The sequence below is a fragment of the Acinetobacter sp. SFB genome, assembly GCF_001647545.1.
GTDB lineage: Bacteria > Pseudomonadota > Gammaproteobacteria > Pseudomonadales > Moraxellaceae > Acinetobacter.
The window spans coordinates 368916-425971 of the sequence record NZ_LSZH01000012.1 but is presented as its reverse complement, the minus strand read 5'-3'; the positions used below and the strand labels follow the sequence as shown (position 1 = coordinate 425971).

Annotated in this window: 60 protein-coding genes, 3 pseudogenes and 1 riboswitch (2 of these 64 cut by a window edge); of the genes and pseudogenes, 35 read left to right on the top strand and 28 right to left on the bottom strand. The window is 38.8% G+C overall.

Annotation, left to right across the window (positions count from 1 at the left end):
* Together AY606_RS09325 and AY606_RS09320 are read right to left on the bottom strand one after the other, a co-directional pair.
* Window positions 1–490: the start of an ABC1 kinase family protein gene (locus AY606_RS09325; protein WP_067867395.1), read on the bottom strand. The gene continues 884 nt to the left of window position 1, outside the view; the window shows 490 of its 1374 coding nt (coding positions 1–490); it begins with the start codon at window positions 488–490; the stop codon falls past the left edge of the window.
* Between the two features lie 256 nt (window positions 491–746).
* Window positions 747–1052: a hypothetical protein gene (locus tag AY606_RS09320; RefSeq protein ID WP_067867392.1), complete on the bottom strand. Its 306-nt coding sequence runs from the start codon at window positions 1050–1052 to the stop codon at window positions 747–749.
* 199 nt (window positions 1053–1251) lie between these two features.
* Here AY606_RS09320 and AY606_RS09315 point away from each other — a divergent pair, with 199 nt between their 5' ends.
* The 6 genes from AY606_RS09315 to AY606_RS09290 all read left to right on the top strand — a co-directional run bounded on the left by AY606_RS09315 (window position 1252) and on the right by AY606_RS09290 (window position 6682).
* Window positions 1252–1632, top strand: coding sequence for a lysozyme inhibitor LprI family protein (locus AY606_RS09315; protein WP_067867389.1), 381 nt, complete (start codon window positions 1252–1254; stop codon window positions 1630–1632).
* A 91-nt stretch (window positions 1633–1723) separates the two neighbouring features.
* Window positions 1724–2734, top strand: coding sequence for a 50S ribosomal protein L3 N(5)-glutamine methyltransferase (prmB, locus tag AY606_RS09310; RefSeq protein ID WP_067867386.1), 1011 nt, complete (start codon window positions 1724–1726; stop codon window positions 2732–2734).
* Between the two features lie 12 nt (window positions 2735–2746).
* Window positions 2747–3832: a chorismate synthase gene (gene aroC / locus AY606_RS09305; protein WP_067867383.1), complete on the top strand. Its 1086-nt coding sequence runs from the start codon at window positions 2747–2749 to the stop codon at window positions 3830–3832.
* 135 nt (window positions 3833–3967) lie between these two features.
* Window positions 3968–4510 carry a GNAT family N-acetyltransferase gene (locus AY606_RS09300; protein WP_067867380.1) on the top strand — a complete coding sequence of 181 codons (543 nt, stop codon included), beginning with the start codon at window positions 3968–3970 and terminating at the stop codon, window positions 4508–4510.
* Between the two features lie 179 nt (window positions 4511–4689).
* A riboswitch (glycine riboswitch) is annotated at window positions 4690–4779 on the top strand.
* A 145-nt stretch (window positions 4780–4924) separates the two neighbouring features.
* Window positions 4925–6169 (top strand): D-amino acid dehydrogenase, encoded by a 1245-nt coding sequence (locus tag AY606_RS09295; RefSeq protein WP_067867376.1) that lies wholly within the window; start codon window positions 4925–4927, stop codon window positions 6167–6169.
* Between the two features lie 18 nt (window positions 6170–6187).
* On the top strand, window positions 6188–6682 hold the full coding sequence (locus tag AY606_RS09290; protein ID WP_081408383.1) for an NUDIX domain-containing protein: 495 nt from the start codon (window positions 6188–6190) through the stop codon (window positions 6680–6682).
* A 48-nt stretch (window positions 6683–6730) separates the two neighbouring features.
* On the opposite strand, the gene AY606_RS09285 is transcribed toward AY606_RS09290, so the two are convergent.
* Window positions 6731–7381 carry an A1S_1983 family putative colistin resistance protein gene (locus tag AY606_RS09285; RefSeq protein WP_067867454.1) on the bottom strand — a complete coding sequence of 217 codons (651 nt, stop codon included), beginning with the start codon at window positions 7379–7381 and terminating at the stop codon, window positions 6731–6733.
* A 99-nt stretch (window positions 7382–7480) separates the two neighbouring features.
* Here AY606_RS09285 and ispF point away from each other — a divergent pair, with 99 nt between their 5' ends.
* Window positions 7481–7972: a 2-C-methyl-D-erythritol 2,4-cyclodiphosphate synthase gene (gene ispF / locus AY606_RS09280; protein ID WP_067867373.1), complete on the top strand. Its 492-nt coding sequence runs from the start codon at window positions 7481–7483 to the stop codon at window positions 7970–7972.
* On the opposite strand, the gene AY606_RS09275 is transcribed toward ispF, so the two are convergent.
* The 3 genes from AY606_RS09275 to AY606_RS09265 all read right to left on the bottom strand — a co-directional run bounded on the left by AY606_RS09275 (window position 7960) and on the right by AY606_RS09265 (window position 10657).
* A complete protein-coding gene (locus tag AY606_RS09275; protein WP_067867370.1) occupies window positions 7960–8484 on the bottom strand; it encodes a protein tyrosine phosphatase family protein in 525 nt (174 codons plus the stop codon). The two genes, ispF and AY606_RS09275, sit on opposite strands and share 13 nt — an antisense overlap.
* Before the next feature lie 64 nt (window positions 8485–8548).
* Window positions 8549–9640, bottom strand: a complete 1092-nt coding sequence (locus AY606_RS09270; protein WP_067867452.1) for a 3-deoxy-7-phosphoheptulonate synthase — start codon at window positions 9638–9640, stop codon at window positions 8549–8551.
* A 126-nt stretch (window positions 9641–9766) separates the two neighbouring features.
* On the bottom strand, window positions 9767–10657 hold the full coding sequence (locus AY606_RS09265; protein ID WP_067867367.1) for a sulfite exporter TauE/SafE family protein: 891 nt from the start codon (window positions 10655–10657) through the stop codon (window positions 9767–9769).
* Window positions 10658–10881: 224 nt separating this feature from the next.
* Between AY606_RS09265 and lpxB the strand changes: the two genes are divergently transcribed.
* Window positions 10882–12078 (top strand): lipid-A-disaccharide synthase, encoded by a 1197-nt coding sequence (gene lpxB, locus AY606_RS09260; RefSeq protein ID WP_067867449.1) that lies wholly within the window; start codon window positions 10882–10884, stop codon window positions 12076–12078.
* 1 nt (window position 12079) lies between these two features.
* On the opposite strand, the gene AY606_RS09255 is transcribed toward lpxB, so the two are convergent.
* Window positions 12080–13003: an AraC family transcriptional regulator gene (locus tag AY606_RS09255; protein WP_067867364.1), complete on the bottom strand. Its 924-nt coding sequence runs from the start codon at window positions 13001–13003 to the stop codon at window positions 12080–12082.
* A 192-nt stretch (window positions 13004–13195) separates the two neighbouring features.
* Between AY606_RS09255 and AY606_RS09250 the strand changes: the two genes are divergently transcribed.
* Window positions 13196–14416, top strand: a complete 1221-nt coding sequence (locus AY606_RS09250) for an alkane 1-monooxygenase (protein WP_067867362.1) — start codon at window positions 13196–13198, stop codon at window positions 14414–14416.
* 118 nt (window positions 14417–14534) lie between these two features.
* Here AY606_RS09250 and AY606_RS09245 read toward each other — a convergent pair whose 3' ends face one another.
* Window positions 14535–15128 carry a DUF4142 domain-containing protein gene (locus AY606_RS09245; protein ID WP_067867359.1) on the bottom strand — a complete coding sequence of 198 codons (594 nt, stop codon included), beginning with the start codon at window positions 15126–15128 and terminating at the stop codon, window positions 14535–14537.
* Window positions 15129–15959: 831 nt separating this feature from the next.
* On the opposite strand from AY606_RS09245, the gene ybaK reads away from it, so the two are divergent.
* From ybaK to AY606_RS09210, 7 genes are all read left to right on the top strand, one after another.
* Window positions 15960–16430 (top strand): Cys-tRNA(Pro) deacylase, encoded by a 471-nt coding sequence (gene ybaK / locus AY606_RS09240; RefSeq protein ID WP_067867446.1) that lies wholly within the window; start codon window positions 15960–15962, stop codon window positions 16428–16430.
* A gap of 300 nt (window positions 16431–16730) precedes the next feature.
* Window positions 16731–17960, top strand: a complete 1230-nt coding sequence (locus AY606_RS09235; protein WP_067867356.1) for an MFS transporter — start codon at window positions 16731–16733, stop codon at window positions 17958–17960.
* A 194-nt stretch (window positions 17961–18154) separates the two neighbouring features.
* Entirely contained in the window at window positions 18155–18784 is a 630-nt protein-coding gene (locus tag AY606_RS09230; RefSeq protein WP_067867354.1) for a 2'-5' RNA ligase family protein, read from the top strand.
* The gene (gene cobU, locus AY606_RS09225) at window positions 18781–19302 is read left to right on the top strand and encodes a bifunctional adenosylcobinamide kinase/adenosylcobinamide-phosphate guanylyltransferase (RefSeq protein WP_067867351.1); all 522 of its coding nucleotides are present in this window, start codon (window positions 18781–18783) and stop codon (window positions 19300–19302) included. The genes AY606_RS09230 and cobU overlap by 4 nt, the downstream gene beginning before the upstream one ends.
* The gene (gene cobT, locus AY606_RS09220; RefSeq protein ID WP_067867348.1) at window positions 19299–20351 is read left to right on the top strand and encodes a nicotinate-nucleotide--dimethylbenzimidazole phosphoribosyltransferase; all 1053 of its coding nucleotides are present in this window, start codon (window positions 19299–19301) and stop codon (window positions 20349–20351) included. Before cobU ends, cobT begins: the two co-directional genes overlap by 4 nt.
* Window positions 20352–20380: 29 nt before the next feature.
* On the top strand, window positions 20381–21001 hold the full coding sequence (locus AY606_RS09215) for a histidine phosphatase family protein (protein WP_067867345.1): 621 nt from the start codon (window positions 20381–20383) through the stop codon (window positions 20999–21001).
* A gap of 5 nt (window positions 21002–21006) precedes the next feature.
* On the top strand, window positions 21007–21762 hold the full coding sequence (locus AY606_RS09210; RefSeq protein ID WP_067867342.1) for an adenosylcobinamide-GDP ribazoletransferase: 756 nt from the start codon (window positions 21007–21009) through the stop codon (window positions 21760–21762).
* 70 nt (window positions 21763–21832) lie between these two features.
* Here the strand turns inward: AY606_RS09210 and AY606_RS09205 are convergent.
* Window positions 21833–22231, bottom strand: a pseudogene (locus tag AY606_RS09205) (LrgB family protein); the annotation flags it as partial.
* Window positions 22232–22371: 140 nt separating this feature from the next.
* Between AY606_RS09205 and AY606_RS09200 the strand changes: the two are divergent.
* Window positions 22372–22854, top strand: a complete 483-nt coding sequence (locus AY606_RS09200) for a winged helix-turn-helix transcriptional regulator (protein ID WP_067867339.1) — start codon at window positions 22372–22374, stop codon at window positions 22852–22854.
* Between the two features lie 247 nt (window positions 22855–23101).
* Here AY606_RS09200 and AY606_RS09195 read toward each other — a convergent pair whose 3' ends face one another.
* From AY606_RS09195 to tusD, 4 genes are read right to left on the bottom strand one after another with little or no spacing between them, the layout of a single operon-like run.
* The gene (locus AY606_RS09195; protein WP_067867336.1) at window positions 23102–23413 is read right to left on the bottom strand and encodes a TusE/DsrC/DsvC family sulfur relay protein; all 312 of its coding nucleotides are present in this window, start codon (window positions 23411–23413) and stop codon (window positions 23102–23104) included.
* Between the two features lie 13 nt (window positions 23414–23426).
* Window positions 23427–23711: a DsrH/TusB family sulfur metabolism protein gene (locus tag AY606_RS09190; protein ID WP_067867333.1), complete on the bottom strand. Its 285-nt coding sequence runs from the start codon at window positions 23709–23711 to the stop codon at window positions 23427–23429.
* 20 nt (window positions 23712–23731) lie between these two features.
* The gene (locus tag AY606_RS09185; protein ID WP_067867330.1) at window positions 23732–24082 is read right to left on the bottom strand and encodes a hypothetical protein; all 351 of its coding nucleotides are present in this window, start codon (window positions 24080–24082) and stop codon (window positions 23732–23734) included.
* Between the two features lie 43 nt (window positions 24083–24125).
* Window positions 24126–24494 carry a sulfurtransferase complex subunit TusD gene (tusD, locus tag AY606_RS09180; protein WP_067867327.1) on the bottom strand — a complete coding sequence of 123 codons (369 nt, stop codon included), beginning with the start codon at window positions 24492–24494 and terminating at the stop codon, window positions 24126–24128.
* Window positions 24495–24565: 71 nt separating this feature from the next.
* On the opposite strand from tusD, the gene AY606_RS09175 reads away from it, so the two are divergent.
* The 4 genes from AY606_RS09175 to AY606_RS09160 all read left to right on the top strand — a co-directional run bounded on the left by AY606_RS09175 (window position 24566) and on the right by AY606_RS09160 (window position 28564).
* On the top strand, window positions 24566–25573 hold the full coding sequence (locus AY606_RS09175) for an SDR family NAD(P)-dependent oxidoreductase (protein ID WP_067867324.1): 1008 nt from the start codon (window positions 24566–24568) through the stop codon (window positions 25571–25573).
* A gap of 118 nt (window positions 25574–25691) precedes the next feature.
* Entirely contained in the window at window positions 25692–27086 is a 1395-nt protein-coding gene (gene fumC, locus AY606_RS09170; RefSeq protein WP_067867322.1) for a class II fumarate hydratase, read from the top strand.
* Between the two features lie 101 nt (window positions 27087–27187).
* Window positions 27188–27679, top strand: coding sequence for a hypothetical protein (locus AY606_RS09165; protein WP_067867319.1), 492 nt, complete (start codon window positions 27188–27190; stop codon window positions 27677–27679).
* A 282-nt stretch (window positions 27680–27961) separates the two neighbouring features.
* Window positions 27962–28564: a nitroreductase family protein gene (locus AY606_RS09160; protein WP_067867316.1), complete on the top strand. Its 603-nt coding sequence runs from the start codon at window positions 27962–27964 to the stop codon at window positions 28562–28564.
* Window positions 28565–28680: 116 nt separating this feature from the next.
* Here the strand turns inward: AY606_RS09160 and AY606_RS09155 are convergent, their stop codons facing one another.
* Both AY606_RS09155 and AY606_RS09150 read right to left on the bottom strand, forming a co-directional pair.
* Window positions 28681–29886 carry an MFS transporter gene (locus AY606_RS09155; protein ID WP_067867314.1) on the bottom strand — a complete coding sequence of 402 codons (1206 nt, stop codon included), beginning with the start codon at window positions 29884–29886 and terminating at the stop codon, window positions 28681–28683.
* The gene (locus AY606_RS09150; protein WP_502692119.1) at window positions 29883–30326 is read right to left on the bottom strand and encodes a MarR family winged helix-turn-helix transcriptional regulator; all 444 of its coding nucleotides are present in this window, start codon (window positions 30324–30326) and stop codon (window positions 29883–29885) included. Before AY606_RS09150 ends, AY606_RS09155 begins: the two co-directional genes overlap by 4 nt.
* Before the next feature lie 482 nt (window positions 30327–30808).
* Here AY606_RS09150 and AY606_RS09145 point away from each other — a divergent pair, with 482 nt between their 5' ends.
* The 5 genes from AY606_RS09145 to AY606_RS09130 all read left to right on the top strand — a co-directional run bounded on the left by AY606_RS09145 (window position 30809) and on the right by AY606_RS09130 (window position 36038).
* Window positions 30809–32248, top strand: a complete 1440-nt coding sequence (locus AY606_RS09145) for a cytochrome ubiquinol oxidase subunit I (RefSeq protein WP_067867309.1) — start codon at window positions 30809–30811, stop codon at window positions 32246–32248.
* Window positions 32245–33249, top strand: coding sequence for a cytochrome d ubiquinol oxidase subunit II (gene cydB / locus AY606_RS09140; RefSeq protein ID WP_067867307.1), 1005 nt, complete (start codon window positions 32245–32247; stop codon window positions 33247–33249). Before AY606_RS09145 ends, cydB begins: the two co-directional genes overlap by 4 nt.
* Window positions 33250–33258: 9 nt before the next feature.
* Complete coding sequence (locus AY606_RS16110; RefSeq protein WP_131364556.1) at window positions 33259–33369, top strand: DUF2474 domain-containing protein; 111 nt, start codon at window positions 33259–33261, stop codon at window positions 33367–33369.
* 136 nt (window positions 33370–33505) lie between these two features.
* A complete protein-coding gene (locus tag AY606_RS09135) occupies window positions 33506–34324 on the top strand; it encodes a hypothetical protein (protein ID WP_067867306.1) in 819 nt (272 codons plus the stop codon).
* A gap of 253 nt (window positions 34325–34577) precedes the next feature.
* The gene (locus AY606_RS09130) at window positions 34578–36038 is read left to right on the top strand and encodes an aminotransferase-like domain-containing protein (protein ID WP_067867443.1); all 1461 of its coding nucleotides are present in this window, start codon (window positions 34578–34580) and stop codon (window positions 36036–36038) included.
* Window positions 36039–36116: 78 nt separating this feature from the next.
* Here AY606_RS09130 and AY606_RS09125 read toward each other — a convergent pair whose 3' ends face one another.
* Window positions 36117–36728: a thermonuclease family protein gene (locus AY606_RS09125; protein ID WP_067867304.1), complete on the bottom strand. Its 612-nt coding sequence runs from the start codon at window positions 36726–36728 to the stop codon at window positions 36117–36119.
* A gap of 121 nt (window positions 36729–36849) precedes the next feature.
* Complete coding sequence (locus tag AY606_RS09120; protein ID WP_067867302.1) at window positions 36850–37779, bottom strand: LysR family transcriptional regulator; 930 nt, start codon at window positions 37777–37779, stop codon at window positions 36850–36852.
* 94 nt (window positions 37780–37873) lie between these two features.
* On the opposite strand from AY606_RS09120, the gene AY606_RS09115 reads away from it, so the two are divergent.
* The 4 genes from AY606_RS09115 to AY606_RS09100 all read left to right on the top strand — a co-directional run bounded on the left by AY606_RS09115 (window position 37874) and on the right by AY606_RS09100 (window position 41839).
* Entirely contained in the window at window positions 37874–39112 is a 1239-nt protein-coding gene (locus AY606_RS09115; RefSeq protein WP_067867300.1) for an acyl-CoA dehydrogenase family protein, read from the top strand.
* Between the two features lie 130 nt (window positions 39113–39242).
* Window positions 39243–40370 carry a phosphotransferase family protein gene (locus AY606_RS09110; RefSeq protein WP_067867298.1) on the top strand — a complete coding sequence of 376 codons (1128 nt, stop codon included), beginning with the start codon at window positions 39243–39245 and terminating at the stop codon, window positions 40368–40370.
* Window positions 40367–41065, top strand: a complete 699-nt coding sequence (locus AY606_RS09105; protein WP_067867296.1) for a histidine phosphatase family protein — start codon at window positions 40367–40369, stop codon at window positions 41063–41065. The genes AY606_RS09110 and AY606_RS09105 overlap by 4 nt, the downstream gene beginning before the upstream one ends.
* 30 nt (window positions 41066–41095) lie before the next feature.
* Complete coding sequence (locus tag AY606_RS09100) at window positions 41096–41839, top strand: SDR family oxidoreductase (RefSeq protein ID WP_067867294.1); 744 nt, start codon at window positions 41096–41098, stop codon at window positions 41837–41839.
* Window positions 41840–42010: 171 nt separating this feature from the next.
* Here AY606_RS09100 and AY606_RS09095 read toward each other — a convergent pair whose 3' ends face one another.
* Window positions 42011–42322 (bottom strand): hypothetical protein, encoded by a 312-nt coding sequence (locus AY606_RS09095; RefSeq protein ID WP_067867292.1) that lies wholly within the window; start codon window positions 42320–42322, stop codon window positions 42011–42013.
* A gap of 462 nt (window positions 42323–42784) precedes the next feature.
* Window positions 42785–43168 (bottom strand): alpha/beta hydrolase, encoded by a 384-nt coding sequence (locus tag AY606_RS09090; protein WP_067867290.1) that lies wholly within the window; start codon window positions 43166–43168, stop codon window positions 42785–42787.
* A gap of 44 nt (window positions 43169–43212) precedes the next feature.
* On the opposite strand from AY606_RS09090, the gene AY606_RS09085 reads away from it, so the two are divergent.
* Both AY606_RS09085 and AY606_RS09080 read left to right on the top strand, forming a co-directional pair.
* The gene (locus AY606_RS09085; RefSeq protein ID WP_067867288.1) at window positions 43213–43923 is read left to right on the top strand and encodes an SGNH/GDSL hydrolase family protein; all 711 of its coding nucleotides are present in this window, start codon (window positions 43213–43215) and stop codon (window positions 43921–43923) included.
* A gap of 30 nt (window positions 43924–43953) precedes the next feature.
* Window positions 43954–44547, top strand: a complete 594-nt coding sequence (locus AY606_RS09080; protein WP_067867287.1) for a uracil-DNA glycosylase family protein — start codon at window positions 43954–43956, stop codon at window positions 44545–44547.
* A 6-nt stretch (window positions 44548–44553) separates the two neighbouring features.
* Here the strand turns inward: AY606_RS09080 and AY606_RS09075 are convergent, their stop codons facing one another.
* The 3 genes and pseudogenes from AY606_RS09075 to AY606_RS09065 all read right to left on the bottom strand — a co-directional run bounded on the left by AY606_RS09075 (window position 44554) and on the right by AY606_RS09065 (window position 47560).
* On the bottom strand, window positions 44554–45039 hold the full coding sequence (locus AY606_RS09075) for a pyridoxamine 5'-phosphate oxidase (RefSeq protein ID WP_067867285.1): 486 nt from the start codon (window positions 45037–45039) through the stop codon (window positions 44554–44556).
* 268 nt (window positions 45040–45307) lie between these two features.
* Window positions 45308–45745: pseudogene (locus tag AY606_RS09070) on the bottom strand (hypothetical protein).
* 261 nt (window positions 45746–46006) lie between these two features.
* On the bottom strand, window positions 46007–47560 hold the full coding sequence (locus AY606_RS09065; protein WP_067867282.1) for a phospholipase D family protein: 1554 nt from the start codon (window positions 47558–47560) through the stop codon (window positions 46007–46009).
* Between the two features lie 122 nt (window positions 47561–47682).
* Between AY606_RS09065 and AY606_RS09060 the strand changes: the two genes are divergently transcribed.
* Window positions 47683–48798, top strand: a complete 1116-nt coding sequence (locus tag AY606_RS09060) for an S-(hydroxymethyl)glutathione dehydrogenase/class III alcohol dehydrogenase (protein ID WP_067867280.1) — start codon at window positions 47683–47685, stop codon at window positions 48796–48798.
* 52 nt (window positions 48799–48850) lie between these two features.
* Here the strand turns inward: AY606_RS09060 and AY606_RS09055 are convergent, their stop codons facing one another.
* The gene (locus tag AY606_RS09055; RefSeq protein WP_067867278.1) at window positions 48851–50056 is read right to left on the bottom strand and encodes an amino acid aminotransferase; all 1206 of its coding nucleotides are present in this window, start codon (window positions 50054–50056) and stop codon (window positions 48851–48853) included.
* Window positions 50057–50684: 628 nt separating this feature from the next.
* Here AY606_RS09055 and AY606_RS09050 point away from each other — a divergent pair.
* Entirely contained in the window at window positions 50685–51746 is a 1062-nt protein-coding gene (locus tag AY606_RS09050) for a 3-deoxy-7-phosphoheptulonate synthase (RefSeq protein ID WP_067867276.1), read from the top strand.
* 289 nt (window positions 51747–52035) lie between these two features.
* Window positions 52036–53229, top strand: a complete 1194-nt coding sequence (locus tag AY606_RS09045; RefSeq protein WP_067867274.1) for a PilT/PilU family type 4a pilus ATPase — start codon at window positions 52036–52038, stop codon at window positions 53227–53229.
* A gap of 100 nt (window positions 53230–53329) precedes the next feature.
* On the opposite strand, the gene AY606_RS09040 is transcribed toward AY606_RS09045, so the two are convergent.
* The 5 genes and pseudogenes from AY606_RS09040 to AY606_RS09020 all read right to left on the bottom strand — a co-directional run.
* A complete protein-coding gene (locus AY606_RS09040; protein ID WP_067867272.1) occupies window positions 53330–54511 on the bottom strand; it encodes an MFS transporter in 1182 nt (393 codons plus the stop codon).
* A gap of 314 nt (window positions 54512–54825) precedes the next feature.
* Complete coding sequence (gene gcvH, locus AY606_RS09035) at window positions 54826–55200, bottom strand: glycine cleavage system protein GcvH (RefSeq protein WP_067867270.1); 375 nt, start codon at window positions 55198–55200, stop codon at window positions 54826–54828.
* 71 nt (window positions 55201–55271) lie between these two features.
* Entirely contained in the window at window positions 55272–56300 is a 1029-nt protein-coding gene (locus AY606_RS09030; protein WP_067867269.1) for a helix-turn-helix transcriptional regulator, read from the bottom strand.
* Between the two features lie 126 nt (window positions 56301–56426).
* Window positions 56427–56861 (bottom strand): annotated as a pseudogene (locus AY606_RS09025) (MaoC/PaaZ C-terminal domain-containing protein).
* Window positions 56861–57056 carry the end of an ABC transporter ATP-binding protein gene (locus tag AY606_RS09020; protein ID WP_067867267.1) on the bottom strand. The gene runs 1658 nt beyond the window's last position, so only the last 196 of its 1854 coding nucleotides appear in the window; its start codon lies off the right edge, out of view; its stop codon occupies window positions 56861–56863. The pseudogene AY606_RS09025 and the gene AY606_RS09020 overlap by 1 nt, the downstream one beginning before the upstream one ends.

Sequence of the window (57056 nt, the reverse complement as noted above, 5' to 3'; positions counted from 1 at the left end):
CTACACCTGGATATTGAATTTTAAGGACAATTTCCAAACCATCTGATTTGCGCGTAGCACGATGGACTTGCGCTAAAGATGCAGTGCCGAGTGGTTCATGATCAATAGTTAAATCATTGAGTTTGGTACCCAATTGTTGTTCTAAATGTTCTTTAATTGCGGGCCATGCAAGAGCGATGGTTTGATTATTTAAAGTATTCAGCGCTTGAGTAATTTCTTCAGGTAAAAAATGTTCACCATATAGCGCCATCATTTGCCCAATCTTAACGATAGAACCTTTCAGTTTTCCAATTTCTGAAACAAGATAATTAGCCTGTTCTTTCATGGCTTTTTTACGTTTCTTGTCTTTATCAGCTTCATTGGAAAACATGGTAGTCGCGCTAGAGGCAGCCCAACGTGTTCCTGCTAGTAATGAAGCTTTAGCGATAGATAAGCGTCGATCCATAGAGGAAGTTTTGAGTTGTTTAAGCTTATCGTTCTGATCTGACATTAAACAAAATCCTTTAATCAGCAAGTCGCAGAATAGTTTATTGTAGCGGATATTACCGCGTATTCACGTATTAAAAAAGTTCAACCTGTGGTACAGCACCTTAATATGCTTAATATTTAATTTATTTATCAATAAAAAGCGTGAGTCTTGTAGGAGGTGGGTGTTTTTCACCTGTGTAAGATCAATTGGTCACACCACTTTATTGGACTTTAAGGGAATTTGATCACATAAAATGATCATTTATGGGTATAAATATTTACATACGGAACTGAATTTTAATGTCGCTTTTTTGCTTCAATACGGTTTTATTATCGTGAATATGTTTAAAAATCATGGCTTGAACGCTGTCATGTTGAAAGCCTAAAGCATAACCTTTTACAATAATAATGCTGGGTAGGCTAAAGAACAGATATTTGGCATCATCTTCTGATGGAGATGTATAGATATCATGTTCAATCAAGGTTTGCTGAAAGAACTGTTTCTCGCTTTCAACTTGGACTGAATCTGTGTCATTCCAATAGTTTTGGCGCATTGCCATTAAATTATTGTGTTTGTAGCTCATAACAATAAATATTCAGAAAAAGAATAGAAACTATATAAGGGCATTTGGCGCAGATTCAATGTGTAATGGTAAGGAAGTTTTTTATCGGCTACGGGCTTAAACTGCCGTGTTATAGGAATTTATACATGATTGTTGTAATATCCCTGAATAAACAAAACAATAGTATTTAAAATTGAGTCATTTAAGACAGGGGAATAGTATGCGATTTTTGTTGCCAGTGATTTTTAGTGCGGCTGCTCTGGGTTCAAGCTCGGTTTTAGCACAGGGATATTCCGACCAATATAACAAATGTCTAAACACCTCTTATGGTCAAACTGCCACAGTCAAAAATTGTGTGGATAAGGAGTTAAAAACGCAGGGAAAACTTTTAAACAAATACTTTAAAAATTATTTAAAAAATAGTGGCGATAGTCAAAGCAGTGTGAAGCAACAACATCAACTCTGGGAAAGCCGTCTTAATCAACAATGCTATTACAATGTGATCTCTGCATCGATAGAGCTTCGACAAGCAAAATGCGTATTAGAAATGACAATGGAGCGAGCTTACTATTATCAAACCAAGCAATTAGCCTATAGATAATTGTTTTGAAGCTGATTGAAACATTATAAAAAACCGCTAAAACAAGGTATCATAAGGCGCTTTAAAAAATTTGACCTTGGAGACGCCTTAAGTGGATCAACTGACTATTAGCCCTGAACATTTACAGGAAGCCGCTGAAAACCTAACCACCATTCGTGATTTTATCCGTTTTGGTGTTTCAGCTCTACGTCAATACGATGCACATTTAGGTCAAGGTACTGAGGACTTTTTTGCAGAAAGCTCGGCTTTAGTATTGCAAACATTGGCCTTGGACTGGAGCGCTAATCCGGAAATTCTAGATGCGAAATTACTGCCAAGTGAAAAAGCTGAATTTATCAGTTTACTTGAGCGTCGTATCAATGAAAAAGTGCCCACTTCATATTTGTTGAATCTTGCATATTTCTGCGATAAACCTTATTACGTAGATGAACGTGTGCTTATTCCGCGTTCGCCAATTGCAGAGTTGATTAATCAACGTTTTGCACCGTACTGCCTAGATGAAAACGGCTTAGTGCGTGAAGCTTTAAACAATCTTCCTGAAAATCCAAATCCTAAAATGCCACGCCGTATTTTAGACATGTGTACCGGTTCGGGCTGTATTGCAATTGCCTTGGCTTATGCGTTCCCAGAATCTGAAGTGGATGCGACCGATATTTCGAAAGAAGCTTTAGAAGTTGCGTCGATTAACGCTGAACATCACAATATGCAATATCAGGTTGCATTGTTGGAATCAGATTTATTTGCAAAAATTCCTGCTGAAAATCAATATGATTTAATCGTGTCGAATCCTCCCTATGTCGATGCAGAAGATATGGCGGATTTGCCGGCAGAGTTTTTACATGAACCAGAACTAGCACTTGCTGCCGGTCAAGATGGTTTGGATCTGGTGCGTAAAATGCTGGCGCAAGCTGCAGATTACTTGACTGAAGATGGCTTGATTGTCATTGAAGTGGGTAATTCTGAATGGGCAATGAAACAGAACTTTAATACTGTTGATTTCCATTGGTTAACTTTCCAAAAAGGTGGTTCGGGTGTTTTTGCTTTAACAGCAGAGCAATGCCGTAAATACCGTGATTTATTTGTACAATCTGTTCAAGCATAAGGAGTTGAGAACATGGCAGGTAATAGTATTGGACAACTGTTCCGTGTAACGACTTGTGGTGAATCTCATGGCGTTGGCCTGATGGCAATTGTCGATGGTGTGCCGCCTGGAATCGAACTGACTGAAGCAGATTTACAAAAAGATTTAGACCGCCGCAAACCGGGCACCTCTAAATTCGCTACACAGCGTAAAGAACCGGATGAAGTCGAAATTATTTCTGGTTTATTTGAAGGTAAAACCACAGGTACATCGATTGGTTTATTGATTCGTAATACAGATCAAAAATCGAAAGATTATGGCAATATTGCACAAACTTTCCGTCCGGGTCACGCCGATTATACCTATACCCAAAAGTATGGTTTCCGTGATTATCGTGGTGGTGGTCGCTCAAGCGCACGTGAAACTGCAATGCGTGTGGCGGCGGGTGCAATTGCGAAGAAATATCTGGCAGAAAAGTTCGGTATTAACATTCGTGGTCATGTAACACAAATTGGTACAGAAAAAGCCAATACACTGGACTGGAATGAAGTACCAAATAATCCATTTTTCTGTGGCGATGCGGATGCAGTTCCACGTTTTGAAGCTCTAGTGACTTCACTGCGTGAACAGGGTACCAGTTGTGGTGCAAAGCTTGAAATTCTGGCTGAGAATGTTCCAGTGGGTTGGGGTGAGCCGGTATTTGATCGTCTAGATGCTGATATTGCACATGCCATGATGAGCATCAATGCGGTTAAAGGTGTTGAAATTGGTGATGGCTTTGGCGTTGCTGAACAGTTTGGTCATGAATCGCGGGATGAATTGACCACAGAGGGTTTTCTGGCCAATCATGCCGGTGGGATTCTCGGTGGTATTTCGAGTGGTCAAACCATTCGTGTTGCAATTGCACTGAAACCCACTGCCAGTATTACCACGCCGGGTAAAACCATTAATATCGACCGAGAAGATACGGATGTGTTGACCAAAGGTCGTCATGACCCTTGTGTCGGCGTTCGTGCGACACCCATTGCGGAAGCCATGTTTGCGATAGTATTGATGGATCATTTCATGCGTCATCGGGCACAAAATGCTGATGTGGTTATGCCGTTTGCACCTATTTAAACCTAAGTAACTCGTTAAGGCGACGAACTGTAATGATAAAAAAACCAGACTTTAAGTCTGGTTTTTTTATGGATAGAATTTTGTTGGATAATACTTTGTGGTAGTTTTATTTCAATTCAAATATTTAGAAAAATAATGCATCAATTACAATATAGACGAGCAAGTACAGATGATATTGACCATTTAGTACTTTTACTTAATCAGGCATATCGCACGCATACGGGTTCTAGTTGGACCAGTGAGCAGGATATTGTCGCGGGAGATCGAATCAATCAACAGCAGTTATTGAATATTTTGGAGCAACAGAATTTTTACTTAGCTGTTGCTGAAATTATTGAAGATTTCAAATTTGAGATGGTTGCATGTATAGGTTTAACTTTTCAGCAAAATAGCATTGAAATAGGCACTTTTTGTGTAGCTTCAGATTGGCAAAATCAGGGTATTGGAAAACAGATTTTAGAATATGCGGAAAAAAAGGCGTTAGAAATTTTTCCAGCATTTAACCATTATGAAATGTTCGTACTCGATGCCAGAACTGAACTGATTCAATACTATGAACGATGTGGATATGTTAAAACCCAGCATACAGTGGCCTATCCCATTCATGCAAATGTAGGGCAGCCGTTGATCGATCTGCGATTACAACATATGTCTAAGTTGGTGCTAAAAGCAATATAGATTAAATGTTCAAAACAGTATATCTCATCAGTAAATAGCCTAAGTTAAAAAATAAAATCAAATTGGTTTTAATTTTAAGTGATTGAAAAAAATATTTATTTTTATTGTAATAACACTGTTTAACAAATAATTGAATTTAATGCTCGCGAATGGTACAAAATTTGCTCATATTAATATAAGCAATTATTGCAGGAGAGATGTTCTTCTGTGAACACGCCGAAGGAGCAACGACCCCGGAAACTCTCAGGCAAAAGGACTGTAATAATTTCAAAAATCTGGAGAGAAGCATATAAAACCTATGCTCACCGAAGGGGATGGTCAGCGTTAAGATTTTAACGTCATGATCGAAGCTCTCAGGTATCAATGACAGATGGGGCTCATAAGAAATGTATACACATTTCCAAGGAGAGTCGTATGTGTCATATCGTTGTGATTGGAGCAGGCATTACTGGCGTGACCTCTGCTTATGAATTGGCAAAATTGGGCTATAAAGTTACTGTGATGGATAAACATTTGTATCCTGCCATGGAAACCTCATTTGCCAATGGTGGACAGCTTTCTGCTTGTAATGCAGAAGTCTGGAATCAAAAAGCCACGGTACTGAAAGGTATCAAGTGGATGTCGAATAAAAATGCACCGTTGTTAATCAATCCTTCATTTGACTTGCATAAATATGGCTGGTTAATGGAGTTTCTTGGCAATATTAAAAATTATGAAGCCAACACTCGCGATACTGTGAAAATGGCGCTATTGGCCCGTGAACGTTTATTTGCTGTGGCTGAACAGGAAAATATTCAGTTTGATTTGGAAAAGCGAGGAATTCTGCATTTTTACCATAGCAAACTGGATTACGACGTGGCGACTCGGGTGAATACTTTGCTGATTAATGGTGGTCTAGAGCGAATTGCCATTACCCCCAGCGAAATTAAAAGCATAGAGCCAAGTCTGAAGGGTGAATATTATGGCGGTTTTTACTGTCCCGGAGATGCCACAGGCGATATTCATAAATTTACCAAAGGGCTTGCCGAAGCATCTGAAAAATATGGTGTGAAATATATATTCGGTATGGAAGTGAGTGATGTCAAACATCATGCCAAAGGGATCACTGTGCTTTACCGTGCCAGTAATGAAAATATGCTGTTAGATGTAGCGCTAGTTGAATCACTGGAAGCGGATGCTGTAGTGGTATGTGGAGGGGTGGGAAGTTATCACTTGGCAAATTTACTGGGCGATCGAGTCAATATATATCCAGTCAAGGGTTATTCAATTACGCTAGATTTAAATAATGAAGACAGCATCAAGAATGCTCCATGGGTCAGCCTACTGGATGAAAGTTCGAAAATCGTAACTTCAAGGTTAGGTGCAGATCGATTACGCGTTGCAGGAACGGCAGAATTTAATGGTTATAACCGCGATATTCGCGCAGACAGAATCCAGCCCTTGGTCGATTGGGTGAATAAAAATTTTGATATCAGTACGGAAAATGCAGTGCCTTGGGCAGGTTTACGGCCGATGATGCCGAATATGATGCCAATTGTTCGACGCGGGAAACGTGAGCGGGTTTTTTATAATACAGGGCATGGTCATTTGGGCTGGACATTATCCGCAGCGACTGCAGTGATGATTAGTCAGCAAGTTGCTTCACAACATCCGGTTTAATTACATAGAAACTAAAAAGTGCAACGTGATATGTTGCATTTTTTTGCCAGTCTTATATATGATTATCAAAAGATTTTCGTGAAATGTAAGATCATGAGTAAAGTTTGTCCAGTAATTCTTCGGGAAAAAAATCATATATTGGAAGTTTTACTTTTCAAACATCCGACAGCGGGTATTCAACTTGTAAAAGGTACAATTGAGAAATCAGAACCCATCTTTCAGGCCGCTATACGTGAATTGTATGAAGAATCGGGGATCGTTGTGGAAGAGCAACATTGTTATGATTGGGGGTCACACCAAATAAGCAATCAAACGTGGTACTTTATTTTTTGTGATACCTCAAATCAAAATTTAAAGGATCAGTGGAGTTATGAAACATTAGACGATTATGGGCATCGTTTTGAGTTTTTCTGGCAAAATATTAATGCATATAACATTCCAGATTTACCTTTCAAATATGTACAAGCTCTGGATTTGATCAAGAAAAAAATGAATCTGTATGTTAAGCAATAAAAAATTAGCTAACAGTCAATTTCCAAAACCACTGAATGTATTCAAAAATTAATCATAAATCCGATAGACACCCACAAAACGCTCACAACCTTTCTGTTCAGTTTTCACCGACAAAATTGCTTTATTAAAATCGAACTGATATTTGCAATCATGTTCGTTATCCATGATTTCACTTTTCTTATCGGGTGTTGTATAAGCCAAGAAAGGAATAGTTTGTGTTTCTAGTTTATTGTTTGGATTTCGGTAGGCGATGCCTTCAATTTTAATTTTATCTTTGGTAAGTTGATGAACCTGTAAATGTATGGGTTGACTGGCAATATGGCCATTTTCAAATTTTAAATAATGATTGGTTAAACTCTGATTTAACGAGGTATAAAAATTCAGGTCATCAATACGCAATTCAAATTGTTGCTTATAACAATCCAGACTTTTACATTGCTGTAAACGCTTAAACCATAAAGTCTGGGTATCTTCCAATAAGTGAACCGGGGCATCACTGACCAAAAAAGCCGTTATATAATGATTGCTTAATTTCTCTCGCGATTCGGCAAAATTTTCAGCACAAATCTGTTTCATTGACGAGGTGTTCAGGCGAGAACAGTCGATTTTTTGAGCATGAGCCACAGTTGAGCACAAACAGCCAATACTGAATAATGTGCCTAATATTTTAATGAGATTAATTTCGGTATTCACCAGCATCATCGCTTATAATTTCACTATGTTGCGCTGCTGTAACTATAGCGAAATAGAAAGCGTGAATACAACATTTCAATCATTTATTTCTTAAGGATGCTTAAAGTGGTCGCACAAATTCGAATTGGTCAGGGAATGGATGTACACGCCTTTGAAGAAGGTGATTTTGTAACTTTAGCAGGGATTAAAATTCCCCATACCCAAGGCTTAAAGGCACATTCGGATGGCGATGTAGTATTGCACGCGCTATGTGATGCTTTGTTGGGTGCTTTGGCTTTAGGCGACATCGGACAGCATTTTCCCGATACCGATGCGAAATTTAAGGGAGCGGACAGCCGGGTATTGCTTAAGCATGTTTATCAGTTAATTTTGGATCGTGGTTACGTGTTAAATAATGCCGATATTATAGTGGCGTGTGAGCGTCCAAAACTGGCAAAACATAATCTGGAAATGCGTCAAAGTATTGCAGATGTTCTGGATGTGCATGTCACACAAATTAGCGTTAAAGCCACAACCACAGAAAAATTAGGCTTTACCGGACGTGAAGAAGGAATTTTATCAACTGCAATAGTTTTGATTTCACATCAGCCAAAATGATCGGGATGGATCAGCGACTGTTGTAATTCTTTGGTGGCTTTACGACCTTGCAGTTGTAAGGCTACTGCATGGATGAGACCGGTCCAGGTTTCATTTGGTTCCCAAATGCTATGCATGAGTTCCTGCGCCATAGGCATGTCCATATCCATATAGTATTGACGATATAAGTACATCAAACTACTGACATGATAGTTTTTGCTGCAATGCACCCAGACCATTCGTTCTTGCACTAAATGCGCCAGCATGTCTAGTGCCAGTAAACATTGGTCATCAGACGGTGTTTCTGCAGAAATCGGCAGTTGAATATAATTCAAGCCTAAATTTAGACAAATTTTATCTTCATGATCTAAATGCTGCTCTGCATCAGATAATCCCAGATTCACAATCGTGGTTACGCCATATTCTTTAATCAGTTTCAACTGTTCAGCAGTGGGTTGAGCTGAGGTGAATAGGTGCTCGTGAATAAACTGGAAATTCTCGATATGGCTTAATACATTTTCAATTTCATTCATAAGATAAAACTTTTCCTAAGGTTAAAGTAGAAACGCCATCAATCAAGATGGCGTTTTAAATCTCTTAGCGATTTGATAAAACGTCTTTAAGTGCTTCATGCATATCGAGTAGGGCTTTTTCAGTGGTTTCCCAATCGATACAGCCATCAGTCACTGATTTGCCGTATTCAAGATCATCCAAATTGTTAGGAATATCTTGACGACCGCCTTTAAGATGACTTTCAACCATCAAACCTACAATGGATTTGTTACCATCCAGAATTTGTTCTGTGATGTTTTTCAATACCAGCGGTTGTAAGTACGGGTCTTTGTTTGAGTTGGCATGACTGGCATCAATCATGATTTTGTTGCTCACTTTGGCTTTCGCTAAAGCATTTTCCGCTTCTGCAACAGAACCTGCATCATAGTTTGGTTTGCCATTACCACCACGAAGTACCACATGTCCATATGGATTACCGCTGGTACGAATCACAGAAACCTGACCTTGATCATTCAGACCGAGGAAGCTATGACCGTGTTTAACCGATTGCATGGCATTGGTAGCTACGGTTAATCCGCCATCAGTACCATTTTTGAAACCAACAGGTGAAGATAAACCTGAAGACATTTCACGATGCGTCTGGCTTTCGGTAGTACGTGCACCAATCGCTGACCATGAAATTAAATCTTGGTAATACTGTGGTGAGTTAGGATCAAGTGCTTCAGTGGCACACGGTAATCCTTTTTCATTTAATTCAACCAAAAGTTGACGACCAATACGAAGACCTTTTTCAATGTTGAAAGAGTCATTCATGTCAGGGTCATTGATTAAACCTTTCCAGCCTACCGTGGTACGCGGTTTTTCAAAATAAACGCGCATCACGATATACAGGGTGTCTTTAACTTTTTCGCTTAAAACCTTTAGACGATTTGCATATTCATGTGCAGCAACCGTATCGTGAATTGAGCAAGGGCCAATCACCACAAATAGACGTTTGTCTTTACCATCTAGGATATTGCGAATGGTTTCACGACCTTTCAGAACTGTTTGATAGGCATGCTCAGTCAAAGGTAACTCTTTTTTTAATTCAGCAGGAGTTACAAGAGGCTGAATGCTTTGTACATTCACGTTGTCGATGTCTGATTGGGTAATAGGATTTGACTGTAGTGTATTCATTGCCGTCACTGGTTTGATCATACAAAAGTTTTTTTAGTAGCCCGAATATAACACGATTTAACCAGTGAGTTGCTATACTAAACACCAATAAAACCGTGAAAAAAACAGATTAATCGAATAGATAGTTTAACCGTGGTTTAAATTTTCAACAGTTGAAATCATGGCAGTTGCAGGTTTTTCAACAGGTTTTGCTTTTACCGGATGAAGTATGAAATTCATGCCTAATGCAAAGAGGGTAATCCCGAGAATCTTACGGATAATTTTTTCTGGCAGGCGGGAGCTGATTAAAGTTCCAACCACAATGGCAGGAATTGAACCGACTAACAACCATCCAAGTAAATGTAAATCTACATTACCCGAGCTCATGTGTCCAAGACCTGCGACTAAAGTCAAAAGCACGGCATGGACCACATCGGAACCAATAATACGGATCATCGGTAAATTCGGAAACATCAACACCAGTGCCATAATGCCGAATGCACCTGCACCGACTGAAGAAAGAGTGACAAACACACCCAGGACAATACCCATAATCACAATATATGCACGTTTGTCTTTCGCCCTAAAGTTGACCTTTTCTAAATCCTGCGACATATCCAGAGCTTCATCTTTACGGAACTTGTTAAAGAAGCGTTCAATGTGACCGCGGAACATGATTGACACACCGGTTAAGGTCAACATAAAGCCCAATACCATGGTCAAAACAGCTTTGTAGCTACTTGATTGACTCAGGTAATTGTCTAAAACCCAATGTGTTGCAAGCGAGGCCGGAATACTTCCCACTGCAAGCCAGATCACAATTGGCCAGACAATATTCATTTTTTTTGCATGCACTAAAGATCCGCAGAATTTAGAAATTGCGGCATAGAGTAAGTCTGTTCCAATAGCAATGTGAGGCTCGATTCTAAACAGGCTAATCAGGATGGGGGTCATTAATGAACCACCGCCAACACCCGTAATTCCGACACAGAAACCGACCAAAACACCTGCTAAAATAAATTCGAGTGGACCAAACATGGTTATATGCCAAATATCAAAAAACGTGCATATGTTATGACTTTTTCATATAAGTCGTTGTCTTGATTATTGATTTGCTTATTCTAAAAAAAGAAATAGAAAATGGCGTTGATTAGGCACGATTGAAGCTTCATTTCTGATGAGAAAAAATAGCTTTGCACCACTATCATGATTAATCTGAAAGATCAGCTATGTTAAACTTTAAAAAATTTGAGGATAAACACTTGCAAAATCGGAAGCTTAAAATCGGTATCGTGGTTGGAGAGGTGTCTGGAGATACGCTTGGCGCTAAACTCATCCGTAGTTTTCGTGAGCAAGGAATTGATGCCGAATTTGAAGGCATCGGTGGGCCGCAAATGATTGCAGAAGGCTTCAAAAGCTATTATCCGATGGATATTTTATCGGTCATGGGCATTGTTGAAGTCTTAAAAGATATTAAAAAGCTCTTCGCAGTCCGTGATGGCTTGGTGGAGACATGGACTAAAGATCCGGTCGATGTGTTTGTCGGTATTGATGCGCCAGACTTTAATCTACGTTTATCTAAAAGCTTAAAACAGCATAATTTACCGATTAAAACCGTGCAATATGTCAGTCCTTCAGTTTGGGCATGGCGTCAAGGACGGGTACATGGCATTAAAGCCAGCATAGATCTGGTGCTGTGTTTATTTCCATTTGAAAAAGCTTTTTATAAACAATTCGATGTTCCTGCTGCGTTTGTCGGTCATCCATTGGCAAGTCAACTGCCGCTCACAAATCCACTGATTGAAGCCAAGCAAGAACTCGGCTTGAATGTTGAACATAAACATATCGCACTTTTACCGGGGAGCCGCCGGGGTGAAATTGAAAGACTGGGACCGTTGGTACTGGATGCAGCCCAAATAATTAGTCATAAGCACCCTGAATATGTGTTTCTGATTCCTGCGATTAATGATGCACGCAAGCAGCAGATTGAAGCATTGCTACAACACTATCCTGCTGATTTTGTCGCTAAAGTTTGCTTGATGGAAAATACAGATACGGAATCAAAAATTGGTCGTCAGGTCATGAATGCCTCAAATATTGTGGCCTTGGCATCAGGTACGGCTACTTTAGAAGCAATGCTGGTACACCGTCCGATGGTGACATTTTATAAATTGAATTGGCTGACGTATGTGGTGATCAAATTCCTGATTAAAATTCCTTATTATTCTTTACCGAATATTATTGCAGGTAAAAAAATCATTCGGGAATTGATTCAAAGTGATGCAACGCCGGAAAATTTGGCGGCTGAAATTGAAAAACTGATGAATGTTGAAACTGCACAAATTCAGGCCATGCAGCACATTACCATGCACAAGAAATTGCTTGCAGGAAATAGCGAAGATCCTGTTCAAGCGATTTTGAATATCTTAAATCCTGTCAATAAAACAAATTCGGAATAATTTACTGAAATTGTTGCCGATACTGACTAGGGGTTAAATCAAACAGTCGTTTAAAGGTTTGGCTAAAAGCCGTTTCTGAAGAATAACCTACACGATGGGCAATTTGTTGAATCGACAATTGCCCTTCGCGTAAATGCTGTGATGCCAAACGGAAACGATATTGCTGTAAATAGGCCAACGGTGTTTCACCCACAATATTGCTAAATAAAGGGGCAAATTTCGAGCGCGACATACAGCATTGTTCAGCCAGACTTTCAACCGTCCAGGCCTGTTCCGGTTTACCGTGAATCGCAGCCAGAGCATTCGCCAGTTCGGTATGCGCCAATGCCCTGAGCCAGTTATTGGAATCCTGTAATTGCGCAATGTAGTCACGGACACATTCAATAAATAGAATACTGACCAGATGATCGAGAATTTTGTCGCGACCCGGCCGAATTTGATAAGCCTCCACTGCCAAAAAATGTAAGCCAATTTGCAGCCATTCCGGTGCTGTACTACCCGTTATATGATGAATATGAATATAGGGTGGCAGGGCATTCAATAGAGGACGTGCCATAATCGTATCAATATGACAACGAATGGCTAAAATGAGTGCAGGCTCACCGCTTGTACTTCCGAACTCGATGGTTTCTTGTCTTTTCTGATCAAAAAGTTCGGTGATATTCAAGGTTTCAACTAAGTTGCTTTTATGACTGCTGTGGCAAGAATGATTTTGTCCAGAGGGAATTAGAACCAGATCACCTGTTTCAACATGTAGTTGAGTATGAGAATTAAGCTGAATCGTCATCTGGCCCATCAGAACCACATAACCAATCATGGCATCTTGTTCCTGATACAAATAGGCCCAGTCACCTTGCGGTTTTAAATAAATATATTCAGATTTATTAAGATGAATATCATCAAAAATTTTACTTAAAGCATCCATGTCTTATCGTTCTGTCATCATCTAATAAAAATTATCAAAAACCTTGATTTACTCAAGTATGTGTTTTTAGGTCAAATATTGGCTATACAAGCCAAGGACGTTTGCATAGCTTTTTTGGACGTTTAAAACTGTTCTTGATGGCCCGTTTCTAGAAATATAACGTTAGAACAAAAAATAGGGAAGAACGCCAGCATGAATGCACCATTAAATTTAAATCAAACCACAATTCAAACCCTTCCAGCTGCTTCAGGTTTAGCGCTGGATAAAAAACGCTATTGGTGGTTATTAAGCCCAGGTTTACCTGTGATTGGCATGGGTATTTTGGCGGGCTATCAGTTTGGTCCGAAAGCGACGAAAAAAATATTTGCGCTGGGTGGTCCCTTATTACTGCACGTGATTATTCCCAGTATCGATTCAATTGTAGGCAAGGACAATAACAACCCGAATGATGAGCAAGTTAAATCGCTAGTGAATGATCCCTATTACGACCGTATTGTGAAATTGTTTATTCCTTTACAAATGGCAGCCAACGTATTTGCAGGCTATGTGGTGAGCCGTAAACAAACTTCTTTGCTCGATCAGATTCTGTTAGGAATTTCCATGGGCGCAATTAATGGTATTGGGGTGAATACTGCTCATGAATTGTCGCATCGTCCGAATAAAGAAGATCACTATCTTTCTCATGCCACGTTAATGCCATTGTTTTATAACCATTTCCGTATTGAGCATCCTTATGGACATCATAAACGTGCTGCAACGCCTGAAGATCCGGCATCTTCTAAAATGGGGGAAACCTTCTATGAGTTTTGGCCAAGAACGGTATTTGGCGGTCTTAAATCAGCGGTTGAAATTGAAAAAAACCGTTTAAAGCGCAAAGGGCTATCTTTCTTTAGTAAGGAAAATGAACTGTTTCAAGGCTGGGCGATGAGTGCGGGTTTTCATGCCACCATGTTGAAATTATTTGGTAAAGAGGTCATTCCGTATTTGGCGACACAGGCTTTTTATGGAGTGAGCTTATTTGAGGTGATTAACTACATTGAACATTATGGGTTAATGCGCGATAAAAAATCTGATGGTTCTTATGCGCGTACCATGCCGGAGCATAGCTGGAATAATAATAACATCACCACCAATTTGTTTTTGTACCAGTTACAGCGTCATTCAGATCATCATGCCTATCCTACACGTCCATTTCAGGCGCTACGTAACTTTGATGAAGCACCTGAATTGCCAAGTGGTTATGCAACCATGTTATTGCCGGCTTTAATTCCATCGCTATGGTTTAAAATGATGGATCAACGTGTATTTGATCATTACGAGGGCGATTTAAATAAAGCCAATATTCATCCGAAACGCCGTGCGAAAATATTCAAGACATTTGGCGTAGTTGATCGTTTATTGAATAGAGAATAATAAAGTAGAGCGCTGAACAAGTAATTTATTTGATAGAAAGCTTTAGTTAATAAACTGTTAAAAAGCCTAGCTGATGAAAGCTAGGCTTTTTGAGCATAAGTTATATTATAATTTTATATTATTTCATCTTTGCAACGAGTTGTTCTGCCATTTGTAAATGCTTGGCAACTGCAGTACGAGTTTGCATAAGCATATTTTTTAATTCAGAATTTTTGGCGTTTGGTATCAATTGCTTATCAATGGTCATTAAAACTTTACGATGTACTTCAACTTGAGTCATCATATAGTCTTTATCAGTTGTTGATGAATGAGTGAGTTTATTGACCATCTTATCACTATCATTTTGCAATGATGTACTGAGGTTGCTCACTTGTGGAGTTAACTTTAAACGACTTGCTAAGGCTTGGCCTTTTTTCTCATTCGCTGAATGTGCATTAATCATTAACTGAGCATACTTACGGGTTTGATCCATTTTTAACTTTGGCAACGCCGTTTTTGACTGCTTAATCTCACCATTATTTGCCGTGCTTAACACCTTAATCACTTGACTGTCAGTTAAATTTTCCTGATTGTCATGCATCATTTTGGGTGGATTCTTGCTGTCGTGGGTAGGTTGCTGATCCATTGCCGCCATAGTTTGAAATGCAGTAAAACTCAATACACTACTAACTGCAATACAGTTGAACATCTTCTTCATTGGAATAGTTTTCATAGGGGCATCCTTTAAAGTTTCTATTATTTAATTTGCCTTTATAAGATAGGTTGAGGACACTGAGAACAGTGTATCTTTTGCGTAGATTTCTTGGATAGATATATAAATCGGTTATTAATTAAGTAAAGATAAGGGGCTATTGGTTTATTTAAGGTCAGCACAAAAAAAGGAAAAGCAGGGCCGCATAGTGCACTATCTGTATATGGTAGAAATTAATAACATAGCATCATTCAATTCTGTGGTGCTTACACGATAAATATTAATTACTTAAAAATTTAAGTCTAAGCAAGAACCCAGTGAAAATCTGATTTTGAGCCAACTTAATTATTTCAGGAATATTTTGTCACTAGAGCTGGTGGTTATTGAAGCAAATGGAAACTTGTTTCAATGTTCCCTGTCTTTGCAAGGCAAAAAATCTGCCTAATTTTTGCAAATAATTCTGAGCATACCTTTTAATTAGTATGAAGGTTTTAACTCACAATGATTCAAGGTGGATTTTCTCTCGACTTGAATCCCGATAAGAGCAGCAAGAATATTCTTGACCTTAAAGCACAGATAAAGGGGGGCTATAGCAGATCATTTTTTTGAAATGATTAATATTTAATATGCGCTAAATTAATTTTGCGGTTTTTTTATTCTATTTCAAAATACAAGATTATATTAAAGAGCATTATTTAATCTATAGGCGGTTATATAAAATATTTTATGACTTGCTTTGATTTATAGGCGAAGTAAAACGAAGATAAATTAAACTGAAATAGCCTAAGTATGCTAAACATTGACTTTGAAAAAGCATATAATTCACTTATTCAATTTTTATATCATCGAAAAATGACGCCTGCTTGCAAAGTTTTGAAATCAAATAAAATCGAATTTTCTATCCATGAATATGAACATGATGCCAATGCAAAAAGCTTTGGATTAGAAGCGGCTGAAAAGTTAAATTTAGAAGTCAGCGAAGTCTTTAAAACTTTATTGGTAACGGATGATAAAAATTTCTATGTTGCTGTTTTGCCTGTCGCACATCAATTAAGTTTAAAGAAAATAGCGGCAGCAGTCGGAGCCAAAAAATTACATATGGCAGATCCGAAAGATGCCGAACGCTTAACGGGCTATTTGGTGGGTGGGATCAGTCCAGTGGGGCAGAAAAAGCGCTTAAAAACGGTGGTAGATGGTTCTGCCCAGTCATTAACCAAAATTTATGTCAGTGGCGGAAAACGTGGCTTAGATATTGGGATAAAACCACAAGATTTAGTCAAAGTCTTGGGCGCACAGTTTGCAGATGTTTTAGATCAAGATTAAAACTGACCCATAAATTAAAAAAGTCGTTGTGACGTTGGATTTAGTCTAGTTGCGACTATTTATCACAGGTCTTTTTGCTCAAAAAAGCTAAGCTAGAAGTCGGCTTAAATTCATCTTATGGTGTAAAGATCTGTGCTATCCCGTGTATATTTATAAAAAAAATGATGGTCAAATTTTCGGATTGCTGGAAATTATCCACCGGTTAAAAAAAGAAAAAATATGAATTGAATATAAAATGGACAAAATCCATCAAGCTGCTATTGTGGCGGGTATAAAAATAAAATTTGGTTAAATTGAACAATGAATCAAAATAATAAGATTCTGATTGCTGCAAGCCTAGCGAATGGTGGTTGTTTCTCTATGATTTTGCCCATACTTGCACCTTTGGTTCGTCAAATGAAAATGACCGAACTGCAAGGTGGAGCCTTGATTTCGGCAGGAGCCTTATTGATGGCGATCGGGGCGATCTATATTTCTAAACAGCAAAATAAATACAGTATTTATAGTTTGTTAAGTATGGGTTTTATCGGTATGACCGTGACTTGGGGGTTATTTACTGCAGTTTTGGCTTATGGGCTTGAATATCATCTTGCTACGATGTTGCTATTTACTTTGTTATTGTTGGCTCGGGCAAGTATGGGCATTTTTATGGCTATGCCACAAATCGCTTTACAAACTTACGTCATGACCAAATATACCGAAGAACAGCAACGTAGCAAGACCATGTCCAAGTTTGGAGCGTTAAATAGTGCAGGTTTGGTACTTGGACCATTTTTAACGACGCTTTTATTGGCTTGGGGGATGCTAACGCCGTTATGGGTTGCCTTTATTATTTTTGCCTTAATTAGCGTATATATTGTCCTGAAATTTGATCGCAAGGAAGCTGGATTTTCTCATCCTTCTGGGCAGCCTATAACAACTGAAAGTATGACATCTATCCATAACCAAGCATTTTCTTTGCGTAACAGTATGGGCTGGTTTGGATTAGGATTTAGTCTCTATATTGCGATTGTCACAGTAAATCTAACCGCTGGCTTTTATATACAAGATCAATTTCAAAATTCGACCCAGCAGAGTGCAATTTACTTTGCCCAATGTTCTTTGATTGCCGGAATATCATTAGTAATTATGCAAACGGCTATTTCCAAGTTTTTACAATGGTCTGTGCAGCGCTTATTGTGGATTGGGTTGGTGTGCATGATGCTGGGCTTGCTGATCTCCGTTCGCACCACAGATATTCATATTTTTCAAAGTGCTTATATTTTATATGGCATAGCTGTTGCCTGTCTTACTCCGGCATTTACCACAGGTGCTGCGCAATCTGCACCACAGCATTTACAGGTTAAAGTTGCCAGTTTTTGTACTGCAACCCAAGCTTTGAGTTTTGTATTTGGTCCATTGGTCAGTACCGGTTTATATCAGTGGCATAGCCATTATCCATTTTATTTGTTAATGATCATGTTTGTATTGCTCGCTGTTTATTTTCTGCATTATCAAAAGAATATACAGTCATCTTCAGTTCCGGTGTGACTTTATTGATGAAGTTAGCGCTCCAAGTTGGTTCATGGAGATTTACAGATAAAGCAATAATGTGTGTGACACGATTTAAGTATGAAAAGCTGAATATAATTCACTGTGGGTTGAATATTACTAAATCAACACCTCGAGAAAATTAATATCATTCATGCTTTAATAAGGTGATTGAATTTAAAGTGATTTGATGTGTGTTCTTAAAGCCTTCTACGCCCGTTGTTCCTACACTTGCAGGGGATTATCCTGAATGGCATCGCGGACGCGAGCATTTTTCGTTATGGTACATTGAAATTGAGCATCCAGAATTATTAGAGTATTTAAATCAGCTGCGTTCGGTTTTTTCAGATTTTTTATACACGCCAAATACCCGTCAATTTCACATTACTGTATTTATTTGTGGTTTCCTTACGGAACAAAACCCTATTTGGGATGATGATTTTGCGATTGAAAAGATGCATCAACATATTCGACATTTAACAGATACTTTTCAGAATAAAATTCAGTTAAAAACAGGTCGCATCAACAGTTTTGAAAGTGCCTTATTTGTCGAAATTATGGATGAAAATGATGTGCTTTTAAAATTACGTCATTTATTTGGTCAAAGTTGCGATGAAATTGCACCGCTCGACTATTGTCCACATCTTACTTTAGGTTTGTATCATCAAGATTTTAATAGTGATTTAATTTTTAATCATATAAACAGCATCGAACAAAAAAGCTTTGAATTTTCAGTCGAGCAACTGACTTTTGGCACATATAACGCGAAAATATTGCAAGGTCAGCTCTATCCATTTCATCAATTTCAACTGGGTGACGTATGATGCAACTCATTTTAGGTGGCGCGCGTTCGGGTAAAAGTCGCCTTGCAGAACAAACTGCAAAAGATTCAGGTTTGGCGGTAACTTATATTGCCACCGCACAAGCGTTCGATGCCGAAATGCAGCAACGTATTCATCATCATCAAGCGCAACGTCCTGAGCATTGGACTGTGATCGAAGAGCCTTTGTATCTAGCCAATTGTCTAATCGAGCTTGATCAACCCAATCAAGTGATTCTGATCGATTGCCTGACTTTATGGATGAGTAACTTATTGATGCATGAAAATCCTGAATTGCAGATGCAACAATGCCAAAAACTGCTGGATATTTTACCGATATTAGACTCAGAGATTATTTTAGTCAGTAACGAAACCGGCCTAGGCGTGATCCCGATGGGCGAGATCAGCCGAAAATTTGTCGATGAATCGGGGCGTTTGCATCAACAGTTGGGGCAGATTGCCGATAAAGTTATATTTTGTGTTGCGGGTTTTCCCATGATTTTAAAAGGAGTGAAAGAATGAGCTGGTGGTTGGATGCGTGTAAAACGCCAAGTGCGGAAGTAAAAAAACTGGCTGAAGAGCGTCAATTACAACTGACCAAACCCACAGGCTCATTATCTGAACTTGAAACTACCGCAGTGCAACTGGCAAGTTTGCAAGACAATCCACGTCCCAATGTAGACCAGCCTTGGATCACGATTTTTGCCGGCGATCATGGCGTGATGGAAGAAAATATTTCTGCCTATCCTCAAGCTGTAACCCGTCAAATGCTGCAAAACTTCACTACTGGAGGCGCTTGTATCAGCGTAATTGCCAAAGAATACCAGGCCAAATTACAGGTGATTGACTGTGGTTCTGTAGGTGGTATTTATGAATATGCAGGCGTAGAACGGCATTGCATTATTCCAGGCACCGCCAATTTTGCCAAACAAGTTGCCATGACTAAAGCGGAGTGTATTGAAGCGATGAATCTGGGACGTCAAAGCGTTGAAGATGCCGTTGCTTATGGTGCGTCCATTTATGTCGCAGGAGAAATGGGTATTGGCAATACCTGTTCTGCATCAGCAGTGGCCTGTTTTTTACTGGATGAGCCTGCTGAACAGCTTACCGGTGTCGGTACAGGAATTCGTGAAGAACAACTGATTCATAAAAAAAATGTTATTAACCAAGCGATTTCCTTACACACAGATTATGTCGACCATGATACTTTTAAAGCACTTTGCGCAGTCGGTGGTTTAGAAATTGCAGCAATGACGGGTGCCTATATTCGCTGTGCACAGCTCGGATTGCCTATGGTGGTCGATGGCTTTATTACCACAGTTTCTGCGCTTGCCGCAGTACGTTTAAATCCTGCAGTTCGTGAGTGGATGCTGTTTGGCCATCAATCGGCTGAATATGGACATCAGCGTTTATTGCAAGAAATGAACGCCAATCCTTTACTGAAACTGAATTTGCGTTTGGGCGAGGGCAGTGGTGCCGGGGCTGCTTTAGGGGTGATTAAACTGGCATGCAGTTTACATAACAATATGGCCACTTTTGCACAAGCCGCCGTCATTGGTGAAAAAGTTTAATCCTAAAAGGATTCAACAGGATATTGAACATGTTAAAGATTGATCTGCTTCGTCATGGTGAAACGACTTTAAGTCATACCTTGCGGGGTTCTACAGATGACGATTTGACCGAATTCGGTTGGTCGCAGATGCAGCAGACTATAGATCAGTTTTTGCATGTTTCTGAGCAAGCTTCCCTGCATAACATGGTGCAATGGGATGTAATTTTTAGTTCGCCCTTAAAACGCTGTCGTTTATTTGCAGAATCGGTCGCAGATCAAAAGCAGCGACCTATCTTTTATGATGCAGGTTTGCAAGAAATGCATTTTGGCGATTGGGAAGGCATATCGACCCAAGTTATTTATGAAAATGAACCAGAATTGCTGGCGAATTTTTGGCAGCAACCGACTCAATTTACCCCACCCAATGCAGAAAACATGCAGGATTTTTATCAACGTATCTGCACTAGTCTTGAAAAAATGCAAATACAGATGCTGGAAAATGAATGGCAGCATGCTTTGGTGGTGACGCATGGCGGTGTGATTAAACTCTTAAAATGTATCGCTTTAAATCATTCACTGGATGAAATTTTAAAAATGACAGCCGAGTTGGGGCAACTTAATTCCTTTGCAATTCATGAAGATGCTTCAATCCATTTGCTCAAGGAATAATAGCAATGACAGCATTTTTTATTGCCTTGCAGTTTTTAACTGTATTTCCGATTCAATTGAAAGCAATGCCAAGCAGACAGCAAAATGGTCAATCTTTACTGTTTTATCCACTGATTGGTTTGATGATTGGTGTAATTCTATTTGCTATTACCATAGTGCTGCATGCATTGCCGGTGATCTTGCTCAGTAGCTTGATTTTAGTGGTGTGGATCTGGCTGACGGGTGGTTTGCACCTGGATGGTTTAGCTGATACTGCGGATGCCTGGGTCGGTGGTTTTGGTAATAAAGAGCGTACTTTAACCATCATGAAAGACCCGAGTTGTGGGCCGATTGGGGTTTTAAGTTTAATTATTCTGTGTCTGATTAAATGGTCAGCACTGTATGTATTATTAGAAAACCAACTCTATTCAGCACTACTTTTATTTCCGGTATTGGGTCGCTTAGCGCCACTATTTTTATTTTTGACTACTCAATATGTGCGTGAAAAAGGTTTAGGTTCTTCAATCGCAGAATTCACTCCTAAAACGGGTGCGGTCATCATATTCATATTATGTTTGGTTGCATCAGTGTATTTTGCATGGGTTGGTATTTTAACTGCACTAATATTTATAGGAACGCTAATTTATTTAAGACGCAAATTTATTCAGCGAATTGGCGGGATTACCGGTGATACAGTCGGAGCAAGTATTGAAATTTGTGAGGCGGTGAGTATTTTCAGTCTGGCTGTATTGAGTTTTTATTTACCTGTGATTTGGCTTTAAATATTCATGTTTTATGAAGCGTGATTCCGCTGTATAGAATCACGCTTATATTGGCTTCAACTGTGTATGATTAAAGGTAAGTCACTACAAATCGAATAATCGCAGGTCCTAACAAGACCATAAATACCCCAGCAAGTACCATCGTTAAACAGGCAAAACCCTCTTCTTCACGATGGCGCATAAAAGCTTTAATGGTGCCAAATCCGTGTGCTTAATTACCTAAAGCAGTTCCTTGCGCAAAGCGTGAATTAATCTTTAAAGCAATCAAACTCATATCTGCTATGGCAACCCCTGCAATACCGGTAATCATGGTAAATAAAATCACCAGTTCAACAGAACCGTCAATATTTGAAGTCAGTTCCATGGCAAATGGTGTAGAAATAGAACGTGTCATTAAGCTATAAGTGGTTTCTTGATCAAAACTGAATAACTTTGCCAAATAAAACGCGCTTATAACACCCGCACTCATTTCTACAATGGATCATTTTAAAAAGCTAAATATAATAAAGTTTTTGTTTGGTATTTTGTGGATTCAGATTACAAGCCTTTCAATATCGAGCTGAATGCGGTAACTTTTCTGGGTTAAACTTATTGTTGATGATTTTCTTTATGAAATGGGATGACATTGGAGAACAACCGTGTTCAATCGCCAGAACCTTATCAGTCATTGGCGATCGTTGGACATTACTGATTTTACGCAATGCTTTTTTAGGAACACGCCGTTTTGAATCCTTTCAACAAAATTTAGGGGTAACCCGGCATGTGCTGTCTGATCGTCTAAAACGTCTGGTTGAAAATGATATTTTAGTCAAAACCCCTTACGTGCAACGACAAGAGCGGTATGAATATCGTTTAACAGAAAAAGGTCTGGCGCTTTATCCGATTTTAATGTCGATGGCGAATTGGGCAGATGACTGGATGAATGAGGGTTTTGGAAAGCCGATGCAATATATCCATAAAAGCTGCGGTCATAAAATTACCCCACGCCTGGTGTGTTCCGAATGTAATGAAACTATCCATGCCAAGCAAGTTAAACCCGAATTGACCCAAGATTATTTTACTTATCTAGAACGCCATAAAATACAGTCTTAAACCTGAATCAATAACGGATTTTGTTTCATAAATAATTTTTTAATTACTAGTAAGTCTTTCGTAAAACTAAAATAAAAATAGATGAGCTATTGGGAGTGTGGTATGGATGCCACACGTTTCCCATCACGACAAAGATGTCATATATGAGAAACAAAAGGCATAAAAATTTAATCAATCAAGTGAGGCAGTACTGATTTTAAAGAGGCTAATATTGAACATTTTTTGACTTATACACGTTAGCTAAAATTTATAGACAATTTGGTGGTTTAGGAATACCTGCCAAACGGCTTAAATGACGTGCCACCAATCCGGTATTAAATTTGTCTTGTAATACTGCATTATTAATGTCGAAACTGACCTTTTTCATCAGAAATTTAATCAGTGGGCGCGTCGCAGGCGAATGACCAAACTGTTGATAGAACTGGCGTACTGCATGCAAAACTTCAAAATGCCAGGTAGTAAGTTCTAAACTTAAAGTATTCGCCAATTCTTGAGCAACTTCTTCATTCCAAATGGTGTAATCGACTAAGTGACCATCTTGATCGAGTTCTAAATTCATCATTAATCTCAAATTAGTTCAAACGAATACAACGGGTATGATTCAGGCAGATATCAGCAAATTCGGCATAAGAAATGATTTGCATATTTGCTGTCTTTTGTCCCGCTAAAATTTCAGCATCATTTTCCAATACATAAATGCAATTCAATTTTTGCAAGAAAGATTGTTGCATCTGTAATACGGATTCACCCATTAAAATAACGGTATCTTCAGGACTATAAAGTTGTTCCAGTTTTGCCAGTACAGAAGGGGTAGCTGAAAAAGTACTTTGCACTAAATATAAGCTTTTATTCGACATGATTATTTCACTCTTTATTCTTACCAGTACAGCACAAAATCAAAACTTTGAATAAACTCACTATTGAGCTCAACAAATTCAATATCTTGTTGAGTCTGGATCACAAAGCAAGAGTTTTGATTCTTATTTTCCACCAAAACCGGTGTAAGGTCGTAAAACTCAAAGCTATCGACCATATTGGATGCGATTTTAAAGGCATGTTTAAGCTGTTCAAATTGCAGATCTGAATTGAGCAAACTTAAGGCTGCATCTTGCAGCAACACTTTGACTTCACAACCAAAAGTCGCTAACACCATCGTTGCAGACAAGCTTTCATGCACTTGTAAATTGGCAAGATTGGCTTGAGTTAAAATAACGAGTACAGATTTCACACAATTTACCTTTTAAAAGCAACAAATTCCAAAAAATAACGTCTTAGAATTGAATCAGACGCTGTGCTGATTGGACGGCATCGGCAAGTTCACCCAGTCCAACCAATTCAAAGCCTTGCGCAAGATTATGTTGGCTAATTTGATGTCGTTGTGCATTTTCATGATCGGTAATACCACGCGCCAAGGCAGCACTAACGCAAACAGGTAAACGAATGGCTAACTTTTGCCACTCTTCAGTCAAATGACGTTGATCATCAGGAGCCCACTGCAAGGCATTTGCAACAGAAACACCGTCTTGATAAAAAAACACCCGAAATGCTTGGTTCTTAGCCTTTAAAGCCTGTGCTAAGCCTAGAGCATGCCAAGCATATATAGAGGTCGGAGCGGAGGTAATTAGTAATAAGGTACTCATCGAAATTCACTTGAGGAATGCCCAATCCAATGTCGAGGCATCCAAACTTCATAAGAAAAAGGTAGTATACAATGATTTTAGTGACTGGTGGTTTAGGCTTTATTGGTTCACATATTGCTTTAAGCCTCATGGCGCATGGGCAAGAAGTCATTATTGTCGACAATTTATCCAATGCAAGTTTACAAACCTTAGAACGACTCGAATTTATTTCCGGCATGTATGTGCCATTTGTCAAAATCGATATTCGCAATACACCGGCTTTAAACAAAGTTTTTGAACAATATTCTGTAGAAGCGGTCATTCATACCGCAGGCTTTAAATCAATTGAAGAATCAGCGCTTAAACCGCTGGAATATTATAACGATAATGTCAGCTGCATTATGAGTTTGCTGCGCGCTATGCAGCGTACTGGAGTGCGAACTTTTATCCATTTGTCCAGTTTGGCGGTATATGGAGCGTCGAGTTCAACCCTCTCAGAAGAGATGCCTTTTAATTATTCTTATCCAAATCCTTATATCAAGTCGCAACAAATGGCAGAAGAAATCATCCGAGATACCGCACTGACAGACAGTGAATGGAAAATTGCGATCTTGAGATTAAGTAATATTGCGGGTGCATTTGAACATGCTGTTTTAGGCGAGTTTGTTGCACCTTTACCTAAAAATATTATTCCTTTGGCATTGCAAGTTGCAGCCAAGCAACGAGACTATATTGAATTACGTCAGCAAGCTCAAACCTTAGACCGTACCGTTGAACGCAGTTTTTTACATGTACTGGATTGCTGTGATGCGATTATAGCGACTTTACAGTGGCTAAGAAGTCAGCCCCATACCTGTGATGCTTTTAATATTGCAGGGCAAAATATGTCTATTCGTGCTTTACTGAGTGAAGTCGCTAAAGTGACCAATAGTGAAATTAAAACGATAGATGCGCCGTTTTATGCCTATGCTGAATTAGACCAGATTGGGGCAACTGCAAACAAGGCACGTGAAATTTTAAAATGGCAGCCTAAACGTACAATTACTCAAATTATTGAGGACTCGTGGCGATTTTATCAGCAAACCCTAAAAGGGCGTTAGAATTCGTATATAAATAATAATCATTTACATTTGAAAATTGATTGATTAAGATCATTAAATATGTCAAAACTTAATAAATTGACTATCGCTATAAAACCACATTGAAATGAGGAAGATGATGCAGACACGTATTGAACACGACACTATGGGTGATGTTGAAGTACCGAGTGAAGCAATGTGGGGAGCGCAAACTCAACGTAGTTTACAAAATTTTAAAATTGGGCAAGAACGCTTACCACGGCCCATGATTCGTGCGATGGGCTTGGTAAAAAAAGCAGCAGCCATCACCAATGCCGAATTAGAGCAAATTCCTCATGAATTGTCGCATTATATTGTGGGTGCAGCAGAAGAAGTGATTGCTGGAAAATGGGATGCACAATTTCCATTGGTGGTGTGGCAAACAGGTTCAGGTACGCAAAGCAATATGAACTGTAATGAAGTCATTGCCAATATTGCCAATCAAAAACTGGGTAATGCTTTAGGTTCGCAAAAACCGGTACATCCAAATGATCATGTAAACCGTGCACAATCGACCAATGACTCATTTCCAACGGCTATTCATGTTGCAGCGAGCCTGCAAATCAATGAATTGCTTATTCCAGCAGTAACTCGTTTACGCGATACATTAGAGAAAAAATCGAAAGAATTTTCAGATATAGTTAAAATTGGACGTACACATTTACAAGATGCGACACCGTTAACACTGGGACAAGAATTTAGTGGTTATGTGGCGCAGCTCGATCATGGCTTAAAACGGTTAGATTATGCTTTATTGGGCTTATATGAGTTACCTTTAGGTGGTACTGCTGTAGGAACGGGCTTAAATGCGCACCCTGATTATGCAGTCAAAGCAGCCGCACAATTGGCGACTTTGACCGATTTGCCATTTGTTACTGCACCGAATAAATTTGAAGCATTGGCAGGACGTGATGCTGCAGTATTTGCCTCGGGTGCTTTGAAAACATTAGCAGCCAGTTTAAATAAAATTGCCAATGATATTCGCTGGTTAGCCAGTGGGCCACGTTGCGGTTTTGGCGAAATTCGCATTCCTGAAAATGAACCCGGCTCAAGCATTATGCCAGGCAAGGTTAATCCGACTCAAAGTGAAGCCATGACCATGGTGGTCGCACAAGTGTTGGGTAATGATACGACAATCAATGTCGCTGGTGCTTCGGGTAATTTTGAGCTTAATGTGTTTATGCCGGTGATTGCATTTAACTTATTGCAATCAATTCAGTTACTGGGCGATGCATGTAATAGCTTCAATGATCATTGTGCGGTGGGTATTGAACCAAACCGTGAAAAAATTGATTATTTCTTGCATAACTCGTTGATGTTAGTCACCGCTTTAAACCCTGTGATCGGTTATGAAAATGCTGCGAAAGTGGCAAAAACGGCCTATAAGGAAGGCAAGACTTTAAAGCAGGTTGCGGTTGAATTGAACTTGGTGACTGCAGAACAGTTTGATGCCGTGGTGATTCCTGAAAATATGGTTTCACCTAACGTAAAATAAGCATCTAAAGGCCTGGACACTGATCTATTGATCATCAGTGGTTTTTATCTGCTGCATATATGCGTACAATATAGCGAGAAATTAACTGCTGATGATTGATTATGCTTAATGTTTATTTAACAGATGTTCAGAAAAAGGTGCAATTTAAGGATTATCCTGGCGAGCATCCTGTTAAATTTATTTTGAATTTTAAAAAGATTTTTCCGAGTGTGATGGAACTGCTGCTTCCAGTACTTCCTAACGACGAAAATCTGGATGAAATGACCTGGGAATCGACCACAGAAGATTTCGAGTTGTTTAAATTATTATTAAGCGGCTGGGGCGTAATTGAATTACGTCTAAATGCGATTACGCAATTTAAAAACAAGAACTATGCAGATCAATTGATAAAAGCTGCGCAACAAAAACGTAGAGAGTTTGCCGAAGCTCACAAGACTCTGAAAACAGTTGAACTGGATTATTTGTTTATGCACGAAATTCATGCATTGATTGATGCTGAACTGGTTGAAATTGGTCAGAAATTCTATTTGCCAACCTTACGTGATATCTGGAAGCATAAAGTATCGCAAAGTATATTGAATGCTAAATTTTAAAAAAGAATGAAATAGTGTAAAAATCCTTCAAATATTGGAGGATTTTTTTATTACTGATGAATTTATTAAAGATATGTTTAAATTATATGCATAACTCTTTATCAAAAATTAATGATTTAATTATCAATAAAATGTACTAGATATTGGAATTATTATTGCATATGGTAGGGCAACAGCAAATTTGCATCTGCATGGTTATGAAAGTTGATATTTCACATTTTCTTAACAGTGCAGGCAGGTTGTTTCAAATCTTCCCGAGGAAATATCAAAGGATTTTATTTAATGTCGAATCAGTTTTTAGATTTAATTAATAAACGTCGTACTATTTATGCAGTGGGCAAAAATGTAGAGCAAAGCCCAGAATACTTAACTGAATTGATTCAACATGCTATTAAGCAAAGCCCATCATCTTTCAATTCGCAATCTTCACGTGCCGTGATTTTATTTAATGACCAACATGAAAAGTTTTGGGGCTTTGTGAAAGAAAAACTCAAGTCTTATGCAAAAGATGAAGATGCCGCTGCAAAAACCAGTGCCAAAATGGATAGCTTCGCCGCTGGTGTAGGGACGGTGTTGTTTTTTGAAGATATGGATGTGATTCAAGGCTTGCAAGAGCAGTTCCCATCTTATGCCGACAATTTTCCAGTCTGGGCAGAACATTCAACCGCGATTGCGCAGTTCGCGACCTGGACAGCATTACATACCGATGGTTTAGGTGCATCTCTTCAGCATTACAACCCAATTGTAGATGAACAGGTTCATGCTGAATGGAATATTCCTGCAAGCTGGAAACTTCGTGCACAGTTAGTGTTTGGTTCAGTAGAAGCTGAAGCCAAAGACAAAGGTTATATAGATGATGCAGTGCGCTTTAAAGTTTTTAAATAATTGTTAATTTTAAAACAAAGAAGGTAGAAAAGAGAGGTCAATATGACCTCTCTTTGTTTGAATCTGCCTTTATAAAAGGTGATTTTCGATTTACCCTATTTTTTAGATGCCTGTTTTTAAGCAGAGACGTGTTGGCGTTTGCTTGCCTTACGACCGTGTAATAGGTAATAGATAAGGATACAGACTAAAACACACATTGCACTGTAGAAATACAGTTGTGAATAGTCAATATAATCCAATGCCTGACCAATGAAATAAGGACCAAAACCTAAACCTGCATCGAGGAAAATAAAGAAGGTAGAGGTTGCAAACCCCATCCGTTCAATACTGGCACTTTTTACCGCAACAGTTTGGCAAACCGATTGAATATTACCATAACCAAAACCCAGTAAACCTGCACACACCAACAGCATAAATGAACTTTGTACCTGACTTAATAAAATCATGGCAATTGCCATAATAATAAAAGCAGGATACATAATGATATTTTCGCCTTTACGATCCATCAATGGGCCGGTAAATGGACGGGATATCAAGATTGCAATGGCATACATCAAGAAGAAAAAAGATGCGGTTTCCACCAGATCAATTTCTTTGGCATAAAAATTGATGAAGGACAACACGCCTGAATAGCAAATAGATGCCAATAACATAATAAAAGAAATCGGTAGTGCTTTATATTCAATAAATTGCGAAATCCAGCGGGGTTTTTCAGCGGATACAGAAATATCCAGCGGGTTGTTTTGTTGCACCAGATTAGGCACTTGAATCAGCAGCGCAACTACAAGACAGCTCACCGCAATAATGCTTGAAACAATAAAAATGGAATCATAACCAATGTGCAGCATCATCCAGATGGCAAGGAAAGGACCAATCGCGGTTCCCAAAGTACTGCTCATGCTGTAATAACCAATCCCTTCACCGCGACGAGTTGGCGGCAAGACTTGCGCAATAATGGTGCCTAGAACAGTGGAGGCCATACCCATCATAAAACCATGCATAAAGCGCACAAGTAAAAGCATGCCTACATCGAACTTCATAAAATAGAAGCCGGAAAAGACCAGGAAGCCGATTAAACCGACAATCAGTGTAGTTTTATGTCCAAAGCGTTCCAAAAATTTGCCTACAAACAAACGGCCAATTAGCGTACCGACAATAAATAAACCCGAGACCAGACCTGCTTGTGCCGTGCTTGCACCGAGCTCGGCTACCGCATAACCGACAATAACCACTACAAGCAGATAAAAGGTCAGTACCAGTTGAAAGTTAATAGCGCTGACAAGAATAAAATTTCTTGACCATAGGGGGGCATTTTCATTCATGGTTGTATACCTGATTTAAGATCTTGCAAATGGTCCATAAGTGTATGAAGCGTAGTCAGGGTACTTTTTTGCATATCTTGATCTAGTGGCAAGAGCAATTGTTGTTCAAACACATCCATTTTTTCAGAGCAAATTTGAAAAAGTTGTACACCTTTTTGACTCAGGATCAGTTTCTTTTGCCGTTTGTCTTCAGTATCGACTTGTTCAAGCACTTTCAGTTGCATCAGGGCATGAATACGTTTTGCAATGGACGGTTTGGAGACATTCAGATACTCGGCAATGTCGATCGAAGTACAACCTTTTTTTAATTGAATCACATACAGCACTTGCCATAAGGAATAATTCAATTGATGGGGCAATAAAATGGTATTGATTTCATCACTCATGAGACGTGCGCAGCGTAATAATGAAGCTCGAAATTTAAGTTGAGGTGACATTATAGTTAGCCAGGGTAACTAAATTAATTCAACTTTACGCCTCTTTATAAGATGGTTCAAGTATTAAGCAGGGTGAAAATAACTTTTCAAGATAAAAAAAGACCCATGACTTAAAGTCAGTTGCCTGTCTCCTTATTAGTACAGAGTTTTAAACACGTTTATTTCGAGCTACAGCAGCTATTTATAATGCCACAGGGTCGAACTTCACCTTTATCTGTATAAAAAATTGGATACCATGTTTTAGAGATGAAATGAATAAGCCATTTTTACTGACATCGTCATGAATATTCATTTCTTTCCTCGATATATGAGGAAAAATATAGCCAGTATTTGAAATTTAAGCTGTTTAAATGATGTTGAAATAATAAATCAACATACTTTTCAGAAGTTTCGAGGGTATGCTGAAACAGGTCAAAACAACAATATAACGCGATTGTGTATTTTCGTGTTCATTCACCATATTGACGAATTAAAAAGGTGATGTTATGAATCTAGGATTAACCGCACTTGAACTGGCACGAATTCAATTTGCTTTCACCGTATCATTTCATATTATTTTTCCTGCAATTTCTATTGGTCTTGCAAGCTTCCTTGCTGTTTTAGAATGGCGCTGGCTCAGAACTCAAAATCCGGTCTATCAAGACCTGTTTAAATTTTGGGTCAAAATATTTGCCATTGCCTTTGGTATGGGCGTGGTTTCTGGCGTGGTGATGAGTTATCAGTTCGGAACCAACTGGAGTGAATTTTCACGTGTATCGGGCAGTATAACGGGACCGCTTTTAGCCTATGAGGTACTGAGTGCCTTCTTTCTGGAGGCCGGATTCTTGGGCATTATGCTGTTTGGTTGGGGGCGCGTTGGTCCTCGGGCACATTTCTTTGCCACCGTCATGGTGGCAGTCGGAACCTGTATTTCCATGTTCTGGATTTTATCATCTAACAGCTGGATGCAGACCCCACAAGGTTTCAGCATTGAAAATGGCCTTATTGTTCCGCAAGACTGGCTGGCCATTATATTCAACCCTTCTTTCCCGTATCGTCTGGCACATATGGCCATGGCTGCATTCTTGGTGTCAGCCTTGCTGGTTGCCAGCACGGCAGCATGGCATTTAATCAAAGGTCGCCGTGATGCATTGGTCAAAACCTCTTTTTCCATGGCCTTATGGATGATATTGGTACTCACACCTTTACAGGTTTTGATCGGAGACATGCATGGCGTCAATACCTTAAAGTATCAACCGGCGAAAATCGCTGCAATAGAAGGACACTGGGAAACCAATCATAATGAAGGAATGCCTTTGTATTTATTTGGTATTCCAGATATGCAGGCAGAAGAAACCAAATATGCAATAGGTATTCCAAATATGGGAAGCCTGATTTTAACCCATTCCATGAATGGTAAAGTTCAGGGCTTGAAAGAATTTGCACCTGAAGATCGGCCAAATTCTACCATTGTGTTTTGGAGCTTCCGGATCATGGTCGGCTTGGGCGTATTGATGCTGTTATTAGCGTTAGTCGGTTTATGGCTTAGAAAAACTGGCCGGTTCTATGAAAGTCAATGGTTTCACCGTTTTGCTTTATTGATGGGCCCCTCCGGTTTTATCGCAATGTTGGCTGGCTGGTTTACTACTGAAGTGGGACGTCAACCTTGGGTGGTTTATGGGGTGATGCGAACTAAAGATGCCTTATCTCCAGTGTCGGCAGAACAAGTCGGATTAACCCTGATTATTTTTGTAGTGGTGTATTGCGTGGTCTTTGGTATTGGCATTTATTACATGTTGCGAATCATGCATAAAGGTCCGGAATTTGTTCATTCAGTACCACACAGTGAAGAAAAGGTCATTCAAGCCTCGCATCGTCCATTGGGCAGTACGGATGAAGAGCTGGATGGTCAGCCTCTCGATAATCACCAGGAGAATGACAAATGATTGATTTATCTTTTATCTGGATTGTAATTATTGCCATTGGCGTACTGATTTATGTGGTACTGGATGGTTTCGACTTAGGCATCGGCATCTTATTTCCTTTCTTTAAAGGGCAACAAGAACGTGATGTGATGATGAATACTGTCGCCCCAGTATGGGATGGTAATGAAACCTGGATGGTATTGGGTGGGGCAGGCTTATTTGCTGCATTTCCCTTGGTGTATTCGACGGTACTTTCTGCGCTGTATTTGCCCATAATTCTGATGGTGGTGGCGCTTATTTTCCGTGGAGTGGCTTTCGAATTCCGTTTTAAATCCAGACGTAACCGACATCTTTGGGACATTGCTTTTATTGGCGGCTCCATTTTAACCGGATTTTTTCAAGGTATTATTCTAGGTGCATATATTCAAGGGATTAAAACCACCAATGGGGTATATACCGGGGGTGGCTTGGATTGGCTCACTGCATTTTCAGTCTTTACCGGTATAGGTGTGATCGTGCTTTATGCCACTTTGGGCTGTGGCTGGCTGATCTTTAAAACGGATGCAGACTTGCAAAATCGAATCTATCAGCTCATGCCGAAGATGATTATTGCCTTATTTATTATTTTTGGTGGTGTCAGTATTTATACTCCTTTGGCACATCCGGCAATTGCAGAAAGATGGTTCAGTCAACCGCAACTGACCTATTTTAGTCCTGTCCCGATTCTGGTTTTAGTGTTTACCTTTATGGCTTTACGCGCCTGTAAACAGCGCAAAGAACTTAGTCCATTTATCTACACGCTGGCTTTGGTGATTTTGGCTTATACGGGCTTTCTCATCAGTTTATGGCCTTATATTATTCCGCCATCCGTTACCATCTGGGAGGCAGCCGCCCCAGAAAGTAGCCAGTTATTTGCCTTAATTGGTGCGCTACTGCTGATTCCGATTATTTTGATGTATACAGCATTATCCTATTGGGTCTTCCGCGATAAAGTCCGTATTGGTGATAAGGGCTATCATTAAGGAGGAAATATGAAACTCTCACAAACCCAGTGGTTTATTCTGTTGTGGCTTGGTGGATTTTTTGCTTTAGCGCTAGTGGCTGGGGCATTCAGACTCTTGATTCAATTGGCCTATATCTAATCAACAACCAAATTCACTTTAGAAAGTGGTCTGCTAAAAACAGACCACTTTTCACATGTAAAACAGACCGCTTTATCATGATTTAAGTTCTATAGTATGTTTATTCATTTTATAGCGCGTATTGTTTGAGGCGATCATGCTGCAAAGTCTAAGCTTCCAATTTATTTTAGATTTTTTTAACTTGAATCAAATTGATTCGGAAAAAATCTTGCAAAGACTCGGAATTCAATCTCTTGACGAATTTGATGCCATTCTTCAGCAAAGTCTAGCCGTCAGGTCTATGCAGCAATTATCCCATAATTACATCCTGCAAAGCACGACTTTGGAAAATAACCTAAGTTATTTATTTACACCTTTTATTCATGCAGTCTTAAATCAGAATACGATTTATATCGCACCCAGACAGAATATTGTTGAACAGGTATATACCCATTATTTTCGTCTTGATGCTTTAGAACTGAAAAATCAGCAATCCATTGCTGAAATGAATCTATGTCTAGATTTGGTGCCCACTGGGTTTAATGTGGTTGAGTTTAGAGTCTATGCTTTAGCCAAAGCCTTGCTTGATCCTGCGTGTCAGCATATAACTATAATCGGGCAGAGTGGACTGGATTCTTATGCAGAACAAAAGTTAGCAAGTCTATTCGGGGTTCAGATTGAGGAAATTTCTCTGGATCAAAAACAGTGTAATTTGGCAGAAATTGATTTTAAAAAACTATTCTGGAAAAGAAAGACTCCAGAATTAGCACGAGTTTGTCAAAACATCACAAATGAAAATGCACCTTTAGTCAGTCGTCAGTTCCGTATGAAATTAAATGATGCAGCGCATTTGATTGACGATTTGATGTACAGCGAGCATCTTTTTGAAAAATTATCTGTTTTTGGTGAATTTACCGAAACCATCTTTAAAAACAGTCTTGAATCAAAATTGAGATATGCTAATGAACGAAGCTAAATAACCTTTCTCATATTTGGTGCTGTGAAGCAGTTTACTGTTAGGCTGAATGTTCCTTAGTTTTTCTTCTTGGCAAGGAGCAAGGAACTAAAGTATATGCCTTCATATCAGAAGAGGCTGCCTGAAGCAGCAAAGCTACAAGCTCAAAAAGATAATTCAATCTTAATATTAAATTTTTTGAAGACATTGCCTTGTTTCGATAAGGCAATTTTTAATTGTTGTCTAAATAAGTTGGATGCGTGCAGGTTATGAAATGAAAAAAAATGAATTTGTCCAATTGTTAAATCAAAATCTTGCACAGAATAATGAAAGTAAATTAAGAACCAAGATATATTTAGCCATTAAAGAAACCTTGCCACAATTACATCTGCAGTCTGATTTTAAATGCCCATCCACACGATTTTTATCCGAGCACTTAGGTGTATCACGTGACACCATGGAAAAAGTATATGCCCAATTAGAACAAGAAAGAATATTTGAGCGAATCAAAGGGAAAGGTACGTTTATTAAAGCACAAGTAAAACTAGAACAGCTGCCTTCTGAAACGGTTGAATATCGACTTCCAGAAAATACCGAACAATTAGAGAATTTATTTTTTGATCAAAACCTGAATTTTTTTGCTGACGGTATGCCTGAAATACGCAATTTCCCGTTTAAAAAATGGTATGAAACAGAAAAAAATGCGCTAAACCAGTATGGTTTAAATATCTTTTTAAAAGATAATGCAAGTGGCGATGATTTATTGTGTCAGCAAATTGCCCAACATATTAATTTGAACCGTAATGCACACGTATCTGCAGAACAAGTGCTTATTGTGAATAGTACCCAGCAAGCTTTATATCTGTGTGGACGGGTATTATTCAATCCGAATGATAAAATTATTATGGAAAATCCATATTATTCGAATGCCTACCAACTATTTAAGCATATGAATCTGGATTTAAAATGTATTGGCCTAGATCATGAGGGATTAAAAATACAAGACTGTGCTGATATTCATGATGCGATAGCAATTTACGTCACACCTGCCAGTCAGTATCCGAGTGGTATTCAAATGAGTACACCACGAAAAAAGCAAATTATTGAATATGCAGAAAAAAACAACAGTTATATTGTTGAAGATGATTATGATGCACTGTTATTAAATAAAACGGATAATACTGCCATTTTAGGTTTAGACCCTTATCAACGGACGATTTATCTTGGTTCTTTCAGTAAATATATTTTACCAAGTTTACGACTCTCTTATATGATTTTGCCCAAAGCTTTAATTGAGCCTTTTAAGCGTTATCGCAATTATATTGATGGCAGTGCACCGTCCCAATATTTTCAGGTTTTACTTGGAAATTTTATGCAACGCGGCTATTACGCCGAATATTTAAGGCAAATGCAGCAACTCTATCTAAAACGTTATCAAACTTTTATGACCAGTTTTGAACGCTATTTATCTGAATTTTGCTTTGTAAAAGAGCAGCATCCGGTGATGCAAGTCGCATGTTATTTTAAGTCCGAGATTCCGCATATACTTGAACAAGCTTTGGTCAAGGGTGCAGAGCTAGACAATATTGCCATTACCCGCCTAAGCCAGTTTTATGAATATGATAATGAATATGGTTTTGTATTGGGGTTTAGCTCACTTAACGACACTGAAATTAAATTATGCATGAAAAAATTACACCAGCTCATACAAAATGAATTGGCGCGTTTGACATAGAAATTTATTTTAATATTGAGAGGTATTTAAAATTGAGATTTAAATACCTCTATCTTAATATTTGAATTTATAAAAATATTATTTACTCTGTTTACGATAAACACTTGGGCGTACAGGACGGGAGCTTTTCCATAAACCTTTTTTCTGTTTTTTTGCTTTATTTTGCAAGTTCAACATATAAAGTAAATGATTTTTATCCTTAATATATTCCTCATATACCCATGCAGCACCACGTTTAACAATTTCTTCATTAATATTCTTGCGATAGCGATATACCACACCGACACAGCGTCCATAACGGTCGATATCGGTAATTTTTACCCGGACCATTTTATTTTTTACCATGCTTTGAACCAGGCGCTGAGACTCCTTGCCATAGCTTTGGCTAGATTCAGGTGCATCCACATAAGCAAAGCGTAATTTGGTTTCAGAACGCCTTATATTAAAACGGTAGCAGGTAAGGGTATCGCCGTCACTTACTGCACTCACACGACACCAGTATTTTTTGCCTTTCTTAAAAGGACGAAATAAATCCTTCAAATAAATAGTGATTTTATGCAGTAAATAATAGGAAAAGCATAGGGCCAGTAGTCCGAGCACAATTTGCCAGGTGGTAGAGAGATGCAACAAAGTTATAATCCAAATCCTTAAAAATGAGCTGTATATAAACACAGCAAAGACATGGATCATTGTAGGGGAAAGCCATACTGCATAAGGCTTAAAAGCTAAACAGTCAGTGTTTTATTTTGTACTATTGAAAATAGCCTAAGCATTTTATAAATCCCAAAAGATGCCTGTATAAATAAATAGCCTAAGCAAAAATTTTAGAAATTTCACTTCTTAAAAATTTATGACGTAAATTTAATTCAAGATCCTTATGCCAATACATCCCCATATCAAGATTAGGCAGTTCAACAGGAACATCAAAAATATTCAAACCGCCTATTAACTGTAAATGAACCAATATATGTTTAGGAATGGTAAGAATAGCTTGGGATTGCTGACTTAAAATCTGCAAGGCAGTTGAATAATGCTGACAACGTAAAAAAACCTGACGGGAAAATTGTTTTCGATTCAAATAAATATCTTCAATTAAAACCCCGGTGCGTCGTGATGAAACTCCAATATGCGGGGAGGCCAGGTAGATATCTTCTGTCATGCTTTGCTGTTGAGTACACACTACAAATTGGTCTTGCACCAGTTTTTCAAACTGAATTTTTTCGCCAAAGTTTTGTTCTAAATCAATTACAAAATCAATTTGCTGAGTGGCAAGATCGGTCACCACATTTTTACGGTCCAGCTTAATACTGGAAAACTGAATGGCTAAATTAAGTTGGTGAAAATGCGTCACCAGTTTAGGGAAGATAATCGGTTCAATTTCATCATGCACTGCAATTTTTAAAGTTTGCACCATGCTTGAATCAAAATTTTGTTTCTGTAGTGAAATACCTTGAATTGCAATCAAGGCATTTTTAATTACAGGATAAATTTGTTCCGCAAAGGGAGTAGGTAACATTTTATTGCCTGCACGGACAAATAAATCATCCTGCAAATGTTGTCTTAAGCGTTGTAAGGCATGGCTGGCAGCAGATTGAGTGATAGATAAGATTTGAGCAGACTTGGAAATACTTTTTTGCTCAAAAATCGCAATAAAAAGTGGATATAAATTAATATCGATACGGTGAAAAATTGCCATATCAACTGTAGTGCCAATCGCATTTTTATTATGAATACTGTTCATAGTTATCTATTGAATTAAATCATTTTGTTCATAATGATTTTCAAGCTAAGGTGTTGTCAAGAGTAGTAATAACAATATTTTAAGGGGAATCGACATGTTTGAATTATCAGCACGTGCACAAGATTTTATAGAACGCACCAAAGCTTTTATCAAAAATGAAATTGAACCTGTTGAAACAGGGTTTTGGAACGATGTTCATCAGTTAAATCAAGGGGGGGACTGGACCACATGGCAATGGCCAACTCAACTTGAAATATTAAAAAATAAAGCCAAAGTAGCCGGACTTTGGAATATGTTTTTACCAGATCCTGTTTTAGGTCAGGGTTTATCTGTACAGGAATATGCACACATTGCCGAACTGACAGGTCGCAGTTTAATTGCGCCCATCGTATTTAACTGTAATGCACCGGATAGCGGCAACATGGAAGTCTTATGGCGTTATGGTTCTGATGCGCAAAAACAGCAATGGTTAACGCCCTTGCTTGAAGGCAAAATCCGTTCAGTCTTTTGTATGACTGAACCCGATGTAGCTTCTAGCGATGCAACCAATATGCAAGCGACCGCAGTGATTGATGGTGATGAAATTGTTTTAAATGGTCGTAAATGGTGGTCGTCAGGTTTAGGTGATCCAAACGCAAAAATCATCATTTTTATGGCGCATACCCCTGATGAAAGTAAAGACCGACATCATCAACATTCTATGGTTTTAGTCCCTATTGATACGGTAGGCGTGAAAATTGAACGGATGTTGCCTGTGTTTGGTGATTATGATGCACCACATGGCCACGGTGAGATCAGCTTTAATCATGTACGTGTGCCAATTGCCAACTTTATTGGCGGAGCTGGACAAGGTTTCGAAATTGCGCAAGGTCGTTTAGGTCCAGGCCGGATTCATCACTGTATGCGTTGTATTGGCGCGGCAGAAAAATCTTTAGAGTTGATGATTGACCGTGGCATGAGCCGAACTGCTTTTGGTAAAGAAATTTTAAAATTGGGCGGTAATCTGGAACGTGTGGCGGAAGCCCGAGTTGCCATAGATCAAGCGCGCCTTTTAACTTTGTATGCCGCTTATAAAATGGATACTTTAGGCAATATGGCGGCTTTGACTGAAATTTCTGCGATTAAAGTGGTTGCGCCCAGTGTGCTGGAAAAAGTGGTGGATATGGCTATTCAAATTCACGGCGGTGCCGGCGTTTCTCGTGATACACCCCTGACAGGTTTCTTTGCTCAAGCGCGTAGCCTGCGTTTGGCCGATGGTCCAGATGAAGTGCATAAAGGCATGATTGCCAGACTTGAACTGGCAAAACGCGGTTATGGTTCACATCGTAAGTAAAATTTAAAAAATAGTGTTTAGATGAGAGTTCTTACAACTTTATTCAAATTTTCCTGTCAATGGAAAATGAAAACGGTATAAATAAGTAGAGTAACAAGTCTTTTAAAATTGAAGATTTAGGGAAATAAGCATGTCAGTGATTGATGTCGGTGGAAATGTCCGTGAAGGTGAAGAGCTGGACGTGGTTGCGGTAGAAAATTGGCTTAAACAACAAGGTATTGATCTGCAAGGTCAGGTGGATGTCACCCAATATTCAGGTGGGGCATCTAATTGGACTTACCGTTTGAAATATGACAACGCCGATTTAATTTTGCGTCGTCCACCCAAAGGCACAAAAGCCAAATCTGCCCATGACATGGTACGTGAATACAATGTGCAAAAAAATCTGGCACCTTTCTATCCCGTTTTGCCTGAAATGGTGGTCTTGTGTCAGGATGAATCTGTAATTGGCTGTGATTTTTATGTGATGCAACGGATTGAGGGCATTATTCCTCGTGCCAACTTACCCAAAGAATTACATTTCACAGAAGCCCAAGTTCGCCACCTGTGTACCAATGTCATTGATAAATTGATCGAGCTACATCAAGTACCTTATCAAGGGACAGAGCTTGAAAAACTGGGTAAGGGAGACGGATACTGTCGTCGTCAGGTTGAGGGCTGGGATGCTCGGTTTGAGAAAGCGCATACCATCAATGTACCGTCATTTAAATATGTACGTAACTGGCTTAAAGACAACATTCCTGCTGATTCGACTTGTTGCATCATTCATAACGACTGGCGTTTTGATAATCTAATTTTAGATCCACATAATCCAACTCAAATTATTGGTGTGCTGGACTGGGAAATGGCAACTCTGGGCGATCCGCTGATGGATTTGGGTTGTGCTTTAGCCTATTGGGTTGAAGAGACGGATCCTCAAGTTTTTAAAGCGACACGTCGTCAGCCTACCCATTTAAAAGGCATGTGTAGCCGTAAACAAGTGGTCGATTACTATTTAGAAAAGATGAATTTGCAAACTGAAAACTGGACTTTTTATGAAGTGTTCGGGATCTTCCGTTTAGCCGTGATCGCGCAACAAATTTATTATCGTTATTATCATCAACAGACCAATAATCCGGCATTTAAAGACTTCTGGATTGTCATTCATGCCTTGCATATTCGTGCATTAAAACTGATTGGTAAGCAAAAGTTTGAAGCCAATGATATTGCACAGAAATATAAAGCAAAACTTCAGGAAATTTTAGGAAAAGTAAAATGACCACGATCTATCTGATTCGTCATGGACAGGCATCCTTTGGCGCAGAAAGTTATGACAAACTTTCACCGAATGGCGAATTACAGGCAAAATTATTGGGTCAGTATTTTAATCATATTCTGAAAGAAGAACCTTATGTGGTTGCCGGTTCCATGCAGCGCCATCAACAAACCGCCAATCTTGCTTTGGCGGAATGTTTTCCTGATACGCATATCATCACTGACAATGTCTGGAATGAGTTTAATCATCAACAGGTTTTTGCCCAATATGAACCACGCTTTAATGAACCGCATTTATTAAAACAGGATGTCGAAAATGAAGCGAATCCACGTGCCTATTTAGCCAAAATTTTCGAAGGTGCCATTGAACGCTGGACGGGTGGTGAATACCACCATGAATATGACGAATCCTGGCCAAATTTTAAAAGCCGTGTAGAAACTGCACTACAAAATTTAAGTGATGAACTGGCAAAAACCAAACCTCGTTATGCCGTGGTGTTTACCTCAGGTGGGGTAATTTCGGTGGCTGCTGGAAAACTACTCGAACTTAATGCAAATCGTATTTTTGCACTGAACTGGGCGATTACCAATACCAGTATGACTACGTTACGTTTAGTGGGAAACCAGCCGCAATTACTGAGTTTAAATGAGCATCATTTTATTAAAGCTGCAGATCCTCAATTGCTGACATGGATTTAAGATTAAAAAAAATAGGAAAAGGAATAGGTCATGGCAAAAACAATATTAATTACCGGAGCAAGTTCGGGGATTGGTGCAGGTATGGCACGTGAATTTGCACAAAAAGGTTATAACCTTGCGATTTGCGCACGTCGTCTGCAACGTCTAGAAACTTTAAAACAAGAACTTGAAAGCCAATATGGCATTCAGGTGATTGCAAAAACTTTGGATGTAACCAATTACGATCAAGTCTTTGAAGTGTTTAAAGCTTTCAAAGCGGACTTTGGCACGATTGATCGTGTGATCGTAAACGCAGGTGTAGGGGACGGTCGTCGTATTGGTAAGGGAAATTTTGAAATTAACCGTGCCACGGTAGAAACCAATTTTATTTCTGCTTTAGCGCAATGTGAGGCGGCCGTTGAAATTTTCCGTGCTCAAAACTCAGGTCATCTGGTGATGATTTCTTCGATGAGTGCCATGCGTGGTATGCCTAAACATTTAACGGCTTATGCAGCAAGCAAGGCTGGAGTTGCACATTTGGCTGAAGGGATTCGTGCCGAGCTGATTGATACGCCTATTAAAGTGACAACCATTTTCCCAGGCTATATCCGTACCGAACTGAATGAAGGCGCAAAGAAACTGCCTTTTGAAGTCGATGAAAAAACTGGATCGCATTTACTGGTAAAAGCCATTGAAAAAGCACCAGTCAAAGCTTATGTGCCACAATGGCCATGGTTGCCACTGGGTTTGGCAATGAAAATTTTGCCTTTAAAGTGGGTAAATAAGTTGGGTTAAAGATCTAATAAACCGAAGGCGCTAAATGCGCCTTTTATTTTTCTAGATTTTTCAATAAAATTTAAGTGAGTATGCTAATAAAAATAATAGATTTACAAAAGGCGGATTTATATTTGGCAGATAAGGGAAACATATAAAGAGTAGTTTTAAGGTCACAATAAGCAACCGCAATTATCTATTATTTTTAGAAATAAGAATACCCAACATCATAATGAAGGTGCTCACGCCACCGATGACAAAACTCATGAGTCCCATTTCAAACGTAAGGATCTCATTCCAAAGATTATTGTTACTCCAAGGGACATAAACACCTTGTCTCCACAAAAAACTAATGGCGCATAAAATGAGAAAGCTGATCAGAGTGGAAATGATGAGCGTAACGACAAGATTTTTCCAAATTTTACAGCCGACTATTAAGGTAATAACACTCAGACCCACGACTGCAATGATTGCTATTAATAAAACACTATTCCAGTAGTCCATATTGATTACTCTTGGCCAAGTCAATAATAAAATTACAAGAGTTTCGTATTCAAATTATTAGAATCACTTTAATATGAATCCCGTGTGAAACATAGACAATTTATTCCAAAAAATGTAGTCGTTTAGCTTTTTTATGAATTAATTTTCATTAACTTACTGAAAAACTAATTTTTTTATTCTAAATAGATAGAGCTGAATTTTAAAAAGAATTGAAAGAAGATATTTACTGAATAGTAAGTTTCGCTTTAGAGGGAATAATTACAGCTTTTTAAAATTTAATCAGTAAAGTAATCAGACTTTAATCGAATAAATAAGAAAATCGAATAAAAAATCCGATCGTTAAAAATAGGACCTAATAATCAAAAAATGGTTTCTTTTCCAATTAACTTAATGAAAGCATCTTGCACAATCGCTTGCCATATTTCATAAGAATACCCGCCGATATAACTTTTTTAAGTTACCTCATGAGCTTGGAATTTTAAATTCTGCGCCCCAATAGGAGAGGTTTCTAAAATAGCCCTCTAAACTGGAATCAAGCAATACGGGGTTTTGAGGATTGTGTTTATTCGGGACATGAGTATCTATCCAGAGGAGAAGTTCCTCACTAAAGAATTTTGAAAATTCAGGATTTAGAGTCAATTCTTTAGGACGTTCCTGATCATTCGGTGGAGTAATGAATATAGCTTGAATGGGTGGCAATTTTGCTTGTGCAACTAAAATATCAAAAGCTTTAGGGATATTCAGTAATTGTTCATATTGTTGAAATAAAAAATATTTTATGTTTAAAAATATTGGAACTTGGCATTTATAACGATCTGCACATTCGGTCAATGATTTTAACAACATAGAACCGTATATTGATCAGGATATTTCCAGAACTTACTTCATCTATGTTTTTAAAAATTTCAACGATCATCCTTATTCCATCCCTGATTATTCAAGGTAATGTAGTCAAAAAAAAGACCTTACGCTTAGCAGAACCCGAAGGAAACCGTCAGGGGATGATTGGAACAGGAAAGCCATTGTCCATTTTAATTTTAGGCGATTCGGCGGCGGCAGGTGTTGGTGTTGAAAGTCAGGAAGATGCTTTACTGGGTGCGGTGTTGAATCAGTTAAAAGATCAATATGAAATAAGTTATATGCTGGAAGCGAAAACTGGGCATAGTACTGGACACGTGCTTAAAACTGCAAAAAGTATGTCAGCCCAACATGTTGATGTTGTCATTACCTCTGTAGGGGTAAATGACATTACCAAACTGACATCACCAAAGCAATGGATTAAAAAGCAGCAACAACTGTATACGGAAATTAATCAGAAATTCAGCCCTGCATTGATTCTTGCCTCTGGTGTACCGCCGATGAACATGTTTCCGGCTTTACCCAATCCATTGGCATGGTTATTTGGACAATATGCCAAAGGTATGAATAAAAATCTTTCGAAATTTGTTCTGCAGCAAGCCAATATGCAATGGATCGAGTACGATTTAGAACGTTTTAAAGTACTTGATTTAGCAATGGCCACGGATGGTTTTCATCCCAGTAAGGAAATATATGCACTTTGGGGTAAACAAGTGGCAGATAAAATCCGTCAAATGTTTTAGATTAAGCTAAAGACTGAACAAGGGGATGTTATGAGCACTGAACTGGAAATTGAAACCCATCCACTTGAACCTTTTCTGCCAGAAAATGCCAAATTACTGATGATGGGCAGCTTTCCACCGCCTAAAAGCCGCTGGAAAATGGAGTTCTATTATCCAAATTATCAAAATGATATGTGGAAAATTTTTGGTTTGGTTTTCTTTCAAAATAAAGAACACTTTTTAGATATCGCGAATAAAAATTTTAAGGAAAAACAGATCCGTGAATTTTTAAACCAAAAAGGTATCGCAATTTTTGATACGGCATATCAGGTTATTCGTTTAAAAGGCAATGCATCTGATAAGTTTCTGCAAATAGCCCAACCGACTGATTTATCCAAGCTGTTACAACAGATTCCTCAATGTCACAGTATTATGACCACAGGCGATAAAGCCACAGATACCTTAATGCTTTCTATGCCTGAAGGAACACTTAAACCTGTGATTGGTGAATCTTCTCAAACTTATTTTGCTGAACGCGACCTGACTTTATATCGTACGCCATCTTCATCTCGTGCTTATCCACTTGCTGTGGAGAAAAAAGCCGAAGCCTATGCTCAGTTATTTAAAGAAACAGGCTTACTATAAGTAAGATTATGGGTTAAAAGGCATCATTTTGGGGTATTTTACCCATTTAAACGAATGAACGGTAAAATCCCGCACATGGGTAAAATCAGACCAGATTAACTGACTACCTTTGCTCCATTTCAGACTTTGGATACGCTGGAAAATTTGAGTTAACTCTTGATGACTGGCAGGGCGTAGTTGCCCAATTTCAACATAGAGTCGCACTCCTGGATAATCGCTAAATTCACCTTTAACTAAAGATTTTAACCAAAATAACCGGCTGCTATTAACCGCTTGAATACAGCCTTTATTATTCTGCGGTAAATTTTCTTTAAAAGATTCAGCATAACTATCAAAGAAAAAACCGGTTTGGTTTTCTCTTAAAAATACAGTGCCTATAGGCGTGGTAGTTGGCTGCAACTGTGCATCAACAGTGGCAATAGAGCAGTGCAGGGCAGATTTTTGAGCATCATTTACCACTTTGCGAATATGCCGCCATTCTTGATTATTCATTCTGATTTTCCTTGTTATTATTTTTAATAGAATTCAATAAGATAAAGTAAATTTGAATGCAGTTTTAGTAATCTGACTGGTCATTCATACCAATGCTTATGATAAAAAATTTGAATAAAACATATTTAAAATGCAACGATGCCCTAAATGGGGAACATTGTTGTATTGAGTTTTTAAACGAATCTTTTTGCAAACATGACATGAATAACTGCTGCAATCGAAAATTATCAAAATTTTGATATTTAAATATGCTTAATAAAGTTAAAGTTTATCCATCATATTCAACATAGTCCCATAAATTTAAACGGGATTTAATTTCACGGCGGATATTCGGTAGCATCGGTAATAATGTGCCATCAATCCATAAACTTAAAGCCTGTGCAGAAATTTTCTGCTGATCACTATCTATAATTTGAGCACCTTTAACCAAGAGCAAGGTTTCTTCATTTGCTTCAGTTTCAATGCCTTTAAATAAGACCTGCAATTCCACACCGGTATCTTGAATGAGCCATTCCAGTTCCAGTTGAATATTTTCACTGGACTTCAAAACAGCCTGACCTTCTAGAATTTCAGAATCAGATAAGCAGTCATATTCCACACGGACTTTGGCTAAAAATCATTTTTGTTGTCCAAGCTGATTCAGTGTTTTGTAGGGCGTTAAAATATTACTTAAATTAAATTGACGACTTAAATCAAAAAATTGCATTGCAGAGGGTCACGATCAGGAGAATGTGAGTTAAAACTCGAAAAGTGGAATGTTAAAGCAAATCAGGAAATGAGTAAAATCATTGTGTAGATTGATCTAAAATATGTATAAATAAGACGCGATCTTGTATAAGTCAAAACCATAACGTTAATTAAATAAGTACCCCGTCCCATTGATTTAAATCAGTCAGCATATTTTTAAAAACCAAAAGGCCAATTGGATTAAAAAGTCTTTATAAATTTCAGTGTCATTAACTTGTCATTACATCATCCATTCAATCGGTAAATAAGATACTGCTTTCATGGCAAAACGTTGAAATTTCGTACTTTCAGGGTCATGAATATATTCAATGATAGATCCATCTTTTTGATGATCCAGCCAAATTACTTCACCTTGCGGGTTGAGTTTTAATTCATAAGCAATTTGCGGTAAATATTGATCGAGTGAGGTTGAAATCTGATTTTGAAGTAGATTTGATTCAACCACCAATCCCACTTCAGTGTTTAAATTGGCTGAACGTGGATCAAAGTTAAATGAACCAATAAACACCATGCCGTCAATATCAAAAAATTTGGCATGTAAACTTGAAGCATTTTTATTTTTGGCGGGGATCACATTGCCTGTCACTACTTCATACCAAGTACGTTTATTGCGTTCGATATAGGGCTTAAACTCATGCAGTTTGATCCCGCCTTGCAGCAAATCATGACGATATTTTTTATAAAAGGCATGTACCAAAGGAACATCATTGGCCATGAATGAGTTAGTCAGTACGCGAACCTCAACATTATTTTTGACCAGCTGAGCTAAATACTCTGTACCTTTTTGGGTTGGGACAAAATAGGCAGAAACCAGTTCGAGATGCTGCTTCGGTTCACCCATAATATTTAGCATCTGACGGTAAATCAGTTGATCACCTGAGGCTTTTCCACGAATTTTATCCGGTGAATCTGCAATAAAATGTGCTTTGGCCCAATTGATGGGACGGTCTTTTAAGTGCTGATGGATCTGTTTTTCCGCCAATTCAATCCGTTTTTTCAGCTGATCTTTTTGTAAAGCCGTCAGTTCATAATATTTACGTAATTTGGAAAGTTGCTCTTGAGTAGCATCACCCAGAAGTTGTTGGACTGAATAGCTTAAATCATCATTCCAGAAGTTCTGAAACACTTGATTTGCCTGCTTTACAGCTGTGCCATAGAACAAAATATCCATGTCGGTAAACTGGAAATTATCACTGGCATCAAAGTATTCGCGGCTGATATTGCGTCCACCTGTTACCGCTATAGCCCCATCAGCAATAATCAATTTGTTATGCATGCGATGGTTAACGTTTTTTAGACGGAATGCGTAATCAATGACGCGCAATTTTCTGAATTTGTAGGGATTAAACAGTTTAATCTCAAAATTCGGATGTTTTGCCAGTTGTTTTAAGGTGAAATCAAGTTGGGTTCCGTTCTGATCATCAATCAGTAATCGAACTTTGACTCCACGATCTGCTGCTTTTAAAAGCTCAGCTAACATCAGATGTCCAATTGAATCATCTTCCCAAATGTAATACTGCAAATCGAGATTATATTGCGCTTTATTAATCAGATGAAGTCTTGAAGCAATGCTGATAAAGGCATCATCCAGTGTCAAATAAGCTGTTAGGCCTTGTGCAATCTGTGTATCGGCATTGGAACCGTTTAACCAGTGTTCAGCATGAATGTGAATAGGAGATTGATTTTTTGATTCATTCATCGGCAAACTGCATCCTGTCAGTGTGATGACTGCAAATGAAAGTAAGACAGCTTGAATAGAGTGTCTAATCTGCATAATTATTATGAAGTCATAAAGTTATACGTACATATTATCATCATGTTAAAGGTTGAATCTGCCATTAAAAAGCGGTTACTGTAGCTCATCTGTTAAAGAATCAAATAAAGGATGGTCATTTCATGAAATCACGTGCAGCTGTTGCATTTGGGCCGGGTCAACCCCTCGAAATTGTTGAGATTGACGTTGCTCCACCCAAAGCTGGTGAAGTCCTGGTGAAAATCACCCATACCGGTGTATGTCATACCGATGCCTTTACTTTGTCGGGTGATGATCCTGAAGGTGTTTTTCCGGCTGTATTGGGTCATGAAGGTGCAGGTATTGTGGTAGAAGTCGGAGAAGGCGTAACCAGTGTTCAACCGGGCGATCACGTTATTCCACTTTATACTGCAGAATGTGGTGAATGTTTGTTCTGTAAATCTGGAAAAACCAACCTGTGTGTCGCTGTTCGTGCAACCCAAGGGAAAGGTGTAATGCCAGATGGCACAACACGTTTTTCTTATAATGGCCAGCCGATTTATCACTACATGGGCTGTTCAACCTTTAGCGAATATACCGTGGTTGCAGAAGTATCTTTGGCGAAAATCAACCCGGAAGCAAATCCAGAACAGGTTTGTTTATTGGGTTGCGGTGTAACCACAGGAATTGGTGCGGTACATAACACGGCCAAAGTTCAAGAAGGTGACTCGGTTGCCGTGTTTGGTTTGGGCGGTATCGGTCTTGCGGTTGTGCAAGGTGCCCGTCAAGCCAAAGCAGGCCGTATTATCGTGATCGATACCAATCCGGAAAAATTCGAACTCGCGAAAGAATTCGGGGCTACAGATTGCTTAAATCCTAAAGATTATGACAAACCGATTCAGGAAGTGATTGTTGAAATGACTGGATGGGGAGTAGATCATTCATTTGAATGTATTGGTAACGTCAATGTCATGCGTTCAGCACTCGAATGTGCCCACCGTGGCTGGGGACAATCCGTCATCATTGGTGTAGCAGGTGCAGGTCAGGAAATTTCGACCCGTCCATTCCAATTGGTCACCGGTCGTAAATGGATGGGTACAGCATTTGGTGGTGTGAAAGGTCGTTCGCAACTGCCTGGTATGGTTGAAGATGCCATGAAAGGCGAGATTCAACTTGAACCTTTTGTCACGCATACCATGGGGCTAGACAAAATTAATGAAGCTTTTAACTTGATGCACCAAGGTAAATCAATTCGTACAGTCATCCATTTTAAAGATTAATCTTCTACAAAATAAAAAACGGGCGATATGCCCGTTTTTTATATCCGCTTGTTTAAGCAGTAGCTTTAATGACTTCTGCAATAGACTCAGCGACATAATCAATATTACTTAGATTCAGCCCTGCCGCACACATACGACCACTGCGCACCAGATAAATAGCATATTGATCTTTTAAGATATCCACTTGCTCAGCCGTCAAGCCGGTGTAGCTAAACATACCTTGCTGTTTGACCAGATAACTAAAGTCACGTTCAGGCAAGGCCTGGCTTAATTTCTCATTCAAAATTTGACGCATTTTAATAATACGTTCACGCATTTCTTTCAGTTCAGCCTGCCATTGTGCAGTCAGATCAGCATCATTTAGAACATTATCCACCAGCAAGGCACCTGTAGTGGGAGGGCTTGAGTAAATACGACGTACCGTGGCTTTTAATTGCCCCAATACTTTTTGTGCAGTGGCTGAATCATCACAGACAAAGGTTAAGCCGCCGATACGCTCGCCATAGAGCGAGAATATTTTAGAGAATGAATTGCTGACAATAAAACTCATCCCCGCTTGATCTAAGGCACGAATGGCATAGGCATCTTGCTCTAGCCCTTGACCAAATCCTTGATAGGCAATATCCAAAAATGGAATCAGATCCTGTTTTTGCAATACTTCAATCACTTGATCCCATTCAGCAGGAACTAAATCTGCACCTGTCGGGTTATGGCAACACGGGTGTAATAACACAATACTTTTTGCCGGTAGCTGGCTCAATTTTTCCAGCATTGCGTGCACATTGACGCCATTGGTTGCTGCATCAAAATAGGGATAGAAATGCGTGTGCAGACCAGCACCATTAAAGATGGCAATATGATTTTCCCAAGTCGGTTGGCTGACCCAAACATCAGATTGAGAAAAATATTTTTTTAAGAAATCGGCACCGACTTTCAGTGCACCAGAACCGCCCAAAGTTTGAATCGTTACCGCACGACCATCACGACGGGCTGGACTATCTTGACCTAAAACAAGTGCTTGAGTGGCTTGGTTATAAGACTTCAAACCATCCATAGGTAAATAGAGCTTGACCTGATCATTGCTCGCTGCAATATTTTTATAAGCCGCTTTAACAGCATTAAGTTGAGGAACAATATTGTCTTCATTGTAGTACAAGCCAATACTTAGATTAACTTTATGAGAGCGTTGGTCTTTTCCAAACTCTTCCATCAGAGAAAGAATTGGATCACCTGCATAAGTATCAACATGTTGGAACATGAATACATCCTTCGTTATATGTAGTAAACAAATCAAGCCTGCGCAACAGATCGCATTCTATCTTTTAATGCCAATTGAGGGTCTTTTATTTTTATAGAAATTACTCAGCTGTATTGAGATATTAAAAAATTTATCTCAAGAAGGTGAAAATAAAAAACGCTTAGATTAAAGTTTGAGTGCCAAGCTTTATTTTTAAACAATATATAAGTAAAAGTTGACTGATTTATGTATTTTTATTTTGTATAAAACTATTGTCAAATTTATCAATAAAGCGTATTTTAATTTCAAGACACATACTTTTTTTGAAGAAATAAAGATGTTAAAGCAACCCGTCATCTCAAACGCACGTTATTATTTTTGGCAATTTAGATAATTGCCTGAACGCGTTCGGGCAAGAAATGGTTGCCCACCAAGTTTTATAACCTGATCGGCAACCCGGATCAGGTTTTTTTATGCTTTATTTTTTTATATATTTTTGGAGTTACTTCATGAAAAAATTAAATTACTCATATTTTAGCAACTCTTATTGGTTTTATTTTAGTCAAGTCATGACTCTTGCTTCGCAATCCATTAGACCCATAACGCTCAAATAAAAGATTGGACTGGAAAAAGTCCCTAGGAAAGATCAATGAATGCTTTAAATACCGCTTTACAACAAACGCAAACGACTGCAAAAGAAACCATTTTAAGTTTGCCTCATCAATTAAAGGCGCAATTGCCTTTATCTGCAAAACTGGCTCAACAAATTGCCGAGCAGCGTCAAACCATTCAAAACATTTTAGATGGCAAAGATCATCGTTTGATGGTGGTGACAGGTCCATGTTCAATTCATGACCCGATTTCTGCGCTTGAATATGCTGAAAAACTACAACAATTACAAAGCCAAGTGTCAGATCAAATTTTTCTGGTAATGCGTGCATACATTGAAAAACCACGTACCACCATTGGCTGGAAAGGTTTTTTGTATGACCCAAATTTAGATGGTTCATCGAATATGCAATTGGGTTTGGAAAAATCACGTGAGTTATATCTTCAAATTATCGAAATGGGTTTACCGATTGCATCGGAAATTTTAAGCCCGATGGCAACCGCTTATTTCGATGATTTACTGGCTTGGGGTGCAATTGGTGCACGTACCAGCGAATCACAAATTCACCGTGAAATTTCAAGCCATATGCCGTATAGCATTGGTTTTAAAAATGGTACAGATGGCTCTATTCAAATTGCACTTGATGCCATTCAATCTGCCACGCATCCCCATCAATTTTTAGGCATGAGTCAATCTGGCTTTCCTTGTATTTTAGAATCAAAGGGCAATCCGAAAGCGCATTTGATTTTACGCGGTGCAAATTCAGGGCCTAACTTTGCCTTGGCTGAAATTGAAAAAATTAAAGAAAAAGTTTCAGGTGAATTGCCTGCTTTGGTGATTGATTGCAGTCATGGTAACAGCCATAAAAACCCTTTATTACAACCGGAAGTTTTACTGACTATTGTAGATGAACGCATTCATAGCAATGTCCGTGGCGTGATGCTAGAAAGCCATCTGGTCGATGGTCAGCAAAAGATTTCATGTGAGATGACCTATGGTCAATCTGTCACTGATGGCTGTTTGGGATGGGATAAAACAGAGCAACTTTTATTGAAAGTTGCTGATTTACTTCGTACTTCTCAACTAAAGCGTAGTGCCTAATATTTCTGAGCAAACATACTTATTTTCTGATGCAGCCCCGTTGATCGGGGCTTCATTATTTCTTATAAGCACTTTAGTGTTATCTATTTAAATTTAGAACAATATTTTGTTGATGCTCTACACATTTTTTATCAATTCTTTTAACTGATGAGTATTAACAGATTTGAGTCGTATGAGTTCTTTAGGCAAAATAATAAAAATTAATACCAAGTAATAACTAATTGTTTAATAAATACAAATTATTGTAGTAATTACTGGGTACTGGAAATTATTTTAAATGGGAACAAATATGTATAGTGCGGAATTATTGGAAGAAGCGCGTAAAATAATATTTCATATGCTGACCAAAGTTGTGGAATATGGTGGCTCAGACTTGTTTATTTCAGCAGATTTTCCGCCAAGTATTAAACATCAGGGTATGATGAAACCGATTGGACAGCAAGCGCTAACCGCGGATAAAACCAAACTGTTTGCTTATAGTTTAATGAACGAAAAGCAACGACAGGAATTTGAAAAAGAACTTGAGTGTAACTTTGCCATTAGCGTTCCTGACGTTTCGCGCTTTCGTATTAATGTATTTCAACAACAGTTACAAGTAGGTATGGTGATTCGTACCATTACTGCGGAAATTCCAAATTTTGCCCAGTTAAAATTACCTGAATCGCTTAAAGATGTAATGATGTCAAAACGTGGTTTAATTTTAGTGGTTGGCGCGACCGGTTCGGGTAAGTCGACTTCTTTAGCCGCCATGATTGATCATCGCAATGAAAACTCAGCCGGGCATATTATTACAGTTGAAGACCCGGTTGAATTTGTACATAAACACAAAAAGTCGATGATTACTCACCGTGAAGTTGGGGTAGATAGTCACTCATGGCACAATGCTTTGAAAAATACTTTACGTCAGGCACCGGATGTCATTTTAATTGGTGAAATCCGTGATACCGAAACCATGGAACACGCGATTGCCTTTGCCGAAACCGGACATTTGTGTTTGGGAACGCTACACGCCAACAACGCCAATCAGGCCCTTGACCGGATTATTAACTTTTTCCCGGAAGAACGAAAAAATCAATTGCTGATGGATTTGTCTTCCAACATGAAAGCGATTATTTCTCAGCGTTTGGTCCGTACTCAGGATGGTCGCGGACGTCGTGCAGCCATTGAAATTTTGCTCAATACCCCTTTAATTGCCGATAATATTCTCAAAGGTCAACTTCATGAACTCAAAGAAATCATGAAAAAATCCCGTGAATTGGGCATGCAAACTTTCGATCAGGCTTTATTTGATTTGTATAATCAAGGTGCGATTAGTTATGAAGAAGCTTTGCGTAATGCAGATTCCATGAATGAATTGCGTTTACAGATCAAATTAAAAAGTTCGAGAGAGGATCAATCTGTACCAGGTTCAACAACATCATTTAGCATGGTGCAAGAAAGTAATCCAGAAGAAAATGACACCAAGGAAGAGAACCAAGCTTAATTGAATAATGGAAAAGTAATATCCATCGATACGATAAAAATAAGCATCCTCCCATTTTAGGATGATGCTTATTTCTTCTATACCAATCCAGATAGCTTTTTTAGGCTGCAGTATGTTTGCGATCTACAAATATTTTATAAAAAACTAAACTCAATGCCGTGATAACTGCACAAAGTAGGTAGGCAAAGCTGTATCCCTGATGAGCAATCACCGCACCGAGCAAGATCGAGCCAATCGCAATTCCGATGTCATAAAAGGTAAAGAAAGTTGAAGTTGCATGTCCAATTCGATCTTTCGGGGAACGCTGAATGGAAATGGTTTGCAAGCAGGGCTGAGCCGAACCAAAGCCCATACCTATAAACACTGCAGCAAGCATTAATCCAGTCACGGTGTTGATCTGGCTTAAAACAATCAGTCCAATAGAAAATAGTGCAATAGCAGGGTAAACCACATAATTTGGACCTTTACGATCGTAAATTTTTCCGGTGATTGGTCGCAAGCTCATCATTGAAATGGCAAAGACGACAAAAAACAAGCTGGCATAGGGAAGCAGATTTTTTGATTCAGCAAATGTTGAAATGAACGACATGATACTGGCATAAGAAAAAGAAATGATCATGGCCATAATGGATACGGGCAAAGCTTTCTTCTCTACAAAATCTTGCAGAGATAAATGCGGTTTGCCTTTCGTTAGTACCGGTTTGGCTTCTGGCTGAATGGGAATCATAAAACAAAAAATAAAACCGATACAGATAATGGCAGCTAGAATTCCTGCGACCATGGGGTAAGACAGCGGCTGAATTAATGTTAAGCCGAGCAAAGGGCCAAGGACAATACCCAAATTAATAGACATGACAAAATATCCCATGCCTTCGCCTTTACGCTGTGCCGGAATAAAATCATTGGCAATCGGTACGGTAACCGTGGTTAAGATGCTGAACCAAATTCCATGCAAGAATCGAATAACTAAAAGAAAGCTCAAATTGTCAGCAAATAAATAAGCAAAAGAAAACAGACAAAACAAGGCTTCGGAAACATATAAGGTTTTTTTACGACCAAATTTTTCAATAATTAAACCACTAAAGGGACGAACTGCGATTGAGGATGCCATAAATAAAGTCATGGCTAAACCTGCTTGGGCCAAGGTTCCATGTAACTCATTTAAAATATAAATAGGTAAAATTGTGGTTTGGGCAAAATAAAACACAAACAAAAATAGATTATTGGCCAGACATAGAATAAAGGACTTATTCCATAACTGTTGTGTATTTATAGGAGACATAATTTACCTTTATTCGTAAGAAGTAGACGATTTATCAGGCTTATCGAGGCAATTTTTTTTGTGGACTAGAAAAATGTTTTTATAATAAATAAAAATAAGTCAGATCATCGTTAGATGACATATATTTTAGAGGATTAGGCTTAAAAAGGATAGCTGAAGCAATTATAAAATATCTTGGCTTATTTAATTGTCTGGTTTTATTTGATAATAATCTCGTATTGTAATTTTAGGCATGATTTTTATATATTTAACTAAGGTTCGCCTGAAATAAAAAATCAGTCCTAAAGACTGATTTTTTATGGATATAAACAGGATTATAAACCTGCTTCATATTCACTACTTGAAAGTAATTTTTCGACATCTGCCATATTGTTGGGCTTGATTTTATAAATCCAGCCCTTGCCATATGGATCATCATTCACAAAGTCAGGATCATCTTCAAGGTCGGGGTTCACTTCTACAACTTCGCCTGAAACAGGTGCATGAATATCTGAAGCTGTTTTAACCGACTCCACCACACCGGCTTGTTCACCGGCAGTGATTTGCTGGCCAACTTCTGGTGCTTCTACGTAGACCAAATCCCCTAAAGCATCTTGTGCATGGTCGGAAATACCTGTAACAACCAGATCACCTTCAATTTTGACCCATTCATGCGTACTGGCGTACTTTAATTCTGAAGGATGATTCATCGATGACTCCTTTAAAATATTCAAATCATTTTTGCCATGTTTTATACAGGTTTTTTGATCAAAACAAAAGTTTATAAGTAAGGATCTTTACGCCAATTGCTTGGACTACGGCCACTCCAGCGTTTAAATGCCCGGCTAAAATTGGCTACATCACTATAACCCAATTTATCTGCAATCAGCTCCAGGGTGTAATCTGTGCGGGAAAGCAGCGATGTTGCATGACGATAACGCACTTCATCCACGATGGTTGAAAATGACGTACCTTCAGCAGCCAATTGTCGTTTTAAAGTCCGATCGGACATATGCAGTCGATCTGCGACATTTTCGATACTTAAATAATGCTGTTCCGAATTGGTCAAAATATCACGCACCCGCATCGCCAAACGACGGCGTTCACCTAATGCCGAGAGTTCAGCTTCACATTGGTTAATGGCAATCTGGCTGGCAATCGGGTCGGCATTGACCATTTTCAAACTCAGGTATTTTTTATCAAAACTTGAGAGTAAATGGGGTTGTTCAAAACGGAAATGATGCGAGGGAAATTTTGCCATATAACGCTCAAAACCGGCTGGTTTCGGGAAATCAAAATCAATTTCGCCAGATAAATCCTCACAACCCGTTAAAGCTTTGGCCATGGTAACAATGCCGAAGGTCAATGCAATCGTAATTTCAGTTCTTAAAGGCTCAATATCAAAATCACATTGTAATTGTAGCGTTGCCTTCTCGCCAAAGGTTGAGAAGTAAAGCTGTAAAAATGGTAAACGCAGCTGGATAAAGCGGTTGGCCAAAACCAGCGCATCGCTGATCTCATGTGCGGTCATGATGGCATAACCGATAAAACCGTGAATGGAGATTCGCATTTGGGTGCCCAAATGGAAACCCAGCGTCGGTTCACCGGTTAAACGTAATGCATGTTTAACCAGTTCATTTGCAACAGGGGTTGGAATGCGAAAATTTGGCTCTGCCAGCTGTTCACTGCTTAAATGGAAGGGGGTAAACAAGGCTTCTGCATTGTAGCCCCAGCGTGACACTACATCGAGCAGCAAGAGACCGTAAACCCCGGGTATTCCCTGGTCCTGTCTTGGAGAAATCGTTTTCATGCGCTATCCATTGCACTTAAGTCGGTTTTTCTATGTGTTGATTTTTCATATTGGCATGAAAACAAACAGTATCCTGGTAAAATTGTTCGACAATTTATCAAAGCCTGTAAATTAAACAGATTTGAATTATTTTTTAAAGACCATAATTTTCGTTGCAGAGATAAGCAGCACATCATGATTCTGATTCCATGCCTGAGTTACATAGCTCACTATAGCGCGGTCAGTTTTGGTTTTTGATGGCCGAATGGCGATAATTTCAACTTCCACATGAACTTTATCGCCAGGACGGGTCGGACGTGGCCAGCGCAGGTTAGATTCTGAACCAATCAGACCATAAGCGACAGGAAAGCATTCCGTCCATAAACGCATGGTCACGCCACACGTGTGCCAACCGCTGGCTGCTATTCCTTGAAAAAGGGGGAGCGCTTTGGCCTGATCTTCATCAGTATGGAAAACTTGCAGATCCTAAGCATAGGCAAATTGCTTAATTTCTTGCGAGATCATTTCATATTCACCACTGATGAAACGATCACCCATTTTTATATCTTCCAAAGACAGCATTAATGCGCTTCCTTTTTCTTTAAGGCCTGTTGTTCTATCAAAAAACTGCCGGTTTGTCTTTGCCACAAATGTGCATAAATACCATTCAGGGCCACAAGTTCATCATGCGTGCCTTGTTCCACTATTTTGCCTTCGTCCAGTACAACCAAACGATCCATTTGAGCAATGGTCGACAGGCGATGAGCAATGGCAATA

What these genes read in the sequence shown, in the direction of transcription:
- AY606_RS09320 (WP_067867392.1), bottom strand. Translation starts at nt 1,052, where the DNA reads ATGAGCTACAAACACAATAATTTAATGGCAATGCGCCAAAACTATTGG.
- AY606_RS09315 (WP_067867389.1), top strand. Translation starts at nt 1,252, where the DNA reads ATGCGATTTTTGTTGCCAGTGATTTTTAGTGCGGCTGCTCTGGGTTCA.
- aroC (WP_067867383.1), top strand. Translation starts at nt 2,747, where the DNA reads ATGGCAGGTAATAGTATTGGACAACTGTTCCGTGTAACGACTTGTGGT.
- AY606_RS09300 (WP_067867380.1), top strand. Translation starts at nt 3,968, where the DNA reads ATGCATCAATTACAATATAGACGAGCAAGTACAGATGATATTGACCAT.
- AY606_RS09295 (WP_067867376.1), top strand. Translation starts at nt 4,925, where the DNA reads ATGTGTCATATCGTTGTGATTGGAGCAGGCATTACTGGCGTGACCTCT.
- AY606_RS09285 (WP_067867454.1), bottom strand. Translation starts at nt 7,381, where the DNA reads ATGCTGGTGAATACCGAAATTAATCTCATTAAAATATTAGGCACATTA.
- AY606_RS09275 (WP_067867370.1), bottom strand. Translation starts at nt 8,484, where the DNA reads ATGAATGAAATTGAAAATGTATTAAGCCATATCGAGAATTTCCAGTTT.
- AY606_RS09270 (WP_067867452.1), bottom strand. Translation starts at nt 9,640, where the DNA reads ATGAATACACTACAGTCAAATCCTATTACCCAATCAGACATCGACAAC.
- AY606_RS09265 (WP_067867367.1), bottom strand. Translation starts at nt 10,657, where the DNA reads ATGTTTGGTCCACTCGAATTTATTTTAGCAGGTGTTTTGGTCGGTTTC.
- AY606_RS09255 (WP_067867364.1), bottom strand. Translation starts at nt 13,003, where the DNA reads ATGGATGCTTTAAGTAAAATTTTTGATGATATTCATCTTAATAAATCT.
- AY606_RS09250 (WP_067867362.1), top strand. Translation starts at nt 13,196, where the DNA reads ATGAATGCACCATTAAATTTAAATCAAACCACAATTCAAACCCTTCCA.
- AY606_RS09245 (WP_067867359.1), bottom strand. Translation starts at nt 15,128, where the DNA reads ATGAAAACTATTCCAATGAAGAAGATGTTCAACTGTATTGCAGTTAGT.
- ybaK (WP_067867446.1), top strand. Translation starts at nt 15,960, where the DNA reads ATGACGCCTGCTTGCAAAGTTTTGAAATCAAATAAAATCGAATTTTCT.
- AY606_RS09235 (WP_067867356.1), top strand. Translation starts at nt 16,731, where the DNA reads ATGAATCAAAATAATAAGATTCTGATTGCTGCAAGCCTAGCGAATGGT.
- cobU (WP_067867351.1), top strand. Translation starts at nt 18,781, where the DNA reads ATGATGCAACTCATTTTAGGTGGCGCGCGTTCGGGTAAAAGTCGCCTT.
- cobT (WP_067867348.1), top strand. Translation starts at nt 19,299, where the DNA reads ATGAGCTGGTGGTTGGATGCGTGTAAAACGCCAAGTGCGGAAGTAAAA.
- AY606_RS09215 (WP_067867345.1), top strand. Translation starts at nt 20,381, where the DNA reads ATGTTAAAGATTGATCTGCTTCGTCATGGTGAAACGACTTTAAGTCAT.
- AY606_RS09210 (WP_067867342.1), top strand. Translation starts at nt 21,007, where the DNA reads ATGACAGCATTTTTTATTGCCTTGCAGTTTTTAACTGTATTTCCGATT.
- AY606_RS09200 (WP_067867339.1), top strand. Translation starts at nt 22,372, where the DNA reads ATGAAATGGGATGACATTGGAGAACAACCGTGTTCAATCGCCAGAACC.
- AY606_RS09195 (WP_067867336.1), bottom strand. Translation starts at nt 23,413, where the DNA reads ATGAATTTAGAACTCGATCAAGATGGTCACTTAGTCGATTACACCATT.
- AY606_RS09190 (WP_067867333.1), bottom strand. Translation starts at nt 23,711, where the DNA reads ATGTCGAATAAAAGCTTATATTTAGTGCAAAGTACTTTTTCAGCTACC.
- tusD (WP_067867327.1), bottom strand. Translation starts at nt 24,494, where the DNA reads ATGAGTACCTTATTACTAATTACCTCCGCTCCGACCTCTATATATGCT.
- AY606_RS09175 (WP_067867324.1), top strand. Translation starts at nt 24,566, where the DNA reads ATGATTTTAGTGACTGGTGGTTTAGGCTTTATTGGTTCACATATTGCT.
- fumC (WP_067867322.1), top strand. Translation starts at nt 25,692, where the DNA reads ATGCAGACACGTATTGAACACGACACTATGGGTGATGTTGAAGTACCG.
- AY606_RS09165 (WP_067867319.1), top strand. Translation starts at nt 27,188, where the DNA reads ATGCTTAATGTTTATTTAACAGATGTTCAGAAAAAGGTGCAATTTAAG.
- AY606_RS09160 (WP_067867316.1), top strand. Translation starts at nt 27,962, where the DNA reads ATGTCGAATCAGTTTTTAGATTTAATTAATAAACGTCGTACTATTTAT.
- AY606_RS09155 (WP_067867314.1), bottom strand. Translation starts at nt 29,886, where the DNA reads ATGAATGAAAATGCCCCCCTATGGTCAAGAAATTTTATTCTTGTCAGC.
- AY606_RS09145 (WP_067867309.1), top strand. Translation starts at nt 30,809, where the DNA reads ATGAATCTAGGATTAACCGCACTTGAACTGGCACGAATTCAATTTGCT.
- cydB (WP_067867307.1), top strand. Translation starts at nt 32,245, where the DNA reads ATGATTGATTTATCTTTTATCTGGATTGTAATTATTGCCATTGGCGTA.
- AY606_RS16110 (WP_131364556.1), top strand. Translation starts at nt 33,259, where the DNA reads ATGAAACTCTCACAAACCCAGTGGTTTATTCTGTTGTGGCTTGGTGGA.
- AY606_RS09135 (WP_067867306.1), top strand. Translation starts at nt 33,506, where the DNA reads ATGCTGCAAAGTCTAAGCTTCCAATTTATTTTAGATTTTTTTAACTTG.
- AY606_RS09130 (WP_067867443.1), top strand. Translation starts at nt 34,578, where the DNA reads ATGAAAAAAAATGAATTTGTCCAATTGTTAAATCAAAATCTTGCACAG.
- AY606_RS09125 (WP_067867304.1), bottom strand. Translation starts at nt 36,728, where the DNA reads ATGATCCATGTCTTTGCTGTGTTTATATACAGCTCATTTTTAAGGATT.
- AY606_RS09120 (WP_067867302.1), bottom strand. Translation starts at nt 37,779, where the DNA reads ATGAACAGTATTCATAATAAAAATGCGATTGGCACTACAGTTGATATG.
- AY606_RS09115 (WP_067867300.1), top strand. Translation starts at nt 37,874, where the DNA reads ATGTTTGAATTATCAGCACGTGCACAAGATTTTATAGAACGCACCAAA.
- AY606_RS09110 (WP_067867298.1), top strand. Translation starts at nt 39,243, where the DNA reads ATGTCAGTGATTGATGTCGGTGGAAATGTCCGTGAAGGTGAAGAGCTG.
- AY606_RS09105 (WP_067867296.1), top strand. Translation starts at nt 40,367, where the DNA reads ATGACCACGATCTATCTGATTCGTCATGGACAGGCATCCTTTGGCGCA.
- AY606_RS09100 (WP_067867294.1), top strand. Translation starts at nt 41,096, where the DNA reads ATGGCAAAAACAATATTAATTACCGGAGCAAGTTCGGGGATTGGTGCA.
- AY606_RS09095 (WP_067867292.1), bottom strand. Translation starts at nt 42,322, where the DNA reads ATGGACTACTGGAATAGTGTTTTATTAATAGCAATCATTGCAGTCGTG.
- AY606_RS09090 (WP_067867290.1), bottom strand. Translation starts at nt 43,168, where the DNA reads ATGTTGTTAAAATCATTGACCGAATGTGCAGATCGTTATAAATGCCAA.
- AY606_RS09085 (WP_067867288.1), top strand. Translation starts at nt 43,213, where the DNA reads ATGTTTTTAAAAATTTCAACGATCATCCTTATTCCATCCCTGATTATT.
- AY606_RS09080 (WP_067867287.1), top strand. Translation starts at nt 43,954, where the DNA reads ATGAGCACTGAACTGGAAATTGAAACCCATCCACTTGAACCTTTTCTG.
- AY606_RS09075 (WP_067867285.1), bottom strand. Translation starts at nt 45,039, where the DNA reads ATGAATAATCAAGAATGGCGGCATATTCGCAAAGTGGTAAATGATGCT.
- AY606_RS09065 (WP_067867282.1), bottom strand. Translation starts at nt 47,560, where the DNA reads ATGCAGATTAGACACTCTATTCAAGCTGTCTTACTTTCATTTGCAGTC.
- AY606_RS09060 (WP_067867280.1), top strand. Translation starts at nt 47,683, where the DNA reads ATGAAATCACGTGCAGCTGTTGCATTTGGGCCGGGTCAACCCCTCGAA.
- AY606_RS09055 (WP_067867278.1), bottom strand. Translation starts at nt 50,056, where the DNA reads ATGTTCCAACATGTTGATACTTATGCAGGTGATCCAATTCTTTCTCTG.
- AY606_RS09050 (WP_067867276.1), top strand. Translation starts at nt 50,685, where the DNA reads ATGAATGCTTTAAATACCGCTTTACAACAAACGCAAACGACTGCAAAA.
- AY606_RS09045 (WP_067867274.1), top strand. Translation starts at nt 52,036, where the DNA reads ATGTATAGTGCGGAATTATTGGAAGAAGCGCGTAAAATAATATTTCAT.
- AY606_RS09040 (WP_067867272.1), bottom strand. Translation starts at nt 54,511, where the DNA reads ATGTCTCCTATAAATACACAACAGTTATGGAATAAGTCCTTTATTCTA.
- gcvH (WP_067867270.1), bottom strand. Translation starts at nt 55,200, where the DNA reads ATGAATCATCCTTCAGAATTAAAGTACGCCAGTACGCATGAATGGGTC.
- AY606_RS09030 (WP_067867269.1), bottom strand. Translation starts at nt 56,300, where the DNA reads ATGAAAACGATTTCTCCAAGACAGGACCAGGGAATACCCGGGGTTTAC.